At 73.7% G+C, this 57,671-nt stretch carries 38 protein-coding genes and 3 pseudogenes (1 of these 41 running past the window's edge); 24 read left to right on the top strand and 17 right to left on the bottom strand.

From position 1 onward, the window contains the following. Positions 1–535: the 3' portion of an SDR family oxidoreductase gene (locus ACFWV2_RS29300; RefSeq protein WP_384409463.1), read on the top strand. 407 nt of this gene lie to the left of the window's left edge; only the last 535 of its 942 coding nucleotides appear in the window; the start codon falls outside the window, past its left edge; the stop codon is at positions 533–535. A 52-nt stretch (positions 536–587) separates the two neighbouring features. On the opposite strand, the gene ACFWV2_RS29295 is transcribed toward ACFWV2_RS29300, so the two are convergent. Beyond that, positions 588–2,084, bottom strand: coding sequence for a cryptochrome/photolyase family protein (locus ACFWV2_RS29295; protein WP_384409461.1), 1,497 nt, complete (start codon positions 2,082–2,084; stop codon positions 588–590). Positions 2,085–2,320: 236 nt separating this feature from the next. Here ACFWV2_RS29295 and ACFWV2_RS29290 point away from each other — a divergent pair, with 236 nt between their 5' ends. Continuing rightward, positions 2,321–2,899 carry a fasciclin domain-containing protein gene (locus ACFWV2_RS29290; protein WP_384409459.1) on the top strand — a complete coding sequence of 193 codons (579 nt, stop codon included), beginning with the start codon at positions 2,321–2,323 and terminating at the stop codon, positions 2,897–2,899. A 71-nt stretch (positions 2,900–2,970) separates the two neighbouring features. Here ACFWV2_RS29290 and ACFWV2_RS29285 read toward each other — a convergent pair whose 3' ends face one another. The 5 genes and pseudogenes from ACFWV2_RS29285 to ACFWV2_RS29265 all read right to left on the bottom strand — a co-directional run bounded on the left by ACFWV2_RS29285 (position 2,971) and on the right by ACFWV2_RS29265 (position 9,540). Then, the gene (locus tag ACFWV2_RS29285; protein WP_384409502.1) at positions 2,971–4,245 is read right to left on the bottom strand and encodes a cation:proton antiporter; all 1,275 of its coding nucleotides are present in this window, start codon (positions 4,243–4,245) and stop codon (positions 2,971–2,973) included. A gap of 114 nt (positions 4,246–4,359) precedes the next feature. Then, on the bottom strand, positions 4,360–5,370 hold the full coding sequence (locus ACFWV2_RS29280) for a DUF5914 domain-containing protein (RefSeq protein ID WP_384409457.1): 1,011 nt from the start codon (positions 5,368–5,370) through the stop codon (positions 4,360–4,362). 188 nt (positions 5,371–5,558) lie between these two features. Beyond that, positions 5,559–6,551, bottom strand: a pseudogene (locus ACFWV2_RS29275) (phytoene/squalene synthase family protein); the annotation flags it as partial. After that, a complete protein-coding gene (locus ACFWV2_RS29270) occupies positions 6,548–8,068 on the bottom strand; it encodes a phytoene desaturase (RefSeq protein ID WP_384409455.1) in 1,521 nt (506 codons plus the stop codon). The pseudogene ACFWV2_RS29275 and the gene ACFWV2_RS29270, both read right to left, overlap by 4 nt. Continuing rightward, the gene (locus tag ACFWV2_RS29265) at positions 8,065–9,540 is read right to left on the bottom strand and encodes a polyprenyl synthetase family protein (RefSeq protein ID WP_384409453.1); all 1,476 of its coding nucleotides are present in this window, start codon (positions 9,538–9,540) and stop codon (positions 8,065–8,067) included. The genes ACFWV2_RS29270 and ACFWV2_RS29265 overlap by 4 nt, the downstream gene beginning before the upstream one ends. 218 nt (positions 9,541–9,758) lie before the next feature. Between ACFWV2_RS29265 and ACFWV2_RS29260 the strand changes: the two genes are divergently transcribed. From ACFWV2_RS29260 to ACFWV2_RS29220, 9 genes and pseudogenes are all read left to right on the top strand, one after another. Beyond that, positions 9,759–10,955, top strand: a complete 1,197-nt coding sequence (locus ACFWV2_RS29260; RefSeq protein ID WP_384409451.1) for a lycopene cyclase family protein — start codon at positions 9,759–9,761, stop codon at positions 10,953–10,955. Positions 10,956–11,023: 68 nt separating this feature from the next. Continuing rightward, the gene (locus ACFWV2_RS29255; protein ID WP_384409449.1) at positions 11,024–11,743 is read left to right on the top strand and encodes a class I SAM-dependent methyltransferase; all 720 of its coding nucleotides are present in this window, start codon (positions 11,024–11,026) and stop codon (positions 11,741–11,743) included. Next, positions 11,740–13,296 carry an FAD-dependent oxidoreductase gene (locus tag ACFWV2_RS29250; RefSeq protein WP_384409447.1) on the top strand — a complete coding sequence of 519 codons (1,557 nt, stop codon included), beginning with the start codon at positions 11,740–11,742 and terminating at the stop codon, positions 13,294–13,296. The genes ACFWV2_RS29255 and ACFWV2_RS29250 overlap by 4 nt, the downstream gene beginning before the upstream one ends. A gap of 136 nt (positions 13,297–13,432) precedes the next feature. Then, positions 13,433–14,719: an NAD(P)/FAD-dependent oxidoreductase gene (locus ACFWV2_RS29245; RefSeq protein WP_384409445.1), complete on the top strand. Its 1,287-nt coding sequence runs from the start codon at positions 13,433–13,435 to the stop codon at positions 14,717–14,719. Continuing rightward, a complete protein-coding gene (locus tag ACFWV2_RS29240; RefSeq protein ID WP_384409443.1) occupies positions 14,710–15,360 on the top strand; it encodes an SDR family NAD(P)-dependent oxidoreductase in 651 nt (216 codons plus the stop codon). Before ACFWV2_RS29245 ends, ACFWV2_RS29240 begins: the two co-directional genes overlap by 10 nt. Positions 15,361–15,531: 171 nt before the next feature. Further along, positions 15,532–16,275, top strand: a complete 744-nt coding sequence (locus ACFWV2_RS29235; protein ID WP_384409441.1) for a FadR/GntR family transcriptional regulator — start codon at positions 15,532–15,534, stop codon at positions 16,273–16,275. A gap of 119 nt (positions 16,276–16,394) precedes the next feature. Next, complete coding sequence (locus tag ACFWV2_RS29230) at positions 16,395–17,162, top strand: (Fe-S)-binding protein (protein ID WP_384409439.1); 768 nt, start codon at positions 16,395–16,397, stop codon at positions 17,160–17,162. Then, positions 17,159–18,676 (top strand): annotated as a pseudogene (locus ACFWV2_RS29225) (lactate utilization protein B); the annotation flags it as partial. The gene ACFWV2_RS29230 and the pseudogene ACFWV2_RS29225, both read left to right, overlap by 4 nt. Before the next feature lie 147 nt (positions 18,677–18,823). Beyond that, positions 18,824–19,453, top strand: coding sequence for a lactate utilization protein C (locus tag ACFWV2_RS29220; RefSeq protein WP_384409500.1), 630 nt, complete (start codon positions 18,824–18,826; stop codon positions 19,451–19,453). Positions 19,454–19,472: 19 nt separating this feature from the next. Here ACFWV2_RS29220 and ACFWV2_RS29215 read toward each other — a convergent pair whose 3' ends face one another. The 3 genes from ACFWV2_RS29215 to ACFWV2_RS29205 form a co-directional block, all read right to left on the bottom strand. Further along, positions 19,473–21,602 carry a SpoIIE family protein phosphatase gene (locus ACFWV2_RS29215; protein ID WP_384409437.1) on the bottom strand — a complete coding sequence of 710 codons (2,130 nt, stop codon included), beginning with the start codon at positions 21,600–21,602 and terminating at the stop codon, positions 19,473–19,475. Between the two features lie 250 nt (positions 21,603–21,852). After that, entirely contained in the window at positions 21,853–25,209 is a 3,357-nt protein-coding gene (locus ACFWV2_RS29210) for a S8 family serine peptidase (protein ID WP_384409435.1), read from the bottom strand. A gap of 371 nt (positions 25,210–25,580) precedes the next feature. Continuing rightward, entirely contained in the window at positions 25,581–27,566 is a 1,986-nt protein-coding gene (locus tag ACFWV2_RS29205) for a beta-galactosidase (RefSeq protein WP_384409433.1), read from the bottom strand. A 213-nt stretch (positions 27,567–27,779) separates the two neighbouring features. Here ACFWV2_RS29205 and ACFWV2_RS29200 point away from each other — a divergent pair, with 213 nt between their 5' ends. Continuing rightward, complete coding sequence (locus ACFWV2_RS29200; protein ID WP_384409431.1) at positions 27,780–30,641, top strand: glycoside hydrolase family 3 C-terminal domain-containing protein; 2,862 nt, start codon at positions 27,780–27,782, stop codon at positions 30,639–30,641. Continuing rightward, positions 30,638–32,920, top strand: coding sequence for an alpha-xylosidase (yicI, locus tag ACFWV2_RS29195; RefSeq protein ID WP_384409429.1), 2,283 nt, complete (start codon positions 30,638–30,640; stop codon positions 32,918–32,920). Before ACFWV2_RS29200 ends, yicI begins: the two co-directional genes overlap by 4 nt. A 29-nt stretch (positions 32,921–32,949) precedes the next feature. On the opposite strand, the gene ACFWV2_RS29190 is transcribed toward yicI, so the two are convergent. After that, the gene (locus ACFWV2_RS29190) at positions 32,950–34,164 is read right to left on the bottom strand and encodes an ROK family protein (RefSeq protein ID WP_384409427.1); all 1,215 of its coding nucleotides are present in this window, start codon (positions 34,162–34,164) and stop codon (positions 32,950–32,952) included. Between the two features lie 122 nt (positions 34,165–34,286). Further along, complete coding sequence (gene xylA / locus ACFWV2_RS29185) at positions 34,287–35,456, bottom strand: xylose isomerase (RefSeq protein WP_384409425.1); 1,170 nt, start codon at positions 35,454–35,456, stop codon at positions 34,287–34,289. Between the two features lie 202 nt (positions 35,457–35,658). Here xylA and xylB point away from each other — a divergent pair, with 202 nt between their 5' ends. Then, entirely contained in the window at positions 35,659–37,140 is a 1,482-nt protein-coding gene (xylB, locus tag ACFWV2_RS29180) for a xylulokinase (RefSeq protein ID WP_384409498.1), read from the top strand. 295 nt (positions 37,141–37,435) lie between these two features. Here the strand turns inward: xylB and ACFWV2_RS29175 are convergent, their stop codons facing one another. Further along, the gene (locus ACFWV2_RS29175) at positions 37,436–38,233 is read right to left on the bottom strand and encodes a DeoR/GlpR family DNA-binding transcription regulator (protein ID WP_384409423.1); all 798 of its coding nucleotides are present in this window, start codon (positions 38,231–38,233) and stop codon (positions 37,436–37,438) included. A gap of 396 nt (positions 38,234–38,629) precedes the next feature. On the opposite strand from ACFWV2_RS29175, the gene ACFWV2_RS29170 reads away from it, so the two are divergent. The 3 genes from ACFWV2_RS29170 to ACFWV2_RS29160 all read left to right on the top strand — a co-directional run bounded on the left by ACFWV2_RS29170 (position 38,630) and on the right by ACFWV2_RS29160 (position 42,192). Further along, on the top strand, positions 38,630–39,985 hold the full coding sequence (locus ACFWV2_RS29170; RefSeq protein WP_384409421.1) for a DUF5685 family protein: 1,356 nt from the start codon (positions 38,630–38,632) through the stop codon (positions 39,983–39,985). Positions 39,986–40,160: 175 nt separating this feature from the next. Continuing rightward, a complete protein-coding gene (locus tag ACFWV2_RS29165) occupies positions 40,161–40,619 on the top strand; it encodes a pyridoxamine 5'-phosphate oxidase family protein (RefSeq protein WP_384409419.1) in 459 nt (152 codons plus the stop codon). 253 nt (positions 40,620–40,872) lie between these two features. Continuing rightward, positions 40,873–42,192, top strand: coding sequence for an NAD(P)/FAD-dependent oxidoreductase (locus ACFWV2_RS29160; protein ID WP_384409417.1), 1,320 nt, complete (start codon positions 40,873–40,875; stop codon positions 42,190–42,192). Between the two features lie 67 nt (positions 42,193–42,259). On the opposite strand, the gene ACFWV2_RS29155 is transcribed toward ACFWV2_RS29160, so the two are convergent. Both ACFWV2_RS29155 and ACFWV2_RS29150 read right to left on the bottom strand, forming a co-directional pair. Continuing rightward, entirely contained in the window at positions 42,260–43,858 is a 1,599-nt protein-coding gene (locus tag ACFWV2_RS29155; RefSeq protein ID WP_384409415.1) for a DHA2 family efflux MFS transporter permease subunit, read from the bottom strand. A gap of 149 nt (positions 43,859–44,007) precedes the next feature. Beyond that, a complete protein-coding gene (locus ACFWV2_RS29150; RefSeq protein WP_384409413.1) occupies positions 44,008–44,490 on the bottom strand; it encodes a MarR family winged helix-turn-helix transcriptional regulator in 483 nt (160 codons plus the stop codon). A gap of 143 nt (positions 44,491–44,633) precedes the next feature. On the opposite strand from ACFWV2_RS29150, the gene ACFWV2_RS29145 reads away from it, so the two are divergent. The 5 genes from ACFWV2_RS29145 (at position 44,634) to ACFWV2_RS29125 (ending at position 51,000) form a co-directional block, all read left to right on the top strand. Further along, a complete protein-coding gene (locus tag ACFWV2_RS29145; protein WP_384409411.1) occupies positions 44,634–47,804 on the top strand; it encodes a hypothetical protein in 3,171 nt (1,056 codons plus the stop codon). 189 nt (positions 47,805–47,993) lie between these two features. Further along, positions 47,994–49,202 carry an aromatic acid exporter family protein gene (locus ACFWV2_RS29140; RefSeq protein WP_384409409.1) on the top strand — a complete coding sequence of 403 codons (1,209 nt, stop codon included), beginning with the start codon at positions 47,994–47,996 and terminating at the stop codon, positions 49,200–49,202. A gap of 27 nt (positions 49,203–49,229) precedes the next feature. Next, entirely contained in the window at positions 49,230–49,358 is a 129-nt protein-coding gene (locus ACFWV2_RS29135; RefSeq protein ID WP_384409407.1) for a hypothetical protein, read from the top strand. Between the two features lie 129 nt (positions 49,359–49,487). Then, positions 49,488–49,628 carry a hypothetical protein gene (locus tag ACFWV2_RS29130; RefSeq protein ID WP_384409405.1) on the top strand — a complete coding sequence of 47 codons (141 nt, stop codon included), beginning with the start codon at positions 49,488–49,490 and terminating at the stop codon, positions 49,626–49,628. A gap of 142 nt (positions 49,629–49,770) precedes the next feature. Then, entirely contained in the window at positions 49,771–51,000 is a 1,230-nt protein-coding gene (locus tag ACFWV2_RS29125) for a PP2C family protein-serine/threonine phosphatase (RefSeq protein ID WP_384409403.1), read from the top strand. Positions 51,001–51,474: 474 nt separating this feature from the next. Here the strand turns inward: ACFWV2_RS29125 and ACFWV2_RS29120 are convergent, their stop codons facing one another. Next, complete coding sequence (locus ACFWV2_RS29120) at positions 51,475–52,659, bottom strand: YhjD/YihY/BrkB family envelope integrity protein (RefSeq protein ID WP_384409401.1); 1,185 nt, start codon at positions 52,657–52,659, stop codon at positions 51,475–51,477. Between the two features lie 29 nt (positions 52,660–52,688). After that, positions 52,689–53,737 (bottom strand): annotated as a pseudogene (locus tag ACFWV2_RS29115) (GlxA family transcriptional regulator). Positions 53,738–53,864: 127 nt separating this feature from the next. Here ACFWV2_RS29115 and ACFWV2_RS29110 point away from each other — a divergent pair. Both ACFWV2_RS29110 and ACFWV2_RS29105 read left to right on the top strand, forming a co-directional pair. Then, a complete protein-coding gene (locus ACFWV2_RS29110; protein WP_384409399.1) occupies positions 53,865–54,788 on the top strand; it encodes an NADP-dependent oxidoreductase in 924 nt (307 codons plus the stop codon). Positions 54,789–55,285: 497 nt separating this feature from the next. After that, positions 55,286–56,122: an alpha/beta fold hydrolase gene (locus ACFWV2_RS29105; protein WP_384409397.1), complete on the top strand. Its 837-nt coding sequence runs from the start codon at positions 55,286–55,288 to the stop codon at positions 56,120–56,122. A gap of 412 nt (positions 56,123–56,534) precedes the next feature. Here the strand turns inward: ACFWV2_RS29105 and ACFWV2_RS29100 are convergent, their stop codons facing one another. Beyond that, positions 56,535–57,488, bottom strand: a complete 954-nt coding sequence (locus tag ACFWV2_RS29100; protein WP_384409395.1) for a terpene synthase family protein — start codon at positions 57,486–57,488, stop codon at positions 56,535–56,537. Positions 57,489–57,671: the final 183 nt, after the last annotated feature.

The following is a 57,671-nucleotide window of genomic DNA, read 5'->3' as shown; positions in this document are numbered from 1 at the left end:
CCTGCAGATCTGCTCCACCGCGGCCTTCGGCGCCGCTCCCATGATGAGCGCCTACTGCGCCTCCAAGGCGGGCGCCGAGTCCTTCGCCCGTTCCCTCCGCCCCGAGGTGGCCGGCTTCGGCGTCGGGGTCGGCGTCGCCTACCTGCACTGGACCGACACGGACATGATCCGCGACGTCGACCGGCACGTGGTGCTCAGGGAGCTGCGCGCGCACATGCCCGCCCCCGCCCGGCGCGTCTACCCGGTGGACCAGGTGGCCGCCTGGATCGAACACGGACTGGTACGGCGCCGGGCGACCGTCTACGCGCCGCCGTGGCTCCGCCTCGCCCAGGCCGGGCGTCCCGTCTTCCCCCTCCTGGTCGACCTGATGTCGCGACGGGAGCTGCCCCGGCTCATGCGGGAGTACTCGCTCGACCAGACCGGCCTGCTGGGACACGGAGGTCGCCTGGAGGAGCGCTCGCTCGGCGTCCCCGGGGCCGGGACCGGCGCCGGAGACGGTGGTGACGGGCGGGACGACCGGGGGACAGGCGGCTGAGGGGGCCGAGCGCGGGCCGGTACGCCGTGGCGCGCCGCGGGCCGTACGCCGTTCACGGCGGCCCCGCGCCCCTGTCCCGCTCCTGGGCGAGGAGTGCCGGCAGGTCCTTCAGCCGGTCGAGGCCGTTCACCGCCCGGGAGATCCGGGCGTTGTGCTGGAGCGTGCCGCGGTGGCGGTGCAGGAAGTTCCAGTAGCCGGCCGTGTACGGGCAGGCGTCCGCGCCGACCCGCCGGTCCGGGCGGTAGGGGCAGGGCGCGCACAGGTCGCTCATGCGATCGATGTAGGCGCCGCCCGAGGTGTACGGCTTGGTGGTCATCCGGCCGCCGTCCGCGTACTGCGACATGCCCACCACGTTGGGCAGCATCACCCAGTCGTAGCCGTCGACGAAGCTGCGGTGGAACCAGTCGGTGACGGCCGCCGGATCCCAGCCGTGCTGGAGCGCGTAGCTCCCGAGGACCATGAGGCGCGGGATGTGATGGGTCCAGCCCGTGTCCCTGACCTGGCGGAGCACCGTCGACAGACAGCGGGCGGACACGGCGTCCGCGTCGAGCTCGTCCCACCAGTCGGGCAGGGGAGTGGTGTGACGGAGGCTGTTCGACGTCCGGTAGTCCTCGCCGAAGTACCAGTAGAGCTGCCAGACGTACTCGCGCCATCCCGCGATCTGCCGGACGAACCCCTCGACCGAGTTCAGGGGCGCCTCGCCCGCCCGCCAGGCGGCCTCCGCCAGCTCCACGCACTCGGCCGGGTCGAGCAGCCCCAGATTGAGCGACGAGGACAGCAGACTGTGGCTCATGGTGCCGTCGGCGGCGAGCATCGCGTCCTCGTGCGCGCCGAATCCGGCCAGCCGGTGGCGGAGGAAGCGGCGCAGCGCGGCGAGGGCTTCGCGCCGGTCGGCGGGGAACAGGCGGGGGCCGTCACGGCCGACGAAGGAGACGTCTCCGTCGCGTTCCCACCGGTCCAGGTCGCGGCGGACCTCCTCGTCGACGGCGTCCTCCCGGGGCCGGTAGGGCGCCGGAGCGCCCAGGATGCGGGCCCCGCGAGGAGGCGGCTCCCTGTTCTCGTGGTCGAGGTTCCAGGTGCCGCCCGCCGGACTCCCGCCGTCCATCAGGAGATCGTGGTCACGCCGCACGCCCCGGTAGAAGCCCTCCATCCGGAGCCCCCGCTGCCCCCGCGCCCACGCGGCGAAGTCCTCGTGCCGGACCAGGAACCCGCGCGGCGGCAGGACGGTGACGTTCTCCAGGGACCGTACGAGTGCCAGCGCCGCCCGGGACGTGGGGTGGTGCACCGTCACCGGTCCGTCGCCCACGGCCCGCGCGAGCCCCTCACGGTAGGTGTCGGCCTTCACGTACGTCACCCGGTCGCCGAGTTCCGCCGCGCGGTGCCGCATCGCGGAGAGCACCAGATGGGCCTTCGCCCGGTGGAAGCGCCGACGGCGGAAGACGGCCCGCGATTCGATCATCACCACGGGGGCGTCGCGGGGGACGCCGTCGCCCGCCGCGAGGAAGGCCGGGCCCAGCTGGTCGCCGAAGAGCCAGTGCGTGCCTGTCATACCGGTCTCGATCCGTTCCGTTCCTGCGGGGCCTGGGGTCTCGCCCTCTCGACTTCCGGGGCCGGGCGCCGGGCGGATGCGGCTCCCCGCGTATCCCCGGGTCGTGAAGAAATGTGCCGCGGATCCCATCCGCGGACCCGTCCGGCGCCGAATGACTCCATGAGAGGACAACCGAACCACGGCCGCAGCCGCTCGACGTCGGGCGTCGGGCATCCGGCCGATGCAAGGAGCACGTCATGAACACCACGCTGACCCCACGTCGTGTCTCGGCCGCCCTGGCCGCGGCGGCCCTCGCGGTCTCGCTCGGAGCGCTCGCCCCGCAGGCGTCGGCCGACGAGGGCGGCAGCCCGTTCGGCCCCGGCTGCGCCTCGGTGCCGAAGGAGGGCGAGGGCTCGGTCGCCGGCATGGCGGACGACCCGGTCGCCACGGCCGCCTCGAACAACCCGGCGCTGTCCACCCTGGTCGCCGCCGTCGAGAAGGCCGGTCTGGTCGACACCCTGAACAACGCGAAGGACATCACCGTCTTCGCGCCGACGAACGAGGCCTTCGCGAAGATCCCGAAGGCGGACCTGGACAAGGTCCTCGCCGACAAGGAGATGCTCACCAAGATCCTCACCTACCACGTGGTCGACCAGCCGGTGGACAAGGCGGACCTCGCGGACGGGTCCTTCAAGACCCTGCAGGGCGGGACGCTGACGACCGCCGGGTCCGGGGACGCGTACAAGGTGAACGACTCCGCCGCCATCGTCTGCGGCGACGTGCACACCTCCAACGCGACCGTGCACGTCATCGACACGGTGCTCATGCCGAAGTGAGCACACGCGGGACGCGCAGGGCACGCGGAACCCACCCGGCCCGGGACCCGGCTCCGGCCCCGTCCCGGGCCTCAGGGCGGTGAGGGCGAGGAGCGGCGCAGCCGGTCCAGTCGTCGGATGATCGGCGTCGCGGCGGCGCCGTGGACGACCACGGACAGCAGGACGGTGAAGGCGACCACCGACCAGAGCTGCCGCGCGTGCGCCTCGAAGGCCTCGGTGTGCCCGAGGGCGTACGCGAGGTAGAACAGCGAGCCGATGCCACGGATGCCGAAGAAGGCGGTGACCGTCTTCTCCCTGGGTCCCGCCGCGAAGCCGATCAGGCCGAGCCACCCCGCGGCCGGCCTGACGACGAGGACGAGCAGGACGCCCACGAGCGCTCCCTGCCAGGTGAGGTCCCGCAGACCGGAGGCGACGAGGTAGCCACCGAGGAGGAAGAGCAGGCACACGGTCAGGAGCCGCTCGATCTGTTCGGTGAACTCGTGCAGCACCTGGTGGTAGCCGTGGCTCCGTTCGGCCGCGCGGATGGTGCAGGCCGTCACGAACACGGCGAGGAAACCGTAGCCGTGGAGCAGCTCGGCCGCGCCGTACGCCACGAACGTCGCGCCCAGGGCGACGAACCCCTCCATGTGTTCCGAAAGACGCAGCGCGTTCGACTGCGCGCGGAAGAACATCAGGCCCAGCAGACGTCCGGCCACGAGCCCCACCGCCACTCCGACCGCGATCTTGCCCAGGACGTCGACGAGCAGCCATCGTCCGATCCAGTCCGCGGACCAACCGTCGCCGGCCGCCGTCGCGAGCGCGAGGGCGGCCAGGACGAACGGGAAGGCCAGTCCGTCGTTCAGCCCGGCCTCCGAGGTGAGGGTGAAGCGGACCTCGTCCTCGTCGTTCTCCGCGTCCGTGGGCTCTCCCACGCGCACCTCCGCCGCCAGCACGGGGTCGGTCGGCGCGAGCACCGCGGCGATGAGCAGGGCGAGCGCGGGCGGCCAGTCCAGCAGCAGAGCGGCGAGGAGCGCCGTCCCGGCGATGGTCAGCGGCAGGCTGATGCCGAGCAGGCGCCAGGGTCCGCCCCACGCGCGCAGCCCGAAGGGCCGGTTGAGGGCCAGGCCGGCTCCCATCAGCGACACGATGACGCACAGTTCGGTCACGTGCTCGACCCACAGCCGGTCGCGCACCGGGTCCACTGTGGGCACGGGCAGGGGCAGCGCCGCCACGAGGACGCCGGCCGCGAGGAAGACCATCGGCGTGGAGAAGGGCCGCTTGAACACGAGCCTCGGCACGACGGCCGCGCCGAGCGCTCCCAGGCCCACAGCGAGGTAGACGGTGTCGGAGAGGATCACCCGGCCCATCCTGTCCCAGAAGGTCGCTTCCATGCGTGCGACGGTCGTCGCCGCGCCCGGCGGGTGGAGCCGATCGGCCGCACCCGCCGGCCCACCGGTCGTCCGGCCGCCGGCCCGCCGGGCTCACCCCGGGAACCGGCCCGCCGAACGCAGCTGCCAGCGCCGTTCGGCATACGCCAGGTCGTCCCGCCACAGCCGGGCCGCCGCCGTGCGCATCACCGGGCGCAGGAGCGGGGCGGCCCGGCGTACGAAGCCGAAGCCGGGTCGGTCGGACGCGGCCACCACGGCCTCGGTCACCGCCGTGCGCGGACGGCCCCGGTCGTCAGGTCCGAGGGGGGTCGCATGGGTCTCCACGACCGAGCCCACGCCCTCCCCCTCGGTGATGCGCATGACGACCGTGCGCGGCTCGGGGGCGGTGAACTCGGCCCGAACGGGCACCACGAGCCGCCCCGCCACCTTGAAGGAGACATCGACGGTGAAGCGGTCGTCGGTGTCGTGGTCGTCGGGCGAGCCGACCACCGTCAGGTCCACGAACGAGTACGGGTGGAACCACGCCCCGTGCCACGGATCCAGACGGTTGGCCACGACGTCCTCGGGCTCGCAGACGCCGGTGCCCTCGTACACGGCCGTCACTCCGCGCGCGGGTGTCGGGCGGACCGGTACGACGGGGGCGTCCAGGGGCTCCTCCCCGCCGACCTCGTCGAGCCGCACCCAGACGAGGACACCGTCGTCGTGGGCGGGCAGGGGGTCCCAGCCCGCGAACGAGGCTCCGTCGAGGGCGAGTCCGTGCCAGTGGCACACCAGCGTCCCGCAGCGGACCGGGCTGTCCGCCAGCGGCGCCCCGAGGTGGGGGCAGACCCCCGGCCCGGCGAGCAGCCGTCCGTCGGCGCCGCGCCAGACCACCACCTCGCGGCCCGCGACCGTCCGGGCCAGGGGTCGGTCGCCGCGCAGGGCGGCCGTCGCCCCCACGACGTACCAGTTCCCGGACGGCCTGGCCTGCGCACGCTTCAGCGCCTCCGCGATGAGACCCGGCTTGGCGTCCCGCCAGGTGGGCCGCTGCCGGTCCCACGGGACGGGCCCGCGGCGCAGCGACAGGGGAAGGCGGGGGCGTCGTGCGGACGGTTCGCGCTTCACACGACCTCCTCGGAGACCGGCCGGGCCGGGGTGGCGGGCGACGCGGGGCGGGCCGAGGGCCGAACCGGCGCGGGTTCGGGCGGTGTGGGCCGCGTGGGCGTACGTACCGCCGTGGGTTCAGAAGGCGTCGGGCGTGTGGGCGTACGTACCGCCGTGGGTTCAGGAGGCGTCGGGCGCGTGGGCGTACCTGCCGTCGCCGGTTCGGGGGGCGTCGGGCGTGTGGGCGTACGAGGCGGGGTTGGCCGGGTCCGGTGGCGCAGCCTGGCGGTGAGCACCCGGACGAGGCCGTCCACCGCGACCGTCGCGCGCTCCCTGCGGGGCACCACGGCGCGGCGGTGCAGCACGGCGTAGCCGTCCCTCGCGACGGCGTCGAGGATGCGCCCGTACAGGATGAACGCGGTGCGGATGCAGGGGCGGGACACGGGATCGAGCATGGCGAGTCCGGGTTCCGCCTCGCGGTAGACACGGCGGGTCAGTGCCTCGAACTCCCGCAGCGCGGCCAGGACGCGCCGGTCCTCACGGCCGGTGTCACGGCACCGGCGCAACAGCTCCCTGTCGACACCGTGCCCCGCCAGCAGGTCGGCGGGCAGGTAGATCCGCCCGCGGTCGAGGTCCTCGCCGACGTCCCGCAGGAAGTTGGTCAGCTGGAACGCCACACCGAGGGCCGCCGCGTGCGGCTCGGCCTCCTCGCGCGGCACCACCGTGCCGAGCACCGGCAGCATCTGCAGACCGATCACGGCGGCCGAGCCGTGCATGTAGGCGCGCAGGTCCGCGTAGGTGGGGTAGTCCGTGACGTCCAGATCGGACCTCATCGCCGTCATGAAGTCCTGGAAGTGGGCGTGCTCGATGGCGTAACGGCGCGCGGTGTCGGCCAGGGCCAGCACCACCGGTTCGTCGCCGCTCTCCTGCCGCAGCCCGTCGTCGAGGCGCCGCTGGAGCGCCGCGAGCCGCGCACCGCGCAGGCCGTCGTCCGGCCCCGGCGCCGGCGTGTCGACGATGTCGTCGGCCCACCGGGCGAACCCGTACAGGGCGTGCACGGCGGGCCTGCGGTCGGCCGGCAGCAGACGGGTGGCCAGGAAGTACGTCTTCCCGTGCGCCGCGTTCAGCTCACGGCACCGGCGGTACGCCGCCCGCAGCACCGGGTCGGTGATACCCGCGGCGTCGAGTTCGCGTGCGGTCATCGTGCCGCCCCCTCGGTGCGGGCGGAGAGCCGCCGGGCGCCGCCGGTGATCCGGGCCGCCGCCAGCTTCCCCGACACCAGCGCCGTCGGGACGCCCACGCCGGGGGTGGTGCCGCAGCCGGCCAGGACGGCGTTCTCCGTGCCCCGTACCAGGTTGCGGGGCCGGAACGGACCCGTCTGCGGAAACGTGTGGGCCACCGAGAAGGGGGTGCCCGCCGCGTGCCCCTGGCCCAGCCAGTCGGACGGGGTGACGAGGGACTCGTCCTCGATCGCCGCCTCGATGCCGTCGAGACCGCGCCGCTCCAACTCGCGCAGCAGCTCCGCCCGGTAGCGCGGGCCGAGCTCGCCCCAGGCGGTGACGCCCGGTCCGATGTCGGTGTTGGGACAGGGAGCGAGGATGTAGTGCAGATGGCGGCCCGGCGGGGCGAGGCCGGGGTCGGTCGCCGTGGGCCGGGTGATGAGCAGGGACGGGTCGCTCATCAGCCGCCCCTGACGGGTGAGTTCGTCGAACGTGGTCCGCCAGGCGGCGCCGAACGAGATCGTGTGATGAGCCAGCTGCGGCCAGGTGCGGTCCGTGCCGGCGTGCAGCACGACGGCGGAGGGGGAGTGCCGCAGCCGCACCGGCCGGCGGGGGGTGCGGCCGAGGAGCCGGTAGGCGACGGGCAGGTCCGGTGTGAGGACGACCGCGTCGCAGGGGATGCGGTCCCGCGCGGTGACGACGGCGGTGACGCGCCCGCCCGACCGTTCCAGCCGCGTCACCCGCTCGCCGAACCGCAGCTCCGCGCCCGCCTCCCCGGCGGCGTCGGCCATGGCCTGCGGCAGGGCGTGCATGCCGCCGCGCGGGAAGTACACCCCGGCGACCGTGTCCATGTACGCGATGACCGCGTAGGCGGCGAGCGCGCGGGCCGGCGGCACGCCCGCGTACAGGGCCTGGAAGGAGAAGACCCGTTGCAGGCGCTCGTCCTTGAGGAAGGCGCCGATGCGGCGGTCGAGGCGTCCGAAGCCCCCGAGCGCCGCGAGGCGGGCCAGGTCCCCGGTCAGCAGGTCGAGGGGGGAGTCGAAGTTCGCGTCGATGAAGCGGTTCATCTGGGCCCGGTAGAGCTGCTCCAGCCAGGCCCGGAGCCGCCGGTAGCCGGCCGCCTCACGGGCCCCGGCGAACCGCTCCACCTCCGCGGCCATCGCCTCGCCCTCGGTGTGCACGTCCAGCGTGCTGCCGTCCGCGAACGACGCCCGGTAGGCCGGGTGCAGCGGGATCAGGTCGACCCGCTTGTACAGACTGTCGCCGACGGCCGCGAAGGCCTCGTCGGCGATGTCGGGCATCGTCAGCACGGTCGGGCCGGTGTCGATCCGGTACCCGCCCAGTTGCAGCCGTCCCGCCCGGCCGCCGGGCAGGGCGTCCCGCTCGACGACGGTGACCCGGCGCCCCGATCCCCGCAGATGGAGGGCCGCCGACAGACCGGCGAGACCCGCTCCGACGACCACCACGTGGTCCGTACGGCCGGACAGCGTGCGCGTCATCGACGGGCCTCCGTCGCTCGGGCGGCCAGGGAGACGGACGCGCCGGACCCGACGGTCGCTTCGAGCGGGCCGTCCGTGGTGCGGGAGGTGGTCGCATCAGCGGGCCCGTCCGGGGCTCGGGAGGCGGTCGCTTCGGTTGGGCCGTCCAAGGTGCGGGGGGCGGTTGTCGTCGGCGGGTCGTCCGCGGTGCGGGAGGCGGTCGCCTCGGGCGGGTCGTCCGCGGTGCGGGACGCCGTCGCCTCGGTCAGCAGTCCGCGCAGGTGGCCCCCGGCCTCCGGGTCGAGGGCGGCGCCGTCGAAGTGTCGCAGGCCCTGCGCCGACAGGCGGTCGATCTTCGACTCGACCGCCGCCCTGGCACCCGTACGCACCAGGACGTCCCGTACCTCGTCGAGCCCGGCCGGGGTCAGGCCCTCGTCGCGGAGCGCCCGTTTGAGCACCGTCAGGGCGGGCCGGTCGCCGGTGGCCTCGGCGCGTGCCACCGCGAGGGCGACCAGATACGTGGGTTTTCCCTCGCGGATGTCCCCGCCGCACGTCTTGCCGGTGCGCCGGGGGTCGCCGAAGACGTCGTCGAGGTCGTCGCGCAGCTGGAAGGCCATGCCCACCCGGCGTCCCGCCGCGCACAGTGCCCGTATGGTGCGGCCGTCCGCGCCCGCCACCGCCGCGCCGAGCGCGAGGGGGCGCTCGACCGAGTACATCGCGCTCTTGAGGCACGCGGCGCGCAGGGCGCGCGGCTGGGAGCGCGACCCGGTCAGCTGGCCGTGGAGGTCGAGGAACTGACCCGCCACCATCTCCGTGCGCATGTCGCTCCACAGCCGGCGCACCACGGTGGCCGTCCACCGGTCGAGCGGCGTCTCGGCCACCACGTCGTCCGCCCACACGAGCGCCAGATCCCCGGCCAGGATCGCGGCCGCGTCCCCGAAGCGGGCGACGCGGGTGGGCGACGCGGCACCGTCGTAGCGGTCGCGCACGTCCGTGTGCAGCGCCGGACGTCCGCGACGCAGCGTCGAGCCGTCCATCACGTCGTCGTGGACGAGGGCGCAGGTCTGGAGCAGTTCGAGCGCCGCCCCGACGCGCAGGGCCGCCGTGGTCCTCGGCCCGTCGCCTCCGCCGCAGGCGCGCATCGACCACCAGACGAGCCGCGACCGGGTGCGCTTGCCGCCGTCCTGGGTGAAGCGGGTGACCCGCTCGGCCAGGTCCCGCGCGAAGAGGGCGTCCAGGGCGCCGGCCCGGGTGAGCCGGTCGGCGAGCACCTGATCGAGGACGTGCCCGACCGCCGCGGGCACGTCCTCGTCGACGGCGGCGGGTTCGACCTCCTGGACCGCGACGCCGTGTGGGGGATCCGCGCTGTGTGCCCCGCCGGCGACCGCGCGGCCCGGACGCCTCCGCCGCGGCGAGGACCCCGACGGGGCCACCAGGCGGGGGAGGGGCGACGGCGTGCCCGCGGGGTGGTCCTTCGCCTGGGTCGGGCGCATCCCGGTTCCTCTCGTCGTGGCATCGATCGTTCTTTGCGCGTCTTCCGTCCCTTCCCGTGATACGGATGCGGTGCGGATTGGGTACCCGAAATGCACGGTAATGCCATCATGTGGGCGCACCTGTCCGAGTGGCGGCCTTCCCCGACCGCATCCGGATCCACACCGACGGGGGAACCCCTACGGGTGGTGGACAGCAGATCCGGGAGGGAGGAGGCCGCGTGCTGAAGGCGGATGTGGCGGATGTGGCGGTCATCGGGGCGGGAGCCGCCGGGTTGTCCCTGGCCCACCGGCTGAACGGACACCTGCCCGGGGCCAGGACTCCGTCCGTGGTCCTCGTCGACGCCCCGCCCGGCCCGCTGCGGCCGCCCCCGCGCACCTGGTGTTTCTGGGAGACGGGACAGGGCCGCTTCGACGCCGCGGTGCGAGCGGAATGGCACCGGCTGCGGGTGCGGCCGCCGGTCGGCCGGCCGATCGAGGGGGACATCGCGCCCCTGCGGTACAAGATGATCCGCTCCGACGACTTCGAGTCCCTGGTCGCCCGGGACCTCGCGCGCGGCCCCAACGTCCGTCGCCTGGAGGCGACCGTGGACACCGTGGAGGAGTTCCCCTCCGGTGCCCGTGTCCTGATGACCCGGCCCGACGGCCGTCCCCACGCCCTGGAGGCCCGCTGGGTGTTCGACTCGCGGCCCCTCGGCAGCCTCCCGGCCGCCCGCACCACCCTGCTCCAGCACTTCCACGGCTGGTTCGTGCGCACCGAGCGACCCGTCTTCGACGCCGGGACCGCGGACCTGATGGACTTCCGCACCCCCCAGCCCGCCGACGGGCTCTCCTTCGGCTACGTCCTGCCCACCGGCCCGCGCGAAGCCCTCGTGGAGTACACGGAGTTCTCCCCGCGCCTCCTGACGGCGAGCGGCTACGAGGCGGCGGTACGGCACTACGCCGACGACGTGCTGGGCCTCGGGAACCTGGAGACCGTCGCGACCGAGACCGGAGTGATCCCCATGACGGACGCCCCGATGCCACGACGGATCGGCGCCTCGGTGTTCAGGATCGGAGCCGCCGGCGGTGCGACCCGCCCGTCCACCGGATACGCCTTCGCCGGACTCCAGCGCCAGACGCGGGCGGTCGCCACCGCGCTGCGCCAGGGGCGCGTACCGGTGCCGTCGGCCGCCCACTCCCCGCGGTCCCGCGCCATGGACGCGGTACTCCTGCGCGCCCTCGACAGCGGCCGCGTCGACGGCCCCGCCCTGTTCTCCCGGCTGTTCGCCCGCGTCCCGACGGGCCGGCTGCTGCGCTTCCTCGACGGGCGCACGAACCTCTTCGAGGATCTCTCCGTCGGCCGGCACACCCCGGTCGGCCCCATGCTGCGCACCGTCGTCGAGCTGCCCGGACTGCCACGACGCCCCTTCGGCTGACCCGCCGATCCCGCCGATCCCGTTGTTCCCCCGGCCACCCCGCCCGTTCCCACCCGCCTGGAGACCGTATGACCCTGCTGCGCGACGAGGACCTCGCCGCCGCCTTCGACCACGCGTCCCGCAGTTACGACACGCTGGTCGCCGCGAATCCCGGCTACCACGCGCACCTGCGACGCTCGGTGCGCCGCCTCGGCCTGCCCGGAAGGGGAGAGGGCCTGCGCGTGCTGGACCTCGGCTGCGGCACCGGAGCGTCGACGGCCGCGATCCGGTCCGTCCTCCCGGCCGCCGCCGTCACCGCCGTCGACGCCTCGGAGGGCATGCTGGGGCGGGCCGCCGCCAAGCCGTGGGCGGACGGCGTGCGGTTCGTCCACGCGCCGGCCGAGCGCCTGGCGGACGTGGGGGTCGACGGGCCGTTCGACGCGGTGTTCGCCGCCTACCTGTTCCGTAACGTCTCCGATCCCGACGCCGTCCTCGGCACGGTCCGCGCCGTCCTGCGACCGGGCGGACGCCTCGGCGTGCACGAGTACAGCCTCGGCGGGCGCCGTGCCGACCGGGCCGTGTGGACGATGGTCTGCCGAGGTGTCGTCCAGCCCGCCGCCACCCTTCTGGGCGACGGGCCGCTCTACCGCCACCTGTGGCGCAGCGTCGTCGACTTCGACACGGCCGACCGGTTCGCGGGCCGGCTCCGCCAGGCGGGCTTCGACCGGGTCAGGACCCTGCCCCTGCCGGGCTGGCAGACGGGCATCACCCACACCTTCGTGGCCGCGCGCGGGGAGGACGACCGATGACCGTCCCCGCGCACCCCGTGCCCGCCGCGCGCCGCGGCCGGGACCGCAGGGCCCGCGTCCTGCCCGCCAGGCCGGGCGCGGTCCGCGCCGACGGCCGGCCCTCGGCAGCCGTGGTCGGCGCCGGGATCGCCGGACTCGCCGCCGCCACCGCGCTGGCCGAGCGGGGCGTGAGGGTGACGGTGTACGAGCGGGAGCCCTACGTCGGCGGCCGGGTGGGCGGCTGGGGGACCCGGCTGCGTGACGGCAGCGCCGTGACGATGAGCCGTGGCTTCCACGCGTTCTTCCGGCAGTACTACAACCTGCGGGGGCTGCTGCGCCGGACCGACCCCGCCCTGGCCCGTCTCGGAGGACTGCCCGACTACCCGCTGCTGCACGCGGACGGGCTGCGCGACAGCTTCCGGCACGTGCCGCGCACCCCGCCGTGGAGCGCGCTGGGCTTCGTCGCGCTCAGCCCCTCCTTCGGGGTACGGGACCTACGCGCCATGGACCCGGTCGCGGCTCTGCCGCTGCTCGACGTCCGCGTGCCCGAGGTGTACCACCGCCTCGACTCCCTCAGCGCCTACGACTTCCTGGAAGCCGTCCGCTTCCCGGAACGCGCCCGCCACCTGGCCTTCGAGGTGTTCTCCCGGAGCTTCTTCGCCGACCCGAGGCGGCTCTCGGCGGCCGAGATGGCGCTGATGTTCCACATCTACTTCCTCGGCTCCGCCGAGGGCCTGCTGTTCGACGTGCCCCGCTCCCCCTTCCCGACGGCCCTGTGGGGCCCCCTCGTCGGATACCTGCGGGAGCACTCCGCCGAGGTGCGCACCGAGAGCCCCGTCGAGCACGTCGCCCCCGCACGGGGCGGTGGGTTCGAGATCGCCGGGGACCACGACGAGCGCCGGTACGACGCCGTGGTCCTCGCCCTGGACGCGGCCGGCCTGCGGTCCCTCGTCGCCCGCTCGGAGCGGCTGGGAGACCCGCCCTGGCGGGAGCGCGTCGCGCGCCTGCGCACGGCCCCGCCCTTCCTGGTCACCCGCCTGTGGCTGGACCGGCCTGTCGCCCCCGACCGCCCCGGCTTCCTCGGCACCAGCGGTTTCGGCGGCCTCGACAACATCAGCGTCCTGGACCGCTGGGAGGACGAGGCGGCCCGCTGGGCGGCGCGTACCGGAGGATCCGTCGTCGAACTCCACGCCTACGCCGTCGACCCGCGCGCCGACCGCGCCGCCGAGGAGCGGCGCCTGGTCGAACAGCTCCACCGCGTCTACCCGGAGACCCGTACGGCCACGGTCGTCGACGTCCGCCACGAGTGGCGGGAGGACTGCCCGCTGTTCCCCGTGGGCGGGTACGCCGACCGGCCCACCGTGCGCACCCCGGACCCCGGCCTGGTGGTGGCCGGCGACGTCGTGCGCACCGACCTGCCGGTCGCGCTGATGGAACGGGCGGCCACGACCGGTTTCCTGGCCGCGAACGCGCTCCTCGAACGGTGGGGCGTACGCGGACAGACGCTGTGGACGGTGCCGGACCGGGGCCGTGCCGCCGTCCTGCGGAAGGCGGCCGCGTGGGCGGGACGCTGAGGCCGGACGCCGCACGCGGTGCCCGGCGGGACGGGCCGCGCTCCCCGGGGCGGGCGATGCCGCATCCGGGGCCGGGCGACGCGGAGAACACGGGAACGAGCGGCGAGCCGTACCGACGGACGGGAGAGGTGGTCACGTGTCCGCAGCCCAGGACGTGACGGACGTGCTGGTGGTCGGGGCCGGTGTCGCGGGACTCGCCTGCGCCCGGGACCTGCTGGCCGCCGGTCTCGACGTACGCGTGGTGGAAGCCGGTGACGAGGTCGGCGGCCGCATGCGCTCGGACCGGGTCGAGGGCTTCGTGGTGGACCGGGGGTTCCAGGTCTTCAACACGTCCTACCCCCAGGTGAGGCGCCGACTGGCCCTCAGGCACCTGCGGCTGCGGCCCTTCACCCCCGGTGTCCTCATCCACGGCCCGGCGGGCCGACTCCGCTTCACCGACCCGACCCGCCGCCCGCGTACCCCGCCCGACCTGCTGCCGGGCCGCCTCGCCGGGACCCGCGACCTGGCCGCCCTCGCCGTGCTGTCCGCCCGGGACATGCTGGCGCCCCCCGGTCGCCGCAAGCGGCGCGCGGACACCACCACCCGCACCGCGCTCGCGGACGCGGGGATCTCCGACGCGTTCGTCGAGAGGTTCTTCCGCCCCTTCCTGTCGGGGGTCTTCCTCGAAGAGGACCTGGAGACCTCCGCCCGCGTGTTCCACCTGGTGTGGCGGAGCATGCTGCGCGGCACCCTGTGCCTGCCCACCGCAGGTGTCGGAGCGGTCCCTCGGGCGCTCGCCGCCGCCCTGCCCCACGGTGCCGTGTCCCTGGAGAGCCCCGTGGCGGGGCTCACGGACGAGGGCGCGCTGACGGCCGCGGGCCGGGACATCCCCGCACGCGCCGTCGTCGTCGCCACCGGCCCCGGGGCCGTCACGACCCTGCTTCCCGGCGTCGACCTGCCCGGACACCGGATCGTGACGACGTACTACCACGTCGCCCCGCGCTCCCCCCTCGGCGAGCCGACGCTGCTCGTGGACACCCGGCGCCGCTTCCTCAACACCTGCGTCCTCAGCGACGTCGTGCCCTCCTACGCCCCGCCCGGCCACGCCCTCGTCGCGACCTCGGTCCTCGGCCGGGACACGCAGGGCCGTGAGCGGGAGGTGCGGGCCGCGCTCGGCGAGGCGTACGGAACCGGTACCGACGGCTGGGACCTGCTGACCGTCCGCACCATCGAGGACGCGCTCCCCGCCATGCCGCCGCCGCAGCCGCTCACCCGCACCACGCGAGTGGCGCCCGGCCGGTACGTGTGCGGCGACCACCGCGCCACCGGCTCCGTCCAGGGCGCGCTCGCCTCCGGCGCGCGGGCGGCCCGCGAGGTGCTGCGCGACCTGCGGCGCGGCGCCGGGATCCCGCGCGAGGGGACGGGAGGCGCGTCATGGACGTGAACGGCGCGCGTGTCCTCGTGCCCGGCGGCACCGGTGCCATCGGGTCCGCCCTGGCCGTGCGGCTGCACGGACTCGGGGCCCGGGTCGCCGTCGCGGGCCGCGACCCCGGCTCCCTGGCCCGGGTCTCCGCCGCCTGCGGCGACGCGCCGGCCCGCCGTCTCGACGCCTACGACCTGGACGGATGCGCCTCGACGGTCCCCTGGGCCGTCGGCGAACTCGGGGGTCTGGACGCGGTCGTGGTCTGCGTCGGCGTCGCGGGATTCGGTCCGGTCGAGGCGGTCGGCGACGCGACCGCCGAGCACCTCCTGACGGTCAACGCGCTGGCTCCCATGGCCGTCCTCCGCGCGGCCCTCGGCGCCGTCCCGGCGGGCGGTGTGCTCGCCGCGGTGACCGGCGTCGTCGTGGACGCCGCGCCGGCCGGCATGGCGGACTACGCCGCTTCGAAGGCCGCCCTCGCGACGTGGCTGACCTCGGTCCGCCGTGAACGACGGCGCGCGGGCCCGGCCGTCCTGGACATCCGGTTGCCCCATGTGGAGTCGGGCTTCGCGGAACGCGCCGTCTGCGGAACCCCGCCGACGCTGCCGCGTGGACGGACCGTCGACGAGGCGGTGGACCTGATCCTTGACGCGGTGACGCGGTGACGCGGTGACGCGGTGACGCGGTGACGCGGTGACGCGGTGACGTTCCGTCGCCCTGACGGTCGGCGGCGCCGGGTCGCCGGGCCCCGGGCTGTGGTCGGACCAAAGTTAGGATGGCCCGATCGCGGCGCGGTCCCTCCGTGCCGTGCGCGTTCATCGACAGGGGAGGCACCCGTGACGGCCCAGTGGCGACCCGTGCGGCAGTCGCGGACGCACGAACTCGTGCTGGAGAGCATCGAGCGGCAGGTGCTCGCGGGTGAACTCAAGGCGGGCGACCGCCTGCCGCCCGAGCGGGAACTGGCCCTGGAGCTGGGGGTGAGCCGGTCAGCGCTGCGAGAGGCGCTGCGGGTCCTGGAGACCATCGGCGCGCTGGTCGCGAACGTGGGACGCGGGCCCGACGCGGGCGCGCGGATCGTACGCAACCCGGACGACGCGCTCGGCCGGGTGCTGCGACTCCACCTCGCCCTCGGCAGCTACGGCGTCGACGACGTGCTCGAAGCGCGTGTCGTGCTGGAGCGGTCCAGTTTCGAGGCGGCCTCCCGGTCGGCGTCCGAGGAGGACCTGGCGGAGGCGGAGGCGTTGCTCGCCCGGATGCGGGACGCCGGTGCGGACGTCGTCACGTACAACGACCTGGACACCGCCTTCCACGTGCTGATCGCCCGCAGTTCGGGCAACCCTCTCGTCTCGACCCTGACCTCCGCCGTACGGGAGTCCGTGCGCGCGCTGATCCTGGAGGCGGAGGAGGCGGCCGAGGACTGGCCCGCGACCGCGGACCGGCTCCATGACGAGCACGTCGAGCTGCTCCGCCTCCTCCGGGCCGGCGAGGGCGCCGCGGCGGCCGACCTGGTCGAGCGGCACATCCGCGGTTTCCACGGCGCGGTCGTCGGCAGGCGGCAGCCCGTGACGCCCGGCGAATGACCGACGGACCCCCGCGCGTCCGCGGCACCTTCTAAGGTCTGACCATATGGTGGTCACGGCTTGAGGGCGAGTGATGCCCCGAGTAAGGTCGGACCATACTTCGACCGTGGAGGTCCCCCATGCGCATCGGACTCTTCGCCACCTGTCTGGGCGACACGCTCTTCCCCGACGCGGTGCGGGCGACAGCCCTGTTGCTCACCCGGCTCGGCCACGAGCTGGTGTTCCCGCCGGGCCAGACCTGCTGCGGCCAGATGCACATCAACACCGGCTACCAGCGCGAACCGGTACGCCTGGTCCGCGCCTACGCCGAGCAGTTCGGCGACCCTGACGTCGAAGCCGTCGTCATGCCCTCCGGTTCGTGCGCCGGAAGCGTGCGCCACCAGCACGCGACCGTCGCCGACCGGTACGGCGACCCCGCCCTGCGCGCCGGTGTCGCAGCGGTGAAGGACAAGACGTACGAACTGTCCGAGTTCCTGGTCGACGTCGCCGGCACCGTGGACGTCGGCGCCTACTTCCCGCACCGCGTCACCTACCACCCGACCTGCCACTCCCTGCGGATGCTCCGCGTGGAGGACAAACCGCTGCGCCTCCTGCGGGCCGTCGAGGACATCGACCTGGTCGAACTGCCCGAGGCGGACGCCTGCTGCGGCTTCGGCGGGACCTTCGCCGTCAAGAACGCCGCCACCTCCTCCGCCATGCTCGCCGACAAGCTCGGCAACGTGGCGTCGACCGGCGCCGCCGTCTGCACCGCCGGGGACTCCTCGTGCCTGATGCACATCGGCGGCGGTCTGTCCCGCGTCCGGTCCGGTACCCGCACGCTCCATCTCGCCCAGATCCTGGCCGCCACCCGCACCTCGCCGCTCCCCCTGACGGAGGCCGCACGATGAGCAGCACGTTCCTCGGCATGCCCGCCACCCCGCCCCGATCCCCGTACGGCGAAGGCAATCTGAGGGGCGACCGGGCGTTCCCGAAGGCTGCCGCCGCCGAACTGGGCAACGCCCAGCTGCGTTCCAACCTCCACAAGGCGACGCACACCATTCGAGCCAAGCGCCTGGCCGTCACCGCGGAGGTGCCCGACTGGGAGGAACTGCGCTCCGCCGGCGCGGAGATCAAGACCGACACCATGAACCGGCTGCCCGAACTGCTCGAACAGCTGGAGACGAAGGTCACCGAGGCCGGCGGCACGGTGCACTGGGCCCGGGACGCGGCGGAGGCGAACACGATCGTCACCCGGCTCGTCGCCGCCACCGGAAGCCGCGAGGTCATCAAGGTCAAGTCGATGGCGACGCAGGAGATCGGCCTCAACGAGCACCTGGAGAGCCACGGCGTCACCGCCCACGAGACCGACCTCGCCGAGTTGATCGTGCAGCTCGCCGACGACCGGCCCTCGCACATCCTGGTGCCCGCGATCCACCGCAACCGCGAGGAGATCCGCCGGATCTTCCTCGCGAGGATCCCGGGCGTCGATCCGGGTCTGAGCTCCGTGCCCGCGGAACTGGCCGCCGCCGCCCGTGCCTACCTCGGCGAGAAGTTCCTGACCGTCCCCGTCGCCGTCTCCGGCGCCAACTTCGGGATCGCGGACACGGGCACGCTCTGCGTCGTCGAGTCCGAGGGCAACGGCCGGATGTGTCTGACGCTGCCGCGCACCCTGATCACCGTCATGGGCATCGAGAAGGTCCTGCCGCGCTACGCCGACCTGGAGGTCTTCCTCCAACTGCTGCCGCGGTCCTCCACCGGTGAACGCATGAACCCCTACACCTCGCTGTGGACGGGCGTCGCACCGGGCGACGGCCCGCAGGAGTTCCACCTGGTCCTGCTCGACAACGGACGCACCGCCGCGCTCGCCGACGCCGTCGGCCGACAGGCCCTGAACTGCATCCGCTGCTCCGCCTGCCTGAACGTCTGTCCGGTGTACGAGCGGGTCGGCGGTCACGCCTACGGGTCGACCTACCCCGGCCCGATCGGCGCCGTGCTCACTCCGCAGCTCGCCGGCATGCACGCCGCGAAGAACGACCCCAACTCCTCGCTGCCCTACGCCTCCACGCTCTGCGGCGCCTGCTACGACGCCTGCCCCGTGAAGATCGACATCCCGTCGCTGCTCGTGGAGCTGCGCCACCAGGACACCGAGCAGACCGGCCGGAGCGCCGAGCGGCTCGCCATGCGGGCCGCGGCCGCCGTCATGGGCCGCCCGAAGCTGTACACGGCCGCGCAGAAGGCCGCGCGGCTCGGCCGCGTCGCCGCCGGGCGGGACGGCACGATCTCCCACCTGCCGCCACCCCTGCGGGGCTGGAGCGACAGCCGCGACACCCCGGCCCCGCCCCGGCAGACCTTCCGCGAGTGGTACGCCTCCGAAGAAGGCCGACGCGCTCTCGCCGACGCGGCCCCGAGTACCGGCGCGGACCCGAGTAGGCGTACGGAAGCGGGTGTACGTACGAACCTGGGTACGCGTACGGACCCGGGTGCACGCACGGACGCACCCCCCGGCGCCGACTCCGCCCCCAGTAACGGCCCCGCCCCGACACCACGACGGCAACTCCCGGGAGGACCGATGACCGCACGCGAGACCGTGCTCGGCCGGGTGCGTGACGCGCTGGCGCTCGCCCCGCAGCCGGCGGCCGCGGTGGATCGTGCCTATCGGCGGGGCCGTGACCTCCCGGACGCCGAGCGGCTCGCGCTGTTCACGGACCGGCTCGTCGACTACGGGGCGCAGGTGAGGACATGTACGGCGGCGGAGACCGCGACGGCCCTCGCGGACGTCCTCGACGGTCTCGGCGCCCGGCGCGTCGGGGTGCCCGCCGGCCTCGACCGGTCCTGGCTCGCGGACTGGGACGGCGTCGTGGAGGAGGACGGCGCCGACGTGCCGCCGCCGGACCTGGCCACGTTCGACGCGGTGGTGACGTCCACGGCGGTGAGCTGTGCCGAGACCGGGACGATCTTCCTCGACGGCTCGGCCGACCAAGGGCGCCGGGCGCTGTCCCTCGTCCCCGACGTCCACGTGTGCGTGGTCGACCTCTCCTCCCTCGCCGTCGGGGTCCCCGAGGCCCTGGCACGGCTGGTCCCCGAACGGCCGACGACCTTGATCAGCGGGCCGTCCGCGACGTCGGACATCGAACTGGAGCGGGTGGAGGGCGTTCACGGCCCGCGCACGCTCGTGGTGATCGTCCGCACCGAGGTATGACGGGGGCGGTGCCGGGGGTTCAGAGGGCGGGGAGAGGCGGGAGCGACGGGGGAAGGGCCTGCTCCGTCCAGATCGTCTTGCCGCGCGCCCCGTAGCGGCAGCCCCAGCGGGTCGACAGCTGGGCGACGAGGAAGAGGCCGCGGCCGCCCTCCTCGGTGTTCAGCGCGCGGCGCAGCCGGGGCTGGGTGTTGCTGGGGTCGGACACCTCGCAGACCAGGACGCGGTCGCGGATCAGGCGCAGGACGATGGGGCCGCCCGCGTGGCGCAGGGCGTTGGTGACGAGCTCGCTGACGATCAGCTCCGTGGCGAACGCCGGCTCGTCCAGGCCCCAGGCCTGCAGGCGGGCGTTGACGTCGGCACGGGCCTCGTGCACGGCGGCCGGGTCGGCGGGGTACTCCCAGGTCGCCAGGGACTCCTCGGCCACCGCCCGGGTGCGGGCGAGCAGCAGGGTGACGTCGTCGTCGGGACACTCGTGGGCGGGGTGAGCTGCGATCAGCCTGGGTCCGATCCGGTCGAGGGGCGCCCCGTCCCGTACCAGCCTGGCGAGCGAGGCGAGCAGGCCGGCCTCGCCGTCACCGGTGTCGTGGCCCCGGCGGACGAGACCGTCGGTGTAGAGCGCGAGGACGCTGCCGGGCGGCAGCGTGGTGGTGAACACCTCGAAGGGGTTGTCACCGACGCCCAGTGTCGGTCCGGGGACCACGGGGAGGTACGTGGCGCTGCCGTCCGGCAGCACCACGGCGGGCGGCGGGTGGCCGGCGCTGGCCATCTGGCACACGCGCGTCACCGGATCGTAGAGGGCGAACAGACAGGAGGCCCCGAGGGCGTCGGCCTCCTCCGCCTCGGCCGTCATACGCTGCACCAGGTCGTCGAGGCGCATGAGGAGCTCGTCCGGCGGGAGGTCCAGATCGGCGAGGGTCTGCACGGCGGTCCGCAACCGGGCCATGGTCGCGGTGGCCCGCAGGCCGTGGCCGATGACGTCACCTACCACGAGCGCGACCCGCAGCGACGACAACGGGAACGCGTCGAACCAGTCGCCGCCCACGCTGACGCTGCCGGCCGCCGGCAGATAGGTGCCCGAGGTCTCGGCCGCGGCGCTCTCGGTGGCCGACGGGGGCAGCAGGCTCTGCTGCAACACGACGGCCGTGTGATGCTCCCGCGTGAACCGGAAGGCGTGGTCGATCGCCAGTGCCGCCCGATGGCACAGGTCCCGCATGAGGGTGACGTCGGCCTCGTCGAACGGGGCGGGGCTGTGCGTGCGGTAGACGGTGGCGTACCCGAAGAACCGGCCCCGGTGGTAGAGGGGGCAGCCGAGAGCGCCGCTCATGCCCTCGGGCAGGTAGCGGGCGATGAGTTCCGGGTCGTGGCCCAGGATCTCCCGGAGCAGGGCGGGGTCCACGACGATCACCTCGCCGACGACCAGCGCGGAGACCTCAGGACTCTCCGACGCGACCGCGGTCGGCTCGCCCACCTGCACCAGCTCACGGGGCCACACGCCGTCGGCCGACCGGACGGCGACCCGCCGGGGCGCGGACGCCTCCGCCCCGGGGTAGCCGAGGGGCGGATCGCGCCCCTGGAGGACGTCGTCGGGGAAGTCGACGCAGGCGAGGTCCCCGAGGGCGGGCACCAGGACGGCCACCAGGTCGCGGGCGCTGTGCACCACGTCGAGCGAGCCGCCGATCTCGAACGCGTTCCGGTACGCCGTGGAGAGGCGCTGCTGCGCGCGGTACCGCTCGGTGACCTCGATCGCGGCGATCGCGATGCCGACGGGCGCTCCGAGCGGGCCGTCGACCCGGATGCAGGTGAGGGACAGCACCCGGTCGCCCTCGAACGGGTATTCGGCCGCGATGACGGGCGACCCTGTCTGCGCGACCAGCGCCATGAACTCCCGCACCGTCCCGCGGAGACCCGGACCCGGCAGGTCGCGCAACCAGTCCTCGCCGCAGCCTTCGGGGCGCAGGGCGTCGTAAGCGGCGTTGGCGCGGACGACCCGCAGGTCCATGTCGAGTTCGGCGACGGCGATGCCGTCCTGGCTCAGGACGGCACGGGCGAAGGCGGTGTCCTGGTCCCAGCCCGCCGGGCCGTCGGGGCGGACGGTCACGACGAGGGTTCCGCCCCGGGCGGCGTCGCCACGCGCAGGGAGCACGTCCACCCGGGCCGAGCCGACAGGCGGAGACGCATGGGACACCTCCCGCCGGTGGCGATGGGGCATGGGCACGGGCATCGGTCCTGGGGGCCGCTGCTGCTCTCCAGGATGCTCCCGTCCGCGCCGCACGGCACGTCGGAGGAGCGCCGGCGCGGGACGACCCCGCTCCGGTCGTCGACGGCGTACGGACGGCCGTGCGGCGCCACCACCCCACGTGGTGGCGCCGCGTCGGACGTGAGCGGTCAGCGAAGCACCGTCACCTGCCGTACCACGCGTTGTGGATCGTCAGCGTCGACGTGTTGCCCTGCTTGTCCGCGACCTCGGCGGAGAGCGCGATGCCCCGGTCCTTCGCCGGGCTCTTCACGGAGATCCTGCCGTTCGTCACCTTCACGGGCCGCCAGGTCCTCCCGTCGTCGTAGCTCACGGACACGGCCAGCGACCCCAGGTTCCGCCCGGCCGCCGCGCCCTGCACCGTCACCGGGACCAGGACGGACAGACTCGCCGGGGCGCGCGAGGCCAGGTCGACGGGGGGCGCGAAGCGGACCGTGGACACCGGCAGCGCCGTGGTGGCCGCGACCTGCTTCGAACGGAACGTGAAGCCCGCGTCGACACGGGTGGAGGCGGCGGCGACGTCCGCCGAGCGCTCGACGGACGTCGTCAGCCGGTACTCGGCGTCGGCGGCGTCGACCGGGAAGGGCCGCGCACCGGTCAGCGGGTCGTCGTTCTCGGCGACCTCGACGCCGTCGCGGTACAGCGTCGTGGTGGCCGAGGTGTGCGGTGTGAGACCCGCGTGCCCCGCCCCGTCGGCGAACAGCGGCAGGGAGCCGACGAGTTGCTGCTCCCCGGTGACCGGGTCGGGCGCGGTGCGGAAGACGCCCATGTCCTCGCCGAGCAGCGGGCCGAAGACGCCCGTGGTGAACGTCTCCCGGTACGTCCGGCCGGCCTCGTAGCGCTTCGGCCGGACCATCGCGTAGGCGCCCTCGAAGACCGGGCCCCACTCGTCGGGCTCGCCGAACTGGTTGGCCCTGGTCAGCCAGCTGACACCGTCGGCGGTGGAGACGTGGAAGGTGCGGATGCCCGGCGTCCCCTGGTACGCGGAGAACCCGGTGCCCTCCGGTGCGCCCGGCAGGTGGGGGTAGGGGGAGGCGAGCGCGGTCTTCCCGGGTGTCGACGCGCCGAGACCGACCTTGAGCGTGGCCAGCTCGTTCGCCTTCACGTGCCGGGTGTAGCCGGTCGCGACCCTGCCGGTCGTGCCGCCGAAGGCCACCGAGTACTGGGTGGTGGCGTCCTTGACGAAGTGCGCGTCCCAGGTCTGCAGCAGCGTGCCGTCACTGACGGCCGGACCCAGATGGGCGGTGCGGAAGCCGGTGAAGCCGCCGAGCACCCAGCCGTTGCCGACCTTGCCGGTGGTGGTGGGGACCTCGTAGACGGTGCCGCCGAAGTCCGCCCTGTCCAGGCCGGGCACGGTGAGGTTCACCGGCTTCGTCGTCCGCGCGTCGGGCGTGAGCGTGGTGTCACCGGAGATCTCCAGCTTCGGCTGGGCGATCCAGTCGGTGCCCTTGCTGTAGTCCGACGGGTCCTCGTAGACGGCCGTGTTGAAGGTGTACGAGCCCTTGGGCACACGGATCGTGTGCGTGCCCGGCTCGTCGTCGACGCGGGCCTCGAATCCCTGGGCGCCGCCGCCGACGCCGTACAGCGTGCTGGAGAAGTTCAGGGCGTCCGTCCCGTCGCGGCCGACGGTCCGGAGCGTCACGTCGTAGGACTCCGCCTCGCGGACGGCGACCGCGGCCGTGCGGACGGACTGGCCCGCGCCGGTGGCGGTGACATAGCCCGAGTAGGTGCCGTCGGCGTCGCCGATCCGGGTGTCGGCGATCAGGTCGACCTCGACCCTGCCTCCGGCGGGCACGGTCACCCGCGAGGCGCCGAGCGTGAAGAACCCGGCCGGAGCCGGCTTGCCCGCCGGGTCCAGCGTGGACACCGACAGGTCGAGGGTGACGTCGCCGGTCCCGAGGTTGCGGTAACCGAGCTTCTTGGTGACGAGCGGGTCGTCGGAGTGCGGCCACCGCGCCGTACCGAAGGTCAGCGAGACCGGATCGGCGATCACGCTCTGGGCCAGTGCCCTGTCGACCTGGACACGGCCCGAGCCCTGCTGGTAGGCGGAGTAGGCGCCTCCCGCGGTGGACGCGATGAGCGCGCCCTTGAGCTCGGTGGACTTCCAGTGCGGATGCCGCTGCTTCAGGATCGCCGCCGCGCCCGCCACGTGCGGGGTCGCCATGGAGGTGCCGTCGAGTGTCAGGTAGCCGGGGGCCGGGTGCGGTGTGCCGGGGCGGGTGTCGAGGGCGCTGCCGGGGGCGGCGGCCGCGGTGACGGCGACGCCGGGCGCGGTGACATCCGGTTTGACGGCACCGTCGTCGGCGCGCGGGCCGATGCTGGAGAACGCCGCCGGCTTGTCGTCCTTGTCGACCGCGCCGACGGTCAGCGCGGCGTCCGCGCTGCCCGGCGAGCCCAGTGACGAGTCGCCGTACTCGCCGTCGTTGCCCGCCGCGACGGCGAAGAGGATGCCCTTCTCTGCCGTCAGTGTGTTCACCGCCGCTTCCAGCGGGTCGACGCCGGGGCCGTCTCCGCCGCCGAGGCTGAGGTTGACCACGTCCGCGCCTTCGGCGGCGGCCCACTCCATGCCCGCGATGACGGCGGAGTCGTCCCCGAAGCCCTGGTCGTCGAGGACCTTTCCGCTGATCACCGCGGCGCCGGGGGCGACGCCCTTGTACCGGCCCCCGGAGGCGGCTCCGGTGCCGGCGGCGATCGACGCCACATGGGTGCCGTGTCCGACGCGGTCCACGGCGTCGGGGGAGGCGGAGAAGTTCTTCTCGCCGACGACCTGGGTGCTGAGGTCGTCGTGGGTCCTGTCGACTCCGGTGTCGAGGACGGCGATCGTGACGCCCTTGCCGTCGAACCCGGACGCCCACGCCTTGTCAGCGCCGATCTGCCGGACCCCACGGTCCAGGTTCGCTCTGCGCACCCCGTCGAGCCACACCGTGCCGATGCCGGGCGCCGTGGCGCGCGCACCGGTCCGCTGCCGGTCGGTCAGCGCCTCCCACACCCGGGTCAGGTCCTCGGGGGACGTACGGATGGCGTCGGCGCCGAGGGTCGGGAACGTACGCCGCAGCTGGGTGTCGCCCGCCGCGCGCACCTCGGCCCTGGCGGCGCCGGCACCGTCCTCGTACCGCACGATCAGCTTGAGCCCGGCGCGGTGGCTCTCGCGCAGCCGCGGGTCGGTGAGCACGGCGAGGTCGAAGAGCCGCTGGTCGAGCCGGCCCGCGGCGATCAGGGGCCGGGCGTCGCTCGGCACCACCAGGGTGTGGTCCTCGGTGCGCTGCACCTGTACGGGTATGTGCTCACGGCCCTCTGCGGGTTCGAAGCGCACCATCCGGCCCGTGGCGTCCACCACCACGCGGTCACCGGTGACGAGCGGGATCCGCTGGTGGCCGTCGACGCGGGTGATGTCCGGTGCGGCCGTCGCGTACACGGCGTTCGCCGTCGCGGGACCGGTCATGCCTGCTATCAGGGCCACCGATGTGGCCGCGGCGATGGTGAAGGCGCCTGCTCTCTTCACGTGTGCGCGCAAGTCTCCCCCAGGAGCTTGGAATGAGGTCGAGTCGTCAGATCCGGACCGGGGCGCGAGGGCGCCCGCCGCCGGTCAGCGCAGTATGGCGAGGTGATCGACGCCGGTACGGGGGAGAGGGGTCGGGCCTTGTGCTTTCCGGCCATCACGGGGTCCGTGAGTTCGATGGGACGGCGATGGGCGTGTGACGGGGGTGTGACACGGCGGCGATGCTTGTGCGACACGGGCGCGCGTCGGCCGCGTCGGATCGCCGTCCTGGCCGGGCCCCTGGGCGCTTTTCGGGGACGGCAGGCCGCGCGGTCGGAGCGCGTCCCTCCCCTTGGCCGTATCCGCTCGTCCCGTCGAGGAGGGAGCCGCCCGGTTCAGCGGGCGCGCAGCACCGCGCAGCCGCCCGGCGGAAGCAGGTGCGCGGGGCCGCCCGTCAGCAGGTCGTGGGCGGGATCCGGCAGCGGCACGGTGTCGGCACGGTGGTTGACGAGGACGTGCCAGCGACGGCCGTCCGCCGCGTGACGCGTGACGGCCTCGACACCGGACGGCAGGCCCGGCAGCTCCGCGACCACACCGGCTTCGTCGAGCAGCCGGGAGACCAGGGCCGCGTAGCCGGTGTCGTCGAGACGGGTGGAGAGGTACCAGCCGGCACCGGCCCCGAACCCGTGGCGGGTGAGGGCCGGGCCGCCGGCGAGCATGCCCCCGGTGTACGCGGCGATGGCCTCGGCGCCCTCCGTACGCAGGGACTCGCTCCACGCGGTGCCGTGCGAGCCGTCGGAGAGGACGAACTCCTCGCCCCGCCGCAGCGGGCGGTACTCCTCGACCCGGATGCCCAGCGCCTCCCGGAGCGGCGCGGCCGGGTAACCGCCGAGACGGGCGTGGAGGCGCCCGTCGACGGCGCCGCCGTAATGCTGGACGAGCAGCGTCCCGCCGTCGGCGACGTAACGGCGCAGGTTCGCGCCGCCCGTGTCCCCGAGCAGGAACAGGGCCGGGGCGAGGACGAGCCGGTAGCGGCTCAGGTCGTGCTCGGGGTGGGCGAAGTCGACCGTGACCCCGGCGTCCCACAGGGCGCGGTGGGCGCGGCGCAGCGTGCCGTGGTAGTCGAGTTCGGCCGACGGCAGCCCGTCGACGTCGAGGGCCCACCACGCGTCGGAGTCGTGCAGGACGGCGACCTCGGCGCGGATTGTGGAACCGGCGATTTCACCGAGGCGCCCCACCTCCTCGCCGACGGCCGCGACCTCGCGGAAGAGGCGGCTGTCCGGCCCCGCGTGCGGGACCATCGCGGAGTGCCACTGCTCGGAGCCCGCCCGGGACTGGCGCCACTGGAAGAACATCGCGCCCTCCGAGCCGCGGGCGATGTGGCCGAGGGTGTGCCGCCGGATGTCGCCCGGCTCCTTCCCGAGGACGCGGTCGCCCCCGTACACGGTGTTCGTGCCCTGCTCCATCAGCAGCCAGGGCGCGCCGCCGCCGAACGAGCGGGCCCGGTCGGCGCCGAAGGCGGTGTCGGCGGCTGCGTCGATCCCGGGCGCCGCCGGGTAGTGGTCGACGGCCACCAGATCGACCTCGCGGCCGAAGGCCCACAGGTCCAGGTTCTGGTAGGCGGGCAGCATGAGGTTGGTCGTCACCGGCCGGTCGCTGTGGGCCCGGATCGCGTCACGCTGCTCGCGGTAGGCGGTGAGGGCCTCGTCCGACCAGAAGCGGCGGAAGTCCAGGGCCTGGCCGGGGTTCTTGTGCCACTGGGTGGCGCGGGGCGGCAGGACCTGTTCCCACGCGGTGTACCGCTGGCTCCAGAACGCCGTCCCCCAGGCCTCGTTGAGGACGTCGAGGGAGCCGTGCCGGGCCCGCAGCCAGACCCGGAACGCCGCCGCGGTGTGCCCGCACCAGCAGAGCGTCGCGTACTCGTTGTGGACGTGCCACAGGGCGAGCGCGGGATGGTCGCCGTAGCGCCCGGCGAGCGCGCCCGCGACGCGGAGCGCGGCCCGGCGGTAGGCGGGCGCGGCGAGGCAGTACGTGTCCCGGCTGCCGTGGGTGAGCCGGGTGCCGTCGGGGGAGACCGGCAGGGCGTCGGGGTGGGCGAGGGTGAACCAGGGCGGCGGGGAGGCGGTCGGGGTGGCGAGGTCGACGGCGACACCGGCCGCGTGCAGCCGGTCGAGGTGGGAGTCGAGCCAGCCGAAGTCGTAGCGGCCCTCCTCCGGTTCGAGCAGGGCCCAGGAGAAGACGCCCACGGTGGTCAGGTTGACCCGGGCCCGGCGCATCAGCTGGTCGTCCTCCTTCCACACCTCCGCGTCCCACTGCTCCGGGTTGTAGTCCCCGCCGAAGGCGAGACCGTCGAGCCGGTCGGTCAGGCGGCGCGTCGTCATAGGAGCCCACATCCCTCGGGAGTCGTCGACATCGATGCGTCGAAGCGCTTGGACGCCGGGGCGAGGCTAGTGATGCCATTCCCGTTCGACAAGAGCTCCAGCGCATCCAAGAAGCCCTGGAGCAGGAGTGGTTGACAGAGCCACCGGATCCTGTCAGCGTCGAAGCGCTTCGACGAAGAGCCGTTCCGCCCAGCCTGCCGAGGGGTTGCCCACGTGAGTTCCCTGTCCGCGTCCGCGGCCGATCCGCCGCCCTTCCGCGATCCCGCGCTGCCGCTGCGCCGACGCGTCGACGACCTGCTCGCACGGCTCACCCCCGAGGAACGGCTCGCGATGCTCCACCAGTACGCGCCGGCCGTCCCGCGCCTCGGCGTCGCCTCCTTCCGCACCGGCAGCGAGGCGCTCCACGGCGTCGCCTGGCTGGGGGAGGCGACGGTCTTCCCGCAGGCCGTCGGCCTCGGCGCCGGCTGGGACGAGGACCTGGTGCACCGGGTCGCCGAGGCGGTCTCGGTCGAGCTGCGCGCCTTCCACCGCCACCGCCCTCCGGTGACCGCCGCCGACCGCGCCCCCACCAGCCTCCAGGCCTGGGCCCCCGTCCTCAACCTGCTGCGCGACCCGCGCTGGGGGCGCAACGAGGAGGGCTACTCCGAGGACCCGACGCACACCGCCCGCCTCGGCGAGGCCTACTGCCGGGGCCTGTCCGGCGACCACCCGGCCTATCTCCGCGCGGCCCCGGTGCTCAAGCACTTCCTCGCCTACAACAACGAGGACGAACGCTGCACCACCTCCTCGGGGCTGCGTCCGCGGGTGCTGCACGAGTACGACCTCGCCGCCTTCCGCCCCGTCGTCGCCGCCGGTGTCGCGACCGGCGCCATGGCCGCGTACAACCTGGTCAACGGCCGCCCCTGCCACGTGAGTCCGCTCATCGAGGACGAACTCCGCCGCTGGGCGCTGCCGACCGGCCACGAGCTGTTCGTGGTCAGCGACGCCGAGGCCCCGTCGAACCTCGTCGACCCCGAGCACTACTACGACGACCACGTCGAGTCCCACGCGGCGGCGCTCAAGGCCGGCATCGACAGCTTCACCGACCACGGCGAGGACAGCGCCACACCGGTGGGCAGGCTGCGCGAGGCGCTGGAACGCGGCCTGATCGACGAGACGGACGTCGACCGCGCGGTCCGGCGACAGCTCGAACTCCGCTTCCGACTCGGCGAGTTCGACCCGGACCTCGACCCCTACACGGACATCGGACCCGAGGTGATCGACTGCTCCGAGCACCGCGCCCTGGCGCGGCACGCCGCCACCGAGACGGTCGTCCTGCTCAAGAACGACGGGCTGCTGCCGCTCGAACCGGCACGGACACCGCGGATCGCCGTCGTCGGCCCGCTCGCCGACACGCTGTACGAGGACTGGTACAGCGGCACCATGCCGTACCAGGTGGGCATCGCCACCGGACTCGCCGCGGCACTCGACGCCCACGGCGGGGAGGTCATCCGCGCGGACGGCTCCGACCGGATCGCGCTGCGCTCCCGCACCACCGGCGAACTCCTGTGCAAGACCCCGTTCGACGTCGACGACTGGGGCCAGGGCGTACTGACGCTGCGCGCCGCCGACACCGGCCGGCACCTGAGCCTCAAGGACGACGCCTCCCTCGTGGCCGACCAGGAACGGCTCAAGAGCTGGGAGATCCACGAGACCTTCCGTCTGGAACCGGCGGGCGACGGCGACCTCCGGCTGCGCTCCGTCCTCACCGGCCGCTACGCCACCGTGGACCCGGCGGACGGCCGGGTGACCGTCACCGCCGAGACCCCGGACGCCGCCGAACCCTGGCGACGGGAACTGCTCCGCGACGGCGCCGCCGAGGCGCGGACGGCCGCCGAAGCCGCCGACGCGGCCATCGTCGTCCTCGGCAACCACCCGCTGATCAACGGGCGGGAGACCGAGGACCGGGCGGGCATCGACCTGCCGGAGACACAACAGGAACTGCTGCGCACGGTCGCGGCCGCCCGCCCCGAGACGGCCCTGCTCGTGATGAGCGGCTACCCGTACGCCGTCGACTGGGCCGACCGGCACCTGCCCGCGGTGGTGTGGACGTCCCACGGCGGGCAGGAGACCGGCCACGCCCTGGCGGCGGTGCTGCTCGGCCGGGCCGAGCCCGGGGGCCGCCTGCCGCAGACCTGGTACCGGGGGGACGACCCGCTGCCGGACCCGCTCGACTACGACGTCATCAAGAGCGGCTGGACCTACCAGTACCACCGGGCCGCCCCCCTCTACCCCTTCGGCCACGGGCTGTCCTACACCGACTTCTCCTACTCCGACCTGCGTCTCTCGCGTTCCTCGATCACCCAGGACGGCACGGTCGACGTCACGGTGACCGTCACCGACACCGGCCCGCGGCCCGGAAGCGAGGTCGTCCAGCTCTACGTCCGGGCCCTGGACGCCCGCTACGACGCCCCCCGGCTGCGCCTCGTCGACTTCCGCAAGGTCCGCCTGGAACCCGGGGAGAGCCGGGAGGTGACGTACCGGCTGCCCGCCGAACGGCTCGCCCACTGGGACGTCGCCACCGGGACCTTCACCGTCGACCCCGGCGGATACGAGATCGTCGTCGCCCGCTCCGCCGAGCACCCCGTCCTCACCGCACCGCTCACCGTGACCGGGCCGCCTCCCGCGCCCCGCGCGGCCGTCGGACGCCGCATCCGGGCCGTCGACTTCGACGACCACGCGCACACCGTCCTCGTCGACGCCACCCGCACCGGCGGCGACGCCGTCGCACCGGCCGACCCGGCGCGGCCCGCGACGCTTCTCTTCCGCGACGTCGACCTCACCGGAGCCCTACACGTGGAGGTCGAGACGGCCCGCGAGGACGAGGGACCGGGGGAGGCGCGCATCGAACTCCACGCCGGTGAACAGCTCCTGGCGGAGATCGGGGTGCCGGTCACGGGCGACCGCCACACCTGGACGGCCGGCACGGCGCCCCTCACCGCTCCGCCGGACGGTGTCCACGACCTGCGACTGACCCTGCACGGCGCCTTCCGCGTCGCCGCCTTCCGCTTCGACGCCCCGGCAGGCACCCGATGAAGTTCACCGACGGGTACTGGCTGACGCGCCCCGGCCACACCGCCCGCTATGCCGCCGAGGTCGCGGACGTCACGGTCGACGAGCACCGGTTGACGCTCTACGCGCCGGTGAAGCGGGTGCGCGGCCGCGGCGACACCCTCAACAGTCCGCTGCTCACCGTCGAGTGCTGGTCGCCGGCGGAGGGCGTGATCGGGGTGCGCACCACCCACCACGCGGGTTCACCGCGGCGCGGGCCGGAGTTCGCGCTGCCCGGAACCGAGCAGGGCACCGGCACGGTCCGCAGGGACGGAGGGGTCGTCGAACTCCGCTCCGGTGACCTGGCGTTGCGGGTGGACACCGCTGAACCGTGGCGCCTCGACTTCACCGCCGACGGGCGGGTGCTGACGTCCGCGGGGGCGCGCGGCACCGGCTTCGTCACCGACGGCGACGGCCGGCACTTCATGCTCGGGCAGCTCTCCCTCGGCGTGGGCGAGTCGGTCTACGGGCTGGGGGAGCGGTTCACCCCGTTCGTCCGGAACGGGCAGACGGTGGACATCTGGCAGGCCGACGGCGGCACCAGCAGCGAGCAGGCGTACAAGAACGTCCCCTTCCACCTGACCAACCGGGGCTACGGCGTCTTCGTCAACCACCCCGGCCGGGTCAGCTACGAAGTCGGCTCCGAAGCGGTCGGCCAGGTGCAGTTCAGCGTCGAGGACCAGTCCCTCGAGTACTTCGTCGTCCACGGTCCGACCCCGAAACGCGTCCTGGAGCGGTACACCGCCCTCACCGGCCGCCCCGCCCTGCCCCCCGCCTGGGCGCTCGGACTCTGGCTGACCACCTCCTTCACCACCGACTACGACGAGGCCACCGTCAACCGCTTCGTCGGCGGCATGGCCGAGCGCGGCATCCCCCTGAGCGTCTTCCACCTCGACTGCTTCTGGATGCGCGCCCACCAGTGGTGCGACTTCACCTGGGACGCCGACACGTTCCCCGACCCGGCCGGCATGCTGGCCCGGCTCAAGGAACGGGGACTGCGGATCAGCGCCTGGATCAACCCGTACATCGCGCAGAAGTCGGCCCTGTTCGAGGAGGGCATGCGGGAAGGACACCTCGTGCGCCGCCCGGACGGCAGCGTATGGCAGTGGGACCGGTGGCAGCCCGGCATGGCCCTGGTGGACTTCACCGACCCCGCCGCCCGCGACTGGTACACCGGCAAACTGCGCACCCTGCTCGACCAGGGCGTGGACTGCTTCAAGACCGACTTCGGCGAGCGGATCCCCACCGACGTCGTCTGGCACGACGGCTCCGACCCGGAACGGATGCACAACTACTACACCCAGCTGTACAACCGGACCGTCTTCGAGCTGCTCCGCGAGGTACGAGGGGAGGGCGAGGCCCTCCTCTTCGCCCGCTCCGCCACCGCCGGCGGCCAGCAGTACCCGGTGCACTGGGGCGGCGACTGCGAGTCGCACTTCAACGCCATGGCGGAATCACTGCGCGGCGGACTCTCCCTCGGCCTGTCCGGCTTCGGCTTCTGGAGCCATGACATCGGCGGCTTCGAGGGCACCCCGACCCCCACCGTCTTCAAGCGCTGGGTGCAGTTCGGCCTCCTCTCCTCGCACAGCCGCCTGCACGGCAGCACGTCCTACCGCGTCCCGTGGGACTACGGGGAGGAGGCCGTCGAGGTCACCCGCGCGTTCACCCTGCTCAAACACCGCCTCGCCCCCTATCTCCAGCGCGCAGCCCGACAGGCCCACACCACCGGCACCCCCGTCATGCGGGCCATGGTCCTGGAGTTCCCCGACGACCCGGCCGCCGCCACGCTCGACCGGCAGTACATGCTCGGCGACGACCTGCTCGTCGCCCCGGTCTTCACCGACGACGGCACGGTCGAGTACTACGTGCCCGAAGGACCGTGGACGAACGTCCTCACCGGCGCCCTGACCACCGGCCCCCGCTGGGTCCGCGAGCGGCACGACTTCCACACCCTGCCGCTCCTGGCCCGCCCCGACTCCGTCATCCCGCTCGGCGCCGACGACCAGCACCCCGTCTCGAACTGGCCGGACGGAGTCGAACTGCGCGTGCACGCCTTCGCCGACGGCGCCGAGCGGACCCTCGTGATCCCGGACACCGACGGCCCCGGCGAGGCGGCCCGGTTCCGTCTGCGCCGTCGGGGAGACCGCCTCCGGGTGAGCACCGACAGCCGGCACCCCTGGCACCTCCGGGTCGGCGGCCCCGACGGCGTCCTCCACTCCCGGCCCGCCGACACCCTGGAGGCGGACCTCCCCTACCCGGGCTGAGGCGGGGGGCGGCGTCGGCGACACGCACGTCAGCGGCCCACACGACCCGGATCGGCGAAGACCTCCTCCACGATGACGCCCGCGGCGCCCCGGACCGCGGCGGCGAAACCGAACGCGGACCCGGTGACGCGGCAGAGCGCCGCGTCACCGGCCACCACCCGCGCCCGCAGCTCCCTCATGGCCGCGGGCAGGAGATAGGGAGCGACCGCGGCGAAGTAGCCGCCGAGGACGATCACTTCGGGGTTGAGGAGGTTGACCGGGACCGAAAGACCCGTGCCGAGCCAGCGGCCGATCTCGTCCAGGCCCGCCAGCGTCCGCGGGTCGCCCGAAGCGGCCCGCCGCATCAGCTCCGCCGCCTGCTCCTGGGGATCCCACGCCGCCCCGCCCTCCGCGCCTGCCGCGAGGGCCAGATCGGGCGCGGCGGTACGGAGCGCCGCGGGAAGCGCCACCTTCGTCTCGAGACAGCCGGTACGCCCGCAGGCGCACCGCGCCCCCGCCGGGTCGATCTGCACGTGCCCGAGTTCGCCGCTGAAGCCGGAGGCACCGCGCAGCAGCCGTCCGCCGGAGACGATGCCCGCGCCCATGCCCGCCTCGCCCGTGACGTACACGAGGTCCGTGACACCCGCGTGGGAGTGGTCCCACTCGGCGAGCGCGGCCAGGTTGGCCTCGTTGTCGACGACGACGCCCAGGTCGTCGGGCAGCGCCGCCATGGACCGCAGCAGCTCGGCGACGGGGACGTCGTGCCAGTGGAGGTTGGGCGCCGAGCGGACCCGGCCGGTGGCCACGGCCACGGGCCCCGGCACGGCCACCCCCACGCCCGCCATCCGGACGCCCGCTCGTCCGGCGTGCTCGACCAGTTCCCCGGCGAGTGAGGCGAGGGCGCGGATCGTCTCCTCGGCGCCCCGTGTCGTCGCGTCGTGCACCAGGCGACGCTCCTGGAGGGTCCGCCCGGCCAGATCCACCGAGCAAGCGGCGAGGTAGCGAGAGTTGATCTCCAGGCCCAGGGCTCCCACCGTACGTCCGTCGACCTCCAGGTGCCGCCCCGGGCGGCCGACCGAGCCGTCCTGCTGGAAGTCCGCCTCGCGTACGAGGCCGTGCTCGATCAGCTCACCCACCAGGCTGGAGACGGTGGCGCGGGTGAGGCCGGTGCCCCTGGCCACGGTCGCCCGGGACGCCGGACCGGAGGAGCGGACCTCGGCCAGGACCAGGGCGAGGTTGGCACGCCGCACCGACACCTGGTCCATCGGACTCCCCTGGGCGCGGGTCGGCCTGTCGGCACTTGAGGACACGTGGAGACTCCCTGGCTGCGGAAACGGACTCGTCACTGCGGCCGATCATGCCCTGTCGCCCGGACGACCCCGACCGGTCAGCGCACCCCGAGCAGGTGCTCCAGAGCCAGCTGGTCGAGGTGCTCGAAGGCCATGGACCGCGCAGCCGCGGCGTCCGGGTCGAAGGTCTCGTACGCCGTCGGGTCGGCGAGCAGCCCGGCGAGGCCGTCCGCGGCCGTGGGGACGGCCAGCTCGGGGAGCCGGGAGGCGGCGAGCGCCGCGACGACGTCGGGGTCCGCGCGGAACGCCGCCGCGCGCTCCTTGAGGATCAGGTAGTTGCGCATGCAGTTCTTGGCCGACTCCCAGACGCCGTCGGCCCCGTCCGTCCGCACCGGCTTGAAGTCGAAGTGGCGCGGGCCGTCGTACCCCGCCGTCTCCAGCAGGTCGACCAGCCAGAAGGCCTGGCGCAGATCGCCCGCGCCGAAGCGGAAGTCCTGGTCGTACTTGATGCCCGACTGGCCGTTGAGGTCGATGTGGAACAGCTTGCCCGCCCACAGCGCCTGGGCGATGCCGTGCGGGAAGTTGAGACCCGCCATCTGCTCGTGGCCCGTCTCCGGGTTCACGCCGACCAGCTCCGGGCGCTCCAGACGCTCGATGAAGGCCAGGGCGTGCCCGACGGTGGGCAGCAGGATGTCGCCGCGCGGCTCGTTCGGCTTGGGCTCGATCGCGAACCGGAGGTCGTAGCCCTGCTCGGTGACGTACTGGCCGAGCAGGTCGAAGGCCTCCTTCATGCGGTCGAGCGCGACCCGCACGTCCTTAGCCGCACCGGACTCGGCGCCCTCCCGACCGCCCCAGGCGACGTACACGGTGGCGCCGAGTTCGACGGCGAGGTCGATGTTGCGGAGGGTCTTGCGGAGGGCGAAGCGGCGGACGTCCCGGTCGTTGGCGGTGAAGCCGCCGTCCTTGAAGACCGGGTGGGTGAAGAGGTTCGTGGTCGCCATCGGCACCGTGAGGCCCGAGCGGTCGAGGGCGGTCCTGAACCGCTTCACGGCCGCGTCGCGCTCGGCCTCGGCGGCGCCGAAGGGGATGAGGTCGTCGTCGTGGAACGTGACGCCGTACGCGCCCAGCGCCGCGAGCCGCTCGACCGCCTCCACCGGGTCGAGAGCGGGGCGGGTGGCATCCCCGAAGGGGTCGCGGCCCTGCCAGCCGACGGTCCACAGGCCGAAGGTGAAGCGGTCGCCGGGAGTGGGGGAGAAACGCTCGGACATGGGGTCGCTCCTCTGGGCTGCAACAGGGATCAATTTGTTTGGCCTCAAAACTAATAGCCCAGGCGGAGTCCCGGAGCAAGCCCTCCGGCCCTCTCGCCTCTTCGACCCTGTCCCGTTCTGCTGCTTGACGGGCCGGTACGGGGGCACCTCTAATTTGTTCATCGCTCTTCCAAAAATCGTCTCCCGTACGAGGTGCGCCGTGCTGACAGCCCCCGTCGTCATCGGCGTGGACAGCTCCACGCAGTCCACGAAGACCGTCGTCATCGACGCCGGGAGCGGCGGGATCCTGGGCGTCGGCCGCGCCCCCCACACCGTCACGGGGGAATCGGGGGCCCGCGAGACGGACCCGGAGATCTGGTGGACGGCGCTCCGCTCCTCCCTGGCCGCGGCCCTCGACACCTCGGGCACCTCCCCGGCGGCCGTGGCCGGCCTCGCGGTCGCCGGGCAGCAGCACGGCCTGGTCGTGCTCGACGCCGCGGGCCGCCCGCTGCGCCCCGCGCTCCTCTGGAACGACACGCGGTCGGCGCCCCAGGCCGCGGCCCTGACGCGGGCCCTGGGCGGCCCCGACGCCTGGCTGGCCCGCACCGGCTCCGTACCCGTCGCCTCCATGACCGCCACCACCTGGCAGTGGCTGCGCGAGCACGAGCCGGCCGTCGCCGAGAAGACCGCCGGGGTGCGCCTGCCGCACGACTTCCTCACGGAGCGCCTCTGCGGGGTGGCCGTCACCGATCCCGGCGACGCCTCGGGCACCTGCTGGTACGACACCCGCACGGGCTCCTACGACCCGGCGCTGACGGACCTCGTCGGGCTCGACCCCGCGCTGCTGCCGGTGGTCGCCACGGGCGGCGGCGAACGCGCGGGTTCCCTGACGAAGGCCGCCGCGGCCTTCCTGGGTCTGCGCCCCGGCATCCCCGTAGCCGCCGGGACCGGCGACAACATGGCGGCCGCGGTCGGACTCGGCCTCGGAGGAGCGGGGCTGCTCGACCACCCCGTGGTCAGCCTGGGGACGTCCGGCACCGTCTTCACCGCGACCCGTACCCGGCCGGCCGCCGCCGGGCTCGCCGGATTCGCGTCCACGGACGGGGTGTACCTGCCGCTCGGATGCACCCTCAACTGCACCCAGGCGATCGACAAGGTCGCGCACCTCCTGGGCCTGGGACGGGAGGACGCCGAGCCCGGAGGGGACGTGGTCGTGCTCCCGTATCTCGACGGAGAGCGTTCCCCCGATCTGCCGCACGCCTCCGGCCTGCTCACGGGCCTCCGGCACGCGACCGGCTCCCGACAGATCCTCGGAGCGGCGTACGAAGGCGCGGTGTTCACGCTGCTGCGGGTCCTGGACGACCTGTTCGCGGCCACGGGGCACGACCCCCACGCGCCCGACGTGCGCGAACGGCCTCTCCGGCTGATCGGGGGCGGCGCGAAGGGGGCCGCGTGGATCGAGACCGTCCGCCGACTCTCCGGACGTCCCGTCGTGATCCCGGACGGCGAGGAACTGGTCGCCGTGGGAGCCGCCGCACTCGCGGCGGGCGCCGCCTGGGGTGACGACCCCGTCGTGGTGGCGGACCGGTGGGGCGCCGGGCGCGGCAGGGAACTGCCGGCGGTGCGAAGGGACGACACCGCCTGGGAGCGGATCGAGTCCGCCCTCGGGGAGGCCACGGGGCTGCTCGCGGCCGGGGGTGGGTGAGACCGCAGCGGGCCACCCCTTCTGCCTGGCCCTTCAGCCCTGCCTCTCACCCCCTGGAGGACCGCGTCCCGCTCGTGGGCGCGGAAGCCCCCGTCGTCCTCCCGCACCGCGATGCCGTGACGCCGTCCGGGACCCATGCGCGGATCCGGCCTCGCGGATGCGGCACACGATGCGCTGGTGCCGTGGGTGGAGGGGGCGCGGTGCCGGGGTGCGTCGTCGGGGGCCGTGTCGTCGGGGCGGGCGAGAAAGGGCGCCCACGGACGGGAACGCCCTCAGGAGGCGCTGACGGCCTCGGTCAGACGCTGATGACCTCGATGCCCGCGTCGGTGAGCCGCGCCGCCATCTCGGGAGCGAGGCCGGAGTCGGTGACGAGCACGTCGATCCGGTCGAGACCGCAGATCCTCGCGAAGGCGCGCTTGCCCATCTTGGACGAGTCCGTCGCGAGGATCACCTGGCGGGCACGCTGCGCCAGGAGCCTGCTGATGCCGGCCTCGTCCTCGTGGTGCGTCATCACGCCGAGCTGCGGGTCCACCCCGTCGACGCCGAGGACGGCGACGTCGAGCACCACCTGGTTCAGGACTCCCTGCGTGAGGGGGCCCACCAGCTCGTAGGTCTGGGGCCGTGCCACGCCGCCGGTCACCACGATCTTGAACTGCGGTCGGACCGCCAGTTCGCTCGCGATGTTCAGCGCGTTCGTGACGACCGTGAACATCGGCGGGGCGGAGTGCTCCCCGCGCTCCGTCGGGCCGCCCGCCCGGAGCGTCAGGACCCGCGCCACCTCCGTGGTGGTGGTGCCGCCGTTGAGCCCCACGACGTCCCCGGGGGTCAGCAGATCCGCCACGGCGCTCGCGATGCGCTGCTTCTCCGAGACCTGCCGTGAGGACTTGTACCGCAGCGGGAGCTCGTACGAGACGCCGTGCGCGATGGCCCCGCCGCGCGTACGGACGAGCAGCTGCTGCTCGGCCAGTTCGTCGAGGTCGCGCCGGATCGTCGCCGGTGACACCGTCATCGTGGCGGCCGCGGCCTCGACCTCGAGCCTGCCGTCGACCGCGAGCAGTTCCAGCAGCCTGCTCCAACGCTCCTGCTTGGACATGTGCCGCATCCCCTCCGTGCCCTGGAACTCCGGTGCCGCGGGCCGAAGGGGTGAGGACCGCCCGGTGACCGGCCGACCGGTCCCTCGAGAGACCTGCGCGGAGCTGATCGTAACGCCGGGGATCGCGCACGGCGCAGCTGGGGCGCCTCGCGAACGGCGCCGACCGAAGCCCCGACTTCTGGGCGCGAGGGTCTCCGTCCGTACGTACTGCGCTCGCATCATTCGACGGGAACGACTGCTGGGGACCGACGCTCCGGAGTGCGACCACCTACCTCGTCCGTCCTTCGCGGCAGGGGCGCCCGGGTCGTCCCGGACGACCCCCTAGGATGTCGGCCGCGCGCCGTCACCTGGGGTTGACGCTTCGCGCGCTCACTGCTTCTACGGGGGAGAACTTCGGTGTTCGGAATCATCAGGCCATGCCGCCACCGCCTGGGCGGGACCATGCGTACCGAGTGGATGGCGCATCTGTGCGGGCTGTGCCTGGCGTTGCGCGGCGAGTACGGGCAGTTCGCGCGGGTGGCCACCAACTACGACGGGCTCGTCGTCTCGGTGCTGACCGAGGCGCAGTCGGAGCGCACCGGTGACTGGCGGCGAGGCGCCGGCCCGTGCCCGCTGCGCGGGATGCGGTCGGCGGACGTGGCGCGGGGAGAGGGCGCGCGGCTGGCGGCGACGGTGTCGCTGGTGCTCGCCGCGGCGAAGATACGTGACCATGTGGCCGACGGCGACGGCCTGTGGGGACGCCGCCCGGTGACCCTCGCGGCCCGCCGGGTCGCCCAGAGCTGGGACCGTGCGGGAGCCGCGGGCGGAGACCGGCTGGGCTTCGACACCGCGGTGCTGATCGACGCGGTGGAACGCCAGCAGGACATCGAGCGGGCGACCGGCCCCCGCGGCTCGCTGCTCTCGGTGACGGAGCCCACGGAGACCGCGACCGCCGCCGCCTTCGCGCACACCGCCGTGCTCGCCGGCCGCCCGGGCAACGCCGGACCGCTGGCGGAGGCGGGCCGTCTGTTCGGCCGGCTGGCGCATCTGCTGGACGCGGTGGAGGACCTGGACGCGGACGCGGCGTCCGGCGCGTGGAACCCGATCGCGGTGACCGGCGCGGACCGCGCCGAGGTGCGCCGGCTCTGCGACGACGCGGTCCACGGGATACGACTCGCCCTGGACGAGGCCGAGTTCGTCGACGGCCGACTGGTGAGGGCGCTTCTCGGTGGGGAGTTGGAGCACGCCGTCGACCGGGTCTTCGTCCCCCGCCCGGGTCACCACCGGCACCGCCCCCGGACTCCCGGCCCGCGCGTGCTGCCCTGGCTGGGTCGCCGTACGGCGAAGGACACGACCCTGGAGGAGGGCACGGAGACGGGCCCGGCGTGCGGCGTCGGAGCGCTCGCGGCCCCCGGCGCCGCCTCGATGGCTTCGGGCCGGCCGTCCGAGGGGCGGTGCGGACGGTGTGACCAGTACCGTCCGCTGTGCCGCGGCTGCCGGTGGTGCTACAGCTGCTGCACCTGTGACACCGGCATGGACGGTGAGCCGTTGCCGTCCGGCGGCGGCTCGAACCAGGGGGGTTCCGGCGGTGACGGCTGGTTCGGCGGTCAGGGCGGCGGCAGCGGGGGCGGTCAGGGCGGCGGCAACCCGGGCGGTCACTCGGGTGGTTCGGGCGGAGGTGGCCGCGGCTCAAGCGGCTCCGGTGGATCGGGTGGTTCCGGTGGTGGCTCGGGGGACGGCTGCTGCAATCCCTGCAACTGCTGCTGCGACTGACGCCGTGGCCCTGATCGGCTGAAGGGACGCCTTGTGGGAAGGGAGTCCGGCGAAGGTGGCGTACAACAAGCTGTCGTCGCCACCTGGAGCGCGATCCGGGACACCTCCGACACCGGTCACGAGGGGGGCGTGAGCGACGCGGAATGTTCGCGGGAGCAGGGGAGTTGGCGTCGGTATGACTCAAGGACCCGCGCCGCGCCCCCTGTCCGAGGAAGCCCTCTCCGACCTGCTCGGCACGCAGCAGTTCGGCACGCTCGCCACCGTCAAGCGGAGCGGCCACCCCCATCTGACCACGATGCTGTACAGCTGGGACCCCGAGGCCCGCGTCGCACGGTTCTCGACGACCGCGGACCGCGTCAAGGTCACGCACCTGCGGCGCGACCCGCATGCGGCGCTGCATGTGCGCGGCGACGACGTCTGGTCGTTCGCCGTCGCCGAGGGGGAGGCGGAGGTGTCGGGGCCGACGACGTCACCCGGCGACGCGGTCGGCCGGGAACTCCTCGGGATGATCCCCGAGGCGGCGAGGCCCGAGGACGAGGAGAGCTGGCTGGCAGGGCAGACGGCCGAGCGGCGCGTCGTCATCCGCCTGAAGGTGGACCGCCTGTACGGCACGGCCCTCGACATCGCCGGCTGAGGGGATCGGTCGATCGACCGACTGCCGGTGCGCGAGGCGTTGGCGTGCGGTCCGGGCGATGCCGATGGGGGAGACTTGCGGCCGTTTCCGCGGGTCGGCTCGGCAGCCGGCGTGGTGACCGAGCTGACGGGAACGTCTCCGCGGGCTCCACCGTCGTCCGCGCGCATCAGTAGTGTCCTGATCGGCCGACGCGGAGACAGCGTCGCCAACCGCGACTGGGGACGCGGCCGTTGCGCTGAGGTGAGGGGTTCATATGAGGCGAGCGATCGTCATGGGTGGGAGCTACGCGGGGCTGTTCGCCGCCCGGGTGCTGAGCGACTACGCCGAGGACGTCGTGGTGGTGGAGCCCGACGTCATGGGGGCCGACGGGTTCGGTCGGCGTACTCCCCAGCGGCACCAGCTCCACGCTCTGCTCTCCATGGGGCACACGCAGCTGGAGCGCTGGTTTCCCGGGATCACCGAGGACCTGGTGGCGGGCGGCGCTCGCCTCGGCGAGGGCGATGACGTGCGGTTCTACCTGGACGGACGCCTCAAGGCCCCGGTGGCGGGGGCGCGCGTGCTCGGGGCCACCCGGCCGTTCCTGGAGAGCCACCTGCGGCGCCGGGTCGCAGACCTCGAGAACGTGCGGTTCAGTCAGGCGCAGGTCACCGACCTCGTGCTCAGGGACGGCCGCGCGGTCGGCGTGACCACTGCGGCCGCCGAAAGCGGCGGCGGCGCCGGCGAGACGTTCGACGCCGACCTCGTGGTCGACGCGATGGGGCGCAACAGCCCCCTGGAGGCCTGGCTCGTCCGGCACGGCTGGGACAAGGCACCCGTCGACAGCATGCGGGTCGACCTCGGATACGCCACCGCCACGTTCCACCGAGGCGATGAGCTGGGCAGCACCGTCATCGCCCACTCCAGCCCGGGGCCCGCGAGCGAATACCAGCCCACGCTGACGGAGCCCGGTGCCCTTGCCGCCGTGGAGGGCGACCGCTGGTCGGTCGTCCTGGCCGGCTACGCCGACCACCGCCCGGGACCCGACCGGAAGGAGTTCCTCCGGCGGATGCGCCGCTGCGTCGCCCCGATCAGGACGGTGGCGGACACGTCCGAGATGATCGGCGACGTCAGGACGTACCGCTTCGTCGAAAGCCGCCGCCGGGTGCACTCCCGCCTGCGCCGTTTCCCCGGCGGCCTTGTCGTCGTCGGAGACGCTCTGGCAAGCGTCAACCCGGTCTACGGCCAGGGCCTGACGCTTTCGGCGCTGACGGCCAACGCCCTCGGGGCCCACCTCCGCTCCGCTCCTTCCCCGCAGGCCCCGGCGTGGGACTACTTCCGCCTCGCCGAAGCCGTCGTGGACGGAGCCTGGCGGCTCTCCACGGCAGCCGACCTCGCGCAGCCAAATGTCACCGGTCCGTACCCACGCGGCTACCGGGTGCAGAGGTGGGTCGCCGACAAGCTCACCGAGGCCTCCGTGCTCGATCCCGTCGTGAACGAGCGGTACATGGGCGTCGTGAACATGCAGTTGCCGCCGAAGGCCCTGACCGACGTCCGGTTCCTCGCTCGGGCCGCGCGCGTGCTCATCGCCGGCTGAGGGGATCGGCCAGAACGTGGGCGTCCGCGGCACCCCTGTTCGCGCGCGCCTCGTCGCTCACCTGGGGTCACCCCAGATCGGCGGCTTCGGGGGCACGGCGGCGTACCCCGATGACGGCGAGCAGGGCGCCGAGTGCGCACAGGGTGCCCGCGACGAGTACCGAGGTGTGCACGCCGTTCATGAAGGCCTGGTGGCTGCCCTCGGTGACGGCGGCCCTGAGGGCGTCGGGCATGCCGGCGGTCACGGGGGCGACGCCCATGGCGACGGCGTCCTTGGCCTCGTGCAGGCCCGCGGCCACCGGCGCGGGGACCCCGGCGGAGCCGAGTTCGCCGGACAGCGTCGTGCCGACGCGGCTGCCGATCAGGGAGACGAGCACGGAGGTGCCGAGCGCTCCGCCGATCTGGAGGGCGGTGGCCTGGAGGCCGCCGGCGACGCCGCCGTCCTTGACGGGCGCGTTGCCCACGATGGCGTCGGAGGAGGACGACATCACCATGCCGACGCCGAGACCGAGCGCGACGAACGGCGGCCACATCACGGCGGGGGAGGACTCCGGGCTCCAGCCGAGCATCGCGAAGCAGGCGGCCGCCTGCAGGACCATGCCGAGCGGCATGGTGAGCCGGGGGCCGAAGCGTTCGGTGAGCACCGCGCCCAGCGGTGACGCGACGACGGACGCCAGGCTCAGCGGCAGCGTCCGCACGCCCGCCTCCACGGGGGAGAGGCCGCGGACGTTCTGCAGGTAGATCATGACGAAGAAGATCACGCCGAGCAGGACGAAGAAGTTGAGGGCGGTGACGACCGTGCCGATGGCGAGCGCGCGGTTGTGGAACAGTCGCATCGGCAGCAGCGGCGAGGCGACCCGCGTCTCGTGCCGGGCGAAGACCGCCAGGACCGCCGCCCCGGCGATGATGGAGCCCAGCGTGCCGGTCGAAGTCCAGCCCCAGGTCTCGCCCTTGACGACGCCGAACACGACGGCGAGCAGACCCGCGGCGAGGAGGAAGACACCGGCCAGGTCGAACTTCTCCCGCGTGGCGGAGGCGTTCCGGCTCTGCGGCAGGACGGCCATGCTGAAGAGGAGCGCGATCACGCCGATGGGGGCGTTGATGAAGAAGACGGACTCCCAGTTCACGTGCTCGACGAGCAGACCGCCGACGATCGGCCCGAGCGCGGTGGACACGGAGGAGACCATGGCCCAGATCCCGACGGCCATGCCGAACTTCCTCGGAGGGAAGACGGCCCGGAGCAATCCGAGGGTGTTCGGCATGAGCAGCGCACCGAAGAAGCCCTGGACGGCACGGAAGGCGATGACGCCCTCGATGGATCCGGCCAGGCCGATGGCGACGGAGGCGAGGGTGAACCCGGCGACGCCGATGAGGTAGAAGGTGCGGCGGCCGAACCGGTCTCCCAGCTTGCCGCCGAGGATCAGCGCGGCGGCGAGGGCCAGCAGGTAGGAGTTGGTGACCCACTGCAGGTCGGCCGTCGAAGCGCCGAGGTCACGGCCGATCTCCGGGTTGGCGATGGCGACGACGGAGCCGTCGAGACCGACCATGAACAGGCCGAACGCGACGGCGAGCAGGGTGAACCACGGGTTGGAGCGAGGGCCGCCGGCCGGGGTCGCGGCCCGGGTCGGGGCGTGCGTCGGCGGAGCGGCTGAGGGTGCGGAGGGCATGGCGGAGCCATTCCTTACGTAGGTGAGGGGTGGGTCAGGGATGTCCCGGGGACCGAAGCAGCGGCGGCAGCGGTCGGCGGTGCGACGCCGTCGCAGCGGTGCCCAGGAGAGCGCGAGGATGCCGGGACGTCAGGGCCCGGCGTATCCGATCAGCGCGCCGGGCGGTGAAGCCGGCGGTTGAGTGAGCCGAGGGCGCCGAGCGCGGAGCCGAGGGCGTCCAGCTCACCGTCGCTCAGGGCGCGCAGCGCGCGGGCCACATGGGTGCCCATGACGTGCTCGACCTGGGCGATCTCGCGCCGGGCCGTCGCGGTCAGGTGCAGGTGCGCGACGCGCTTGTCGGCCGGATCCTGCCGCCGTTCGAGCAGTCCCCGCTCGGTCAGCTGCCTGACCAGCGCGCTGACGTTGTTCGGCTTCATGAGGAGGGCCTCGGCGGCATCACGGACGGTGATGCCGTCGCACGTCCCGACGTGCCGCAGCAGCGCGAGTTGCGCCTCGGACGGCTTGGCGGGCATGGGGTACGAGTCGTCCAGGTCCACGCGCCGCTCGACGGCCCGGGAGAGCGCCGGGAGGCATGCCACGAGCCCGGAGGCCACGCGGCGGATCTCCTCGTCGGACGCACTGTTCTCGGGCACGCCGGTACCTTACGTATGCGTGATAGCTATGTCAACATACCTAATACGGCCTCCCTGCGCCGGGGGGGGGAACCCGTTCAGCGGCTTACGCGTGCTCACCCACCACGACCACGATGGGGCGAGTCGACCGAGCGGGAGCCCCCATGGCGGTGGAAGTGAAGCAGTGGCCCCGGCGGGTGCGGTGGTGGGTGGCGCCCGCGCTGGTCCTCCTGGCGATCCTCTTCACCGCCGCGGGACGGGTGGACGCCGCTCTCGGCCGGATCGAAGCCCCCGGATCCCCGTCGAACACCTGGGGTGGGCTCGTCACCGTCACCCCCCTCTCGCAGGAGGCCCGCACCGAAGCCCGCACGGCCTGGTGCGTCTGGTTCAACACGCTGCCCGACCGGCGGCAGCCCCTGATCACCCAGGACACGTACAAGGGCTCCGACCCGGGGCCACGGGTGGAGGCGTGTCTCGACGCGTTCACCGGCACGGCGCGCGACCAGGTCTTCGAGCCACCGACCGGGGGAGCCGAGGCACGCCTCCTCATCGACTGGTACGTGGGACTCGACGTGCTTCTCGTCCTGCTGTACGTCCTCCTGCTCCACCAGGCATGGACCGCCCTCCGTGCCCGGATCCCCCCGGCCACCCGGGACGCCGAGACACCGGCGGAGGCGACGAGCGCGTCCCTGGGCCGCGCCACCGCGTCTTCCCGGCAGTGGCTCCTGATCGGCGGCCTCGTGCTGGTCGAGGCGGTCGAGAACGCGTGCCAGGCGCGGCTGGGCGAAGGCGACCTGACACCGGCGCGGATCGACACGCTCTACCGGGTCGTCGCCTGCGCCGCCGTGGCCAAGTGGGCCCTCGTGGGCCTGGCCGTCCTGATCCTGACCGTGCTCGTCGTGCACACCAGGGTGCTCGCCACGCTGCCCTGGCGGGAGAACCTGGCGGTCGTGCGCGTGCAGCTCTTCGTGTCGGCCGTGCTGCTGCTGCTCGTCGCCGGATTCGGCGTCGAGCAGGTGCCGGACGCCCTGCTGGGTCTCCTCGACCACTGGTCCACCGCGATCGCCACACCCGTCGCCGTCCTCGTCCTCTCGCTCCTGCTCTGGCGCAGTGTGCACCGGACCGCCCTCACCCAGGACCGGGCACTGGCCCCCGTCCGGCAGCGCTGGCTCCTGCTCGCCGCTCTCGTCTGTCTCGCCCTCGGCATCCGCCTCGCCCCCGGCCTGCGGGGCCTCGCGTTCGTCCTCGGCCTCGTCCTCGTCCTGTCCTGGATCGGCGGTGCGACGGTCCGGAAGCGGACGCGCAGCGACCCCGGGGCGGCCGTCGCCCGGACGAGGGCCCAGCAGCGCGCCGACATGATCACGGGCAGGCCACGCACGAGCCTGGAGACCACCGCGCGACTGCTCGCCGCGCTGCCCCTCCTCGCCCTCGGGGTGTTCGCCGTGCGCGCCGCCGTGGCGCCCGCCGTCGTGGGCCCGCGACGCTGGTCCGCGGTCCTCCTGATCCTCCTGGGGCTGCTCGCCGCCGCGGCGGGTGTCGTCCTGCCGTACCTGCTGAAGTGGGCGCAGAGACACTGCGGCTGGGCGATGGCGCCGTCGCCGCGGCACCGCAGGTACGGGCTGTATCTCGCACTGTCCGGCCTCTGCGGACTGTTCGTGGCCGTCTCGATCGTCACGCTCGTGTGGGACCGGACCTGGAACCTGCCCGTCCGGGCGGGACCCATCGCCGTACTGACCGTGTTCCTCTGCCTGGCCCTCGTGATCCTGAACGAACTGCAGCGCTGGTCCGAACGCGCCACGGCGGTCACGGGCTTCCGCGTGCTGAAGCTGGAGCGCACCCCGGTGTTCGTCCTGCTGATCGCCTGGTTCCTGCTGGCCTCGACGTTCGACGAGCAGGGCCATCACCAGGTGCGCGTCCACGCGGCGGAGGTTGACTCGCCGGTCCCGGACGACGACGGCCTGGGCCTGGGAGAGGCGTTCCGGAGCTGGGCCGCCGCCAACTGCGCGACCCTGCCCGCGACCACGAACGTGCCGGCCGAGGCGAGGACCGGCCCGCCCCTGCCCCTGGTGATCGTGGCCGCGTCGGGCGGCGGGGTCCGCGCGGCCTACTGGACCCGTTCCGTCCTCGACCAGCTGTTTCCCCCGGGGCCGGTGACTGCGGCTCCCGGCTCGGCGTGCACCCCGCCGGACGGCCGCGCCCCGGTCTTCGCCGTCAGCGGCGTCTCGGGCGGCAGCCTCGGTGCGATGTCCTGGATCGCCCGGACCACCCCCGACGCGCCGACGGAGACCGCGGGCCACCAGGAGGTCTTCGGGCAGGACCACCTCTCCGGCGCGCTGGCGTGGCTGACGTACGTCGACCTCCCGCGGGCGTTCGTCGGGTTCGGCGGAAAGGACCGGGCGGCCGTGCTCGAACAGTCCTGGGAACGCCGACAGGAGGAACTGAAGCGGCCGTTCTACGGGACCTGGAACGCGACCGGGGACTCCGACGTTGCCGCCTGGACGCCCCTCGCCCTGTTCAACGGCACCGCGGTGGAGAGCGGATGCCGGGTGCTGACCTCCCCGATCCAGCTCGGCGCCTTCGACCGCCCCGTCGGCCCGACCTCCTGCACCCAGCGCCCCGAACGACCCCGTGAGCCGGGCACGGGTCAGGAGGCACGCCCACCCGGCGGGCCCACTCTCATCGACCTGCGCGGCGGATTCCTGTGCGGCCGGGAGGACGTCAACCGGTCCACGGCCGTGCTGCTCTCCGCGCGCTTCCCCTGGATCACGCCCTCCGGGAGGCTCTCCGGTGACGCGTGCGGACACCCGGAGGCCCGGTTGTCCGTCGTCGACGGAGGTTATGTCGAAGCCACCGGCAGCATGACCGCCGTCGACCTGCGCGACCGGCTCGCCCGGGTGATCGACTGTCACAACCAGCGGGTGACGGGCGGCCCGGTGCCGAAGGGCTGCGAGGCCGACGACGCCGTCGCGACCCGCCCGGTGGAGGCGGTGCTGGTCCAGATCGACAACGGGTACAGCAGCGTGGCGGCGGTCCCCCCGCCCGGCCGGCCCAGGGAACTCCTCGTCCCCCTCAAGGGCAAGGCCGCCGCGGTGAGCACGACGGAGGCGAACGTACGCCAGCGAGCCTTCGAGGCCTTCGGCTGCGCCCGCTACCTGCCGCTGGCCAACGTACGAGGCCCCGGCACCCAGGCACCGCTGGGGTGGGTGCTGTCGAAGAGCGCCCAACAGGACCTGGACGACCAGTTGAACAGACTGCGGGACGAGGAAGGCGGAAAGCGGCTGACGTTGAGCGGTCAACTCGCCCAGACCCTGGAGCGGTGCCTGCCCCGCGCATGACGCGCCGCCCCGGCGGCCCGGGTGGCGGACCAAGATCATGGCGTGGCATCCGTACGCCTGGGCAGGCGCAGTCCGGTAAGCCCCGTACGAAGGCCCGTTGGCGGAGCACGGTGTGCCGGGGCCCGGCGGCGGGGGGAGGGGTGGCACGCTCGGGTGGAGCGGGACACCGTGAGCGAAGCGAGGTAGCACGTGACGCAACGCAGCAAGCGGAGCGCCCGGTACGCCCTGCTCGGGCGACGACTGAGGCGGGACCCGTTCGTCGTGCAGACGGTACGGTCCACGGCGGCGGCGACCCTGTCGTACGTCGTCGCGCTCTGGCTCAGCAGCGAGGCGGCACCCCTGACCGCACCGCTCACCGCGCTCCTCGTCGTCCAGGTCACGCTCTACTCGACCCTCACCACGAGTCTGCGCCGGGTCAACTCCGTCGTCGTCGGCGTCCTCATCGCCATCGGGTTCAGCGTCCTCGTCGGACTCACCTGGTGGAGCCTCGCCCTGATCATCCTCGCCTCGCTCCTCGTGGGGCGGCTCGTGAAGGTGGAGGAGTTCGTCCCCGAGGTCGCCATCAGCGCCATGCTGGTGCTCGGCGTCACCCAGGTCGCCCACACGGCGTGGGACCGCGTCCTCGAAACCTTGATCGGCGCCGTCGTCGGCATGCTCTTCAACCTGGTGCTCGCCCCGCCCGTATGGGTGGACACGGCGGGGGAGTCGATCGAGGACCTGGCCCGGCGGATGCGGAGGCTGCTGCTCGACGTGGCCGAGGAGTTCGCGGGGGCGCCCCCCGTCGAGCGGGCGGCGGCCCGGCTGCACGAGGCTCGACGGCTCGACAACGACGTGGCGGACGTGGACGGCGCACTGCGCACGGCCGAGGACAGCCTGCGCCTCAACCCGCGCGTCAAGGAAGGCCTGCTGCACCGCATCGTGCTGCGGACGGGGCTCGACACCCTGGAGATCTGCGCCGTCGTCCTGCGCGTCCTCACCCGTACCCTTACCGACCTGGCGAAGGAACGGGACGGAGAAGCGCTGCTGCCCCGGCCGACCGCTCTCGCCCTCCAGGAGACGGCGCAGCACACAGCCGACGCCTTCGTCAGCTTCGCCGTGCTCGTCACGGCTCCCGGCAGCGAGGCGGCCGAAGCCGCCGAGACCCGGCTCGCGGGCGAACTGCGAGCGGCCCGCGCCTGCCGCGGCGGGGCCGCGGACCTGCTGCTCGCCCTGGCCCTGAAGGAGCCCGAACGCTGGCAGCTCTACGGCGCCCTGCTCACCGAGATCGACCGCGTCCTCGACGAACTGGACCCGGAGCACCGGGGCCGTCGGCTCATGGAGGAACTCGACCGTCACACCCGCGAGCGCCGGGAGCGCCGACTGAGGCCCCGCTACCGGCGCGCCCCCGTGGACGCCTGAGCGCGGGGCGCGGGCCGCTCGGTCCACGTGTCCGAGTCCGCGGGAGTGGAGCCGCCTGACGAGGACGAAGCGCCTGACGAGGACGAAGAGCCTGACGAGGAGGAAGATGTGGAGGAGGAGGAAGAGCCCGAGGAGGACGGGCCTTACGAGGACTAGCCCGACGAGGACGAGCCCTACGAGGACGAGCCCGATGAGGACACGCCCCACGTCGACAAGCCCTCGCCTCCTCGCCGACGCAGGCGGCAGGCCGCCTGAGCCCGCTTCCGGCATCAGGAGGTGCCCGTGATGTCCGCCTTCAGGCGCAGCCGGTCCCTCGTCCGCTGGACGCCCCCCGTCCTCGTCCGCCGCGTGCTCCTGGGGGTGGCGATGTGGGGCGCGCGACGGGCCGTCCGACGGATGGTGCGTGCGAAGCCCCACGCCCCGTGACCCCGTCCCGTCCGGTGAGCCGCGGAGTGTGGGGAGGCGATCCCGGGCAAGGCTGCGTAGCCTGAATGCCATCCCCCGAGGGACGCCGGGCCGCGCAGCCGTCGCGTCGCGCGACGCCTTCGAGGAGAGCCGCGGAGGTCGTGTGACGACGTACGAGGATGTCCTGGCCGGGCTGCTGGCCCGCTCCCATCTGCTGTCGGGGCGGGACCTCGCGGGCCTCGTCCAGGACGCGGGCCGACGCATGGGGCTGCGGGGGACGGCCCTGTACGTGGCGGACCTCCAGCAGATCCGGCTGGTGGCCCTGCCCCAGCTCGACGCCGTGGCACAGCCGGTGCTCGACGCCGACTCGTCGCCGGCGGGCCTGGCCTACCGCACGCAGGAGGTGCAGCGGTCGAGGGACGGCAGTACCGCCTGGCTGCCGATGATCGACGGAGTCGAGCGCCTCGGGGTGCTGATGGTGACGGCGCCGGCCCTCGACGTTGCCGTGCTCGGGCGGGCCGTGGGGCTCGCCGACGCGGCCGCCCTCCTCGTCGTGTCCAAGTCCTCCCACAGCGACCTGCTCGTCGAGGCAGAGCGCTCGCGGGCGATGACGGTGCAGGCCGAGCTGCTGTGGGCCTTCCTGCCGCCACGGACCATCGGCACGGCGGACGTCACCTCGTCGGCGGTGCTGGAGCCGGCGTACGACATCGGCGGTGACACCTTCGACCACACCCTGGACGACAGCGGCCTGCACCTCACCGTCATCGACTCCATGGGCCACGACCTCGCCTCGGGCGGTGCAAGCGCCGCGGGGCTCGCCGCCTGCCGCGCCACACGCCGTTCCGGCGGTTCCCTGACCGACATCGTCACCTCGATCGACCGGATCCTCGACGCCTGGTTCACCGACCGGCTCATGACCGCCGTCGTGGCCCATCTCGACACCTCGGACGGACGCTTGACCTGGATCAACTGCGGGCATCCGCCGCCCCTGCTGATCCGCGGCGGCAGGGTCCTCCCGCAGGTGCTCGCCCGGGAGCCCGACCTGCCGCTCGGGTGGGGCTTCCTCGCCGACACACCGCCGACCGAGCATTCCGAGCGGCTCCAGCCGGGTGACCGGATCCTCCTCTACAGCGACGGCGTCACCGAGGCCCGCTCACCGGGGGGAGACCTGTACGGCGAGGAGCGGCTTGCCGACAACGTCATCCGTGCCATCGCCGCGGGCGACCCCGCGCCCGAGGCCCTGCGGCGCCTGGTCCAGGGCCTGCGTCAGCACCAGGACCACAGGCTTCGCGACGACGCCACCATCCTGCTCACCGAGTGGCACCCGGGCGGCCTCGGCGCGCAGACCCACGGGCGGATCACGGAGGCGAGTGCCCGTGACGTACGCGGGTAGGCGTCGCTGCGACAGCGAGACCGCGGAGACCCGTCAGGAGGATCCATGAGCACGCCCCCGAACGATCCCGTGCCGCCGAGCCCCACGCCTCCGCCAGAACCGGGACCCGGCCCCGCTCCGGGGCCGCTCCCGGGGCCGGTTCCCGGGCCGGGCGGCCCGGACCCCGTTCCGCCCGCGCCGCCCCGGCCCGAGCCGGATCCGCCCTCGCCCGGCCCGCCGCCGGAGCCGTTCCCGCAGCCCGGCCCGCTGCCCCCGCCGGGACCCGGACCGGAGCCGGTGACCTGAGCGACCCGACTGATCCGGGGCGGCGTAGGGCCGCCCCGGTCCGGGTGAGTGTCGGCGCCCTCATGTACGGCGGCGGCGGACCTGAGCGTCCGCCGCCGCCGTACACGCGTCTTCGTGCACGTCCCGTCCGTGCGCCGTGAGCCGGGCGCGCGTGACCGGGTTCGCCCCGGGAACGGCCGCGGGGGGTGCTCACCGGTCGCGCACCGACCGGACGTCCTTCTCGCTCCACGAACGGGTGTCGCGGGGCTCCACGTACGGTTCCGTGTCCGGCGGCATGCCACCGGCGACCGCCCGCTGGCGCAGCGCCTCGGCGTCGAACTCGAGGCCCAGGAGCACGGCCAGGTTGCTGATCCACAGCCAGATCAGGAAGACGATGACACCGGCCATGGTGCCGTAGGTCTTGTTGTACGACGCGAACTCCGCCACGTACAGGGCGAATCCGGCGGACGCGGCCATCCAGATCAGCAGGGCGAGGGCGCTGCCCGGGGTGATCCACCGCCAGCCCCTGCCCCTGGCGTTCGGCGCCGCCCAGTACAGGAGCGCGATCATCAGCGTCACGAGGAAGACGAGCACCGGCCACTTCGCGATCGACCACACGGCCAGCGCGGTGTCGCCGAGTCCGAGCACGTCCCCCGCCCGGCGCGCCACGTCGCCGGTGAAGACGACGATCAGGGCGCTCGCCGCTGCCATCACCATGAGCGCCATGGTCATGCCGAGCCGGATCGGCAGGACCTTCCAGACCGGACGGCCCTCGGGCATCTCGTAGATCCGGTTGGCGGCGCGCATGAACGCCCCGACGTACCCGGAGGCCGACCACAGGGCGAGCGCCAGGCCGACCACCGCCATGGCGGCGCCCGTGCCCGTGCCGCCCTGCACGTTCTCCACGGCACGGCCGAGCACGTCACGAGCCGGGCCGGGCGTGAGGTCGCGCAGGGTGTCGAGGACCTTGTCCGTCGTGGACGGTCCGCTGACGCCGAGCATCGAGACGAGAACGAGCAGCCCGGGGAAGAGGGCGAGCACGCCGTAGTACGTGAGGGCGGCGGCACGATCGGTCAGCTCGTCGGCGACGAACTCGCGCATCGAGCCCTTGAGGACCAGGAGCCAGGAGCGTCGGGGCAACTCGGTCGGCGAGTCGGGGGCGCGCTCCTCGACCTCGGGGCCGGGCCCGACGTCCCGCGGATCCGGCACCGCCGGAGGCCCGTCATGGGCGGCGGCGTCCGTACGGCGGGTGGCGTCGGGCTCCGAACGGTGCTGCGCGGCGGTCTCCGAACGGTGCTCCGCGTCGGCTTCCGTACGGTGCTCCGCGTCGGGGTGCGCAGGGTGTTGCGCGTCGGGCTCCGTACGGCGGTCATGGGGGGCGCTCCGATCGGCCATGTCGTCGCGGTTACCCGCCTGGGCCGGTCCTACGCGCGGACGGCCTCCGCCGGCCCCGCCGGGGCGCCCGTGCCGAAGGCGCGCCGGTAGGCGGCGGGCGAGACGCCGAACGCCGTCCGCATGTGGGCGCGCAGCGAGTTCCCCGAGCCCAGCCCGGCGCGGTGCGCGACCAGGTCGATCGACAGATCGGTGGTCTCGAGGAGCTGCTTGGCGAGTTCGAGCCGCTGCGCCGTGAGCCACTGCACGGGCGTCATGCCGACCTCGTCGCGGAACCGGCGGGTGAAGGACCGCAGGCTCATCCGGGCGTGTTCGGCGAGGCGGGCGAGGGTGAGGGGTTCCGCGAGGTGTTCGAGGGCCCAGGCGCGGGTGGCGGTGGTACTCGCCAGGGTGGGCTCGGGGACCGGGCGGTCGATGAACTGGGCCTGACCGCCGTCCCGCCACGGGGGGACGACGCAGACGCGGGCGGCACGGTTCGCGGCCGCGGCACCGTGGTCGCGGCGGATGATGTGCAGACACAGGTCGACACCCGCGGCCACGCCCGCGGAGGTCAGGACGTCGCCGTCGTCGACGAAGAGCACCTCCTCGTCGACCTTCACCCGGGGGTAGGCCCGGCGGAACTCGGGCGCCAGGTTCCAGTGGGTGGTGGCGGGCCTGCCGTCGAGCAGCCCGGCGGCAGCCAGCACGTACGACCCGGAGCAGATCGACACCAGCCGGGTGCCGGGCCGGATACCGGCGATGGCGGCGCCGACCTCCGGCGGCAGGGGGCCGCCCCGGCCGAGCTCGGGCATGGCGTGCGTCGGCGGCAGAACCACCGTGTCGGCCTCGGTGAGCGCCTCCGGTCCGGCGACGGGCTGCACGGTGAATCCGGCGTCGCTGAGGACGGGGCCGCCGTCGGCGGTGCAGACGGTGATCTCGTACAGGCGCGGCCCTCGGCGTCCGTGACGCTGCCGAAGACACGGGAGGGGATGCCGAGCTCGAAGGGGGGCACGCCGGGGAGGGCGAGCACAGCGATGCGGTGGGGCCTCTCCGGTCGTCCCGCGCGCTCGTCCCGTACGGCCGTCCCACAGGAAGTACTCATGGCCAGATCCTGTCACATAGTGGCCTGGCGGCCAATGCCGGAACGGGACGGCATGCCCGATCGTGAAGTGGTCGCCGTCGGCAGGGATCCGGCGGCACCCGACTGAGAGACGAAAGAGGCTGACGGTATGCGTGCGATGGTCGTGGAGCAGTGGGGCGGACCCGGGAACATGGTCGAGCGCGAGATGGAGCGCCCCGAGCCCGGCCTGAACGAGGTCCTGGTGCGGGTCCACGCGGCCGGCGTGAACCCCGTGGACTGGAAGACCCGCGCGAGCGGTGCCCTCATCGGCTGGGACGCCGTCCCGGTGGTCGGCTGGGACGTGTCCGGCACGGTGGAGGCCGTGGGCCCCGGCGTGGGGAACCTCAGGCCCGGTGACGAGGTCTTCGGCATGCCGCTGTTCCCGCGCCAGGCGGGCGCCTACGCCGAGTACGTGGTGGCACCGGCCCGCCACCTCGCCCCGAAGCCGGCGTCCCTGACGCACGTCGAGGCGGCGGCGCTGCCGCTCGCCGCCCTCACCGCCTGGCAGGCCCTCGTCGACACGGCGGACGTCCGACCCGGGGAGCGCGTCCTCGTGCACGCGGCCGCCGGAGGAGTGGGGCACCTCGCCGTGCAGATCGCCAAGGCCAGGGGCGCGTACGTCATCGGCACGGCCAGCGCACCCAAGCACGACCTGGTGCGCGAACTCGGCGCGGACGAGGTGATCGACTACCGTACGGCCCGCTTCGAGGACGTCGTCTCCGGCGTCGACGTCGTGCTCGACGGCCTCGGCGGGGAGACCGCCGAGCGCTCCATGAAGCTGCTCGGCGCCGGGGGCCGACTGGTCACCCTGCCGGGCCCGGACCAGGTCCCGGCCGCCAAGGACGGTGTGCGGGCGGTCTGGGTCCTGGTCGAGCCCGACCACCTCGGCCTGCGCGAGATCGCGGCCCTGGTGGAGCGCGGGGAGCTGAGGCCGGTGGTCGACACGGTGCTGCCGCTCGCCGACGCGGCGAAGGCGCACGAGATCGGCGAGCTGGGCCGCACGACCGGCAAGATCGTCCTGACCGTCGCCTGACCCGCACCGCCGCCTGACCCACACCGCCTCCGGCACCCACACCGCCTCCGGCACCCGCACCGGCGACCTTCCGGCTTCACCCACCCGCACCGGCGACCTTCCGGCCCCAGGCGCCCACACCGGCGACCCTCCGGCCTCTGGTGCCCGCACCGGCGGCCTTCCGGCCCCAGGCGCCCGCACCGGCGGCCTTCCGGCCCTCGTCGCCCGCCGGTACGGGCGCCCCTCGGGGTCCTGGCCCGCGACCGCCCGGAGGACCCGTCAACTCGCTGGTCCAGCTGACCCGGCTCGTCCTGGCCGAGGCCGATACCGAGACGGCCCCCGCCGGACGCGTCCCCGGCGCCGGGCCCATCACGGCGCCACGCCCGTGAACGCTGCGTTCCCGGGCAAGGCCCGGTGCACGGCGCGACAAGAGACGACGCCACGCCGACCGTAGGGTGAGGGCGTCAAGTGCCGCGCGGACGCGCGGAGCAGCCGACCCGAAACGAGGAGACGACCCCATGCCGTACATCACCGTGGGCCAGGAGAACTCCACCGCCATCGAGCTGTACTACGAGGACCACGGCACCGGCCGGCCGGTCGTCCTCATCCACGGCTTCCCCCTCGACGGCCACTCCTGGGAGCGCCAGAGCGCCGCGCTGCTCGACGCCGGTCACCGGGTGATCACCTACGACCGCCGCGGCTTCGGCCGGTCCTCGCAGCCGACGACCGGCTACGACTACGACACCTTCGCGGGCGACCTGAACACCGTGATGGAGACCCTCGACCTCCACGACGCCGTCCTCGTCGGGTTCTCCATGGGCACCGGAGAGGTCGCCCGATACGTCTCCACGTACGGTTCGGGCCGCGTCGCCAAGGTCGCGTTCCTGGCGTCCCTGGAGCCCTGCCTGCTCAAGTCCGACGACAATCCGGACGGGGTCGCGCCGAAGGAGTTCTTCGACGGCGTGGTCGCCGCCGTCAAGGCCGACCGATTCGCCTACTACACCGACTTCTTCGCCGACTTCTACAACCTCGACGAGAACCTGGGCAGCCGCATCAGCGAGGAGGCCGTCCGCAACAGCTGGAACACCGCCGCCGCCGGCGGCTCCTTCGCCGCCTCCGCCGCACCGGCGACCTGGTACACCGACTTCCGCGCCGACATCCCCGCCATCGACGTGCCCGCCCTGATCCTGCACGGCACCGCCGACCGCATCCTGCCCGCCGAAGGCACCGCGCGTCCCTTCCGCAAGGCCCTCCCGACCGCCGACTACGTCGAGATCGAGGGCGCCCCGCACGGCCTGCTGTGGACCCACGCGGAGGAGGTCAACACCGCGCTCCTCGCCTTCCTGGCGAAGTGACGCCCCACCATCCGTCCTTCGGGCAGGTCCGGGCCCCCGTCGGCCGAGGCCGGCTCCCGGCCCGGCCGACGCTCCATGCCTCATACTGTTCCGCCGTACCGCACGCGTGACCGAGCTCCGTCCCGTGCGGTCCCGGCGGGCGCGATGAGCGTGGAACAGTTGACGACGGGTCCCCTCCCCGAGGACCCCACCCCCTGGCGAGCCGGTCAGCGGCAGGGAGGCGGAACTCGCGTTCGCGGCGATGCGGCTGCGGGGAGGGCGGGATCGCACGTCTCGAAGGCCTCGCGGGCATCGGCAGGTCCGGATCCTGCGGGATGTCGCGGGGTCTGCGCGGCGGCGCGGAGACGCGATCCGGGCGACGAGCTGACCGGTACGCCCTCCGCCGCGCGCGTGGGCACCGGCCGGAGTCGGCTCAGTAACCGTAGCGACCGGTGGCGACCTCCCAGCGGTGGTAGCCGGCGATCCAGGCGGCGAGGCCGTCGACGTACCGGTGGGCCGCGTCGCGGGCGGTCGGGGCGAGGCCGAGCAGGTCGCATATCTCGGGCACCTCGGTCGACAGCTCCACGAAGCGGTCGACCATCCTCTGCGCCTCGCGCATCACCTGCACGGCCGCCTCCTCGGGGGTGCCGCCCCGCTCCTCGCGGACGATCATCACGAGGTTGGCGACATCGCCGCGGGCGAGTTCCTGGGCGTAGGAGTGCACGTCGTTGGTGAACGACGGTATGTCGGCCGCCAGTTGACGCATCCGGCGGAAAGCCGGGTGGTGCAGCACCTCCTGCGGCAGTTCGAACCGGTTGAGCCGCTCGACCATGTCGAAGAGGGTCTCCATGGCGGCCGTGCCCCGGCGCAGCGCCAGATAGCTTTCCCGGTCCGGCAGCCGCCCGGAGAGCCGGCCGGCGGCTTCGGCGGGGTGGCAGGCGAAGTACCACTCCCAGTTGTACGCGGACCGGGCACGCCACCGCGCGGACATGCCGCGCAGGCTGCGCTCCCACAGGTCGGCGAAGGCCTGCTCGACCGGGGTACGGGCATCCGGCGCCGGACCTTCGCCGTACATGAGGGCCGTCAGGCGGGCGCAGACCTCGGCCACGCGCGCGGGGGCCCGGCCGAGGTCGGAGTCGAACCGGTCGTCGAAGAAGAAGTAGAAACTGAGCAGGTCCGCGGCGAGGGCGAGGTCGTCGGTGGCGCAGTCAGGGCTGGTGAACGCGGCGAGTTGGGGCACGTCCCAACGGGCGTACGCCGTACGGTCGACGACTCCGGCGAGCCCTTCGTGGCGGAGCAGCCAGTCCTGGTGGAGGGGCGCCACGGAGCCCTGGTGCGGATTGCTGCGCGGCGGAAACGGAAGATCGAGCATCGCGGCGTTGAACATGGGAACTCCCAGGCGTCGACCCGGGTGATCCCCAAACGCACCCCGGCGCGTCCGAAGCGTACTTGACTTGATCATCCACGGCCAGGGACGGAGTGGGAGTGATCCGCGCACTTCAGGCTCTGTGTGAGGGAGTGTTGGGAAACCCGATCGGCGCATGACGGCGGGGCCCGAACTCATGGAGTT

It is taken from the genome of Streptomyces sp. NPDC058671, from assembly GCF_042716475.1.
In the GTDB taxonomy this organism is placed as follows: domain Bacteria; phylum Actinomycetota; class Actinomycetes; order Streptomycetales; family Streptomycetaceae; genus Streptomyces.
The sequence above is the reverse complement of the archived record's forward strand: the minus strand, read 5'-3'. Positions and strand labels throughout refer to the sequence as shown.

Excerpts from the sequence above, each read along its gene's own strand:
- ACFWV2_RS29295 (WP_384409461.1), bottom strand. The coding sequence starts at position 2,084 with ATGACAGGCACGCACTGGCTCTTCGGCGACCAGCTGGGCCCGGCCTTC.
- ACFWV2_RS29290 (WP_384409459.1), top strand. The coding sequence starts at position 2,321 with ATGAACACCACGCTGACCCCACGTCGTGTCTCGGCCGCCCTGGCCGCG.
- ACFWV2_RS29285 (WP_384409502.1), bottom strand. The coding sequence starts at position 4,245 with ATGGGCCGGGTGATCCTCTCCGACACCGTCTACCTCGCTGTGGGCCTG.
- ACFWV2_RS29270 (WP_384409455.1), bottom strand. The coding sequence starts at position 8,068 with ATGACGCGCACGCTGTCCGGCCGTACGGACCACGTGGTGGTCGTCGGA.
- ACFWV2_RS29265 (WP_384409453.1), bottom strand. The coding sequence starts at position 9,540 with ATGCGCCCGACCCAGGCGAAGGACCACCCCGCGGGCACGCCGTCGCCC.
- ACFWV2_RS29255 (WP_384409449.1), top strand. The coding sequence starts at position 11,024 with ATGACCCTGCTGCGCGACGAGGACCTCGCCGCCGCCTTCGACCACGCG.
- ACFWV2_RS29250 (WP_384409447.1), top strand. The coding sequence starts at position 11,740 with ATGACCGTCCCCGCGCACCCCGTGCCCGCCGCGCGCCGCGGCCGGGAC.
- ACFWV2_RS29240 (WP_384409443.1), top strand. The coding sequence starts at position 14,710 with ATGGACGTGAACGGCGCGCGTGTCCTCGTGCCCGGCGGCACCGGTGCC.
- ACFWV2_RS29230 (WP_384409439.1), top strand. The coding sequence starts at position 16,395 with ATGCGCATCGGACTCTTCGCCACCTGTCTGGGCGACACGCTCTTCCCC.
- ACFWV2_RS29220 (WP_384409500.1), top strand. The coding sequence starts at position 18,824 with ATGACCGCACGCGAGACCGTGCTCGGCCGGGTGCGTGACGCGCTGGCG.
- ACFWV2_RS29205 (WP_384409433.1), bottom strand. The coding sequence starts at position 27,566 with ATGACGACGCGCCGCCTGACCGACCGGCTCGACGGTCTCGCCTTCGGC.
- yicI (WP_384409429.1), top strand. The coding sequence starts at position 30,638 with ATGAAGTTCACCGACGGGTACTGGCTGACGCGCCCCGGCCACACCGCC.
- ACFWV2_RS29190 (WP_384409427.1), bottom strand. The coding sequence starts at position 34,164 with ATGGACCAGGTGTCGGTGCGGCGTGCCAACCTCGCCCTGGTCCTGGCC.
- xylA (WP_384409425.1), bottom strand. The coding sequence starts at position 35,456 with ATGTCCGAGCGTTTCTCCCCCACTCCCGGCGACCGCTTCACCTTCGGC.
- ACFWV2_RS29175 (WP_384409423.1), bottom strand. The coding sequence starts at position 38,233 with ATGTCCAAGCAGGAGCGTTGGAGCAGGCTGCTGGAACTGCTCGCGGTC.
- ACFWV2_RS29165 (WP_384409419.1), top strand. The coding sequence starts at position 40,161 with ATGACTCAAGGACCCGCGCCGCGCCCCCTGTCCGAGGAAGCCCTCTCC.
- ACFWV2_RS29160 (WP_384409417.1), top strand. The coding sequence starts at position 40,873 with ATGAGGCGAGCGATCGTCATGGGTGGGAGCTACGCGGGGCTGTTCGCC.
- ACFWV2_RS29155 (WP_384409415.1), bottom strand. The coding sequence starts at position 43,858 with ATGCCCTCCGCACCCTCAGCCGCTCCGCCGACGCACGCCCCGACCCGG.
- ACFWV2_RS29145 (WP_384409411.1), top strand. The coding sequence starts at position 44,634 with ATGGCGGTGGAAGTGAAGCAGTGGCCCCGGCGGGTGCGGTGGTGGGTG.
- ACFWV2_RS29130 (WP_384409405.1), top strand. The coding sequence starts at position 49,488 with ATGTCCGCCTTCAGGCGCAGCCGGTCCCTCGTCCGCTGGACGCCCCCC.
- ACFWV2_RS29120 (WP_384409401.1), bottom strand. The coding sequence starts at position 52,659 with ATGGCCGATCGGAGCGCCCCCCATGACCGCCGTACGGAGCCCGACGCG.
- ACFWV2_RS29110 (WP_384409399.1), top strand. The coding sequence starts at position 53,865 with ATGCGTGCGATGGTCGTGGAGCAGTGGGGCGGACCCGGGAACATGGTC.
- ACFWV2_RS29105 (WP_384409397.1), top strand. The coding sequence starts at position 55,286 with ATGCCGTACATCACCGTGGGCCAGGAGAACTCCACCGCCATCGAGCTG.
- ACFWV2_RS29100 (WP_384409395.1), bottom strand. The coding sequence starts at position 57,488 with ATGTTCAACGCCGCGATGCTCGATCTTCCGTTTCCGCCGCGCAGCAAT.